The sequence below is a fragment of the Pseudonocardia bannensis genome, assembly GCF_012911875.1.
In the GTDB taxonomy this organism is placed as follows: domain Bacteria; phylum Actinomycetota; class Actinomycetes; order Mycobacteriales; family Pseudonocardiaceae; genus Pseudonocardia; species Pseudonocardia bannensis.
Genome location: NZ_JAAXKZ010000002.1, coordinates 56,501 through 113,441 on the forward strand (window position 1 = coordinate 56,501; position 56,941 = coordinate 113,441).

Here is a 56,941-nt window from a genome sequence, read left to right on the forward strand (position 1 = left end):
CTGTCCAACCCCTTCACGGCCGAGCGCGACATCGCCGACATCGGATCGTCGATCCTGGCCCGCGCCTGACCCGCCGAGCACTGGAACGGCGTTCCGGATTCCGGCACACCTCGCCGATCTTCGTGGTCGGGCCCCGTAGGTTCGGGGACCGGTCGAGCAGTGGAGGCGGACGTGGGTTCAGGGCAGGGTGCAGGGCAGCCGGGACACGGCGAGTACGACGTGGTGCTGCTACGACACGGCGAGACGGTCGGCTACGACGCCGATCACGGTCTCACCCCGCTCGGCGAGGAGCAGGCCCGGGCCCGGGGCACGGCGCTGGCCGCCGAGCTCAAGCCCGGCACCACGGTCCGGATGCCCCACGCGCGCACCGCGCGGGGCACCGCGACGGCGGTGACCGTGCGGGCCACGCTCGTCGAGGCACTCGGCGGGGAGGCGGTGGAGGGGATCGAGATCGGCCCGCTCTACCCCGAGCCGTGGTTCGACAACCTGCGCTTCAACCTGCACGGCGAGGCCGTCGACACCTCGGTCGCGGTGACCACGCGGCTGGGGCTGCCCGACGGTGAACTGCCGGACTGGGCTGCGGAGTACGACCGGTTCGACACCGACTACCGCGCCTTCGCGGGTGGGCCGATCGAGTACTGGCTGCACAACCCGACGCTGTACTTCGAACCGCCGCACGTGGCGGCGCACCGGTTCTGGCGCGGCATCGCGACGCTCGGCGCGGACCGCCCTGACAACCTGGTCGCCGTCGTGTGCACGCACTCCGCGCCGATGCGGGCGTTCATCGCCACGGCGATCGGGAGCGACCCCGGGGAGCCGGAGAACCTCGAGGAGATCCGGGTGCGCGTGCGGCCCGACGACTCGGCGACGGTGACCTACCGCGACCACGTCGTGCACATGCACGTGCCGCCGCAGCCACCGCCGTGGATCGACCGCGCCTGGTTCGAGTCCTTCGGGCGTTGACGTGCCCGTGGGTGGATGACACCGGTCGAACGGTGTCATCCACCCACGAGGCGTCAGGTGTTCGTGTTGTCCGGCGGGACGTCCGGCGGCAGCTCACCCGCCGGTCCGGGACCGTGCCGCGGTACCGGCCCGGGCAGGTCGAGCGTGTAGGCGGTCATGGACAGCGACCCGTAGGCATACCCGTCCACCAGCACGTCGGCCGGGCGCCCGGACGCACCGGCCAGTCCGGCCAGGTAGAGCAGCGGGATGAAGTGGTCGGGGGTGGGTACCGCGGCCCGGAAGTCCGGTGAGTTCTGCAGCCGCAGCACCGCATCCGGATCGCTGGTCATGGCTTCCCTGGCCGCCTCGTCGAAGCGCTGGGCCCAGTCGAAGCCGGTGTCGGTGAGCCGCCAGTCGATGCCGCCCAGGTTGTGCACGACGTTGCCGCTGCCGACGACCAGCACCCCGCTGTCGCGCAGCGGCGCCAGCTTCGCGCCCAGTTCGAGGTGGTAGTCGAACGGCTTCACGCCGTTGATCGACAACTGCACCACGGGGATGTCGGCCTCGGGGAACATGTGGGCCAGCACGGACCACGTGCCGTGGTCGAGGCCCCAGCTGTCCTCGTCCATCCCGACCCAGGTCGGCTTGACGATCTCCGACAGCTCCTCCGCGACCTCCGGGGCGCCCTGGGCCGGGTAATCCACCGCGAACAGCTCCGGCGGGAACCCGTAGAAATCGTGGATCGTGCGCGGCCGCGGCATCGCGGTGACGGCGGTGGCATTGATGTACCAGTGCGCCGAGACGACCACGATCGCCCGCGGGCGCGGGATGGTCGCGCCCAGCGCACGCCACGACTCCGTGTAGCGGTTCCGCTCGAGCGCGTTCATGGGGCTGCCGTGGCCGATGAACGCCGCCGGCATGCTCGGGGAGGTCACATCGTGCAGCCTAGAACCGCGAGACGGCGACCACAGCGGCCAGAACCGCCAGCACGACGTTGATGCCGAGCATCGGGAACTCCTTGCGCCGGGCGTGCACCACGGCCCCGACCATCAACAGCACCGGGCCCAGCGCCGCCAGCGGGTCAGCACCGGCGCGATCCCGGTCGCCCACGGCAGCACGAGACCGATCGCGGCCAGTATCTCGAGGGCGCCGATGGCCTTGATCGCGCCGTCGAACGTGGGGTCCGGCACGCGCCGGACTTGAACACTCAACAGCGTAGACCGAAAAGCATGAGAGTTGACATAACCGGGTGGATCGTCATCCGACGTGATCACGGGAGCTCGCGCGTGCTGTCCACCCAGTCGTCGATGCGCTCCCACCAGTGGTAAAGCCAGTCCACCTGGGCCTCCCGACCGGTCGGCACCTCGCTCGCGGGGACGCGCCACCAGCGCATCCGCACGCTCCCGTCCAGGGGCAGCTCCCGCCAGATGTCGGCCACCGTGAACAGGTGGTCGAGCCCGGCGTGCGCCACCCAGACCACGTCGGCCTCCGGGGCCGCGGCCAGCGCGGCCGCCACCCCACCGGGACGCGGCGGCAGCACGTGGCGCATCCGCTCCGAGCGCCGCGCCATCTCCTCCAGCCCCCGGACCCGCAGCCGCTCGATGCCGGCGAGCCGGCGCCGCTCGGTGAAGTTGCCGCCCTCCGGGAAGATCACGAACGCGTCGTTGTGGTCGAGCGCGGTGGCCAACTCGCCGATCCGGCGCTCCGTCTCGTCCCCGCCGCCGGACAGGAAGCGGTTGGGCAGCCGGTTCAACACGACGTCGAGCGCTGGGTCCCACTGCAACGCCCCGGACAGCACGATCCGCGGCTCCCGCGCGTACCAGTTGACCAGCGCGTGCATGAGCAGGAACGAATCGCCCGGTCCCGCATGCCGGCAGAAGACCAGCAGCGGGCGATCGAGGTACTCGTCCGGGTCCGGACCCTCGATCTCCACCCGCAACCGCAGCACCCGGGCCGCCTCCCGGAAGAGCACCCGCAGGTACCAGCCCACCAGTTGGTAGTGCAGGTACTGGAACGGCGGCGTGCGCACCGCCAGCCCGAAGCCCGCGAGCAACCACAGCGCGAACAACGCGACCAGCACCGCGCTCTCCAGCAGCAGCGCCACCACCGCCACCCACAGCACCCGCAGCGCACGCAGCCGGCCCGGGAGCAGCGGCGAGACGGCGGCGGCGACGAGCAACCACACCGGCAGGGTGAACAGCACCGCGACGGTCACCCCGAGCACGACCGGGGCGAGCACGACCCGGCGGAACCAGCGCGGCGGGAGCCCGCGCTGCAGGAGGGATCTCACGAAACACCCCGGCCAGGGTCGCCGGCCGGCAGGTGCGCCGCCAGGTACTCCACCGACGCCCGATGGGCACCCGCGATGCGTTGCCCGACACCGTCGACGTCTCGGTAACGCAGCGCGGCCCGGCTGTCCCATGAGGGCGCTGCACCCTCCCCCGCGGGCAGCACGTGCACCTCGACACCTTCGGGCACCGCGGCCAGGTCGCGCGCGTACCGGTGCCGGCGCGCGATCTCGAACGACACCATCGCCACCTCCCAGGGCCGTCGCGGCGGTCGCAGCGGCTGGTCGACCCGGCCGACGTGCAGCACGAACACCCGTTGCGCGCCCAGGTCGACGGCCCGTCCGAGCGGGATGCTGTTGACCAGGCCGCCGTCGAGGTAGTGGCGGCCGTCGACGACGGCGGGCGGCAACAGTCCGGGCACGGCCGCGGAGGCCAGCACGGCCTCCACGACCGGGCCGCGGTCGAACCAGTGCTCGGCCGCGTCCTCGATGTCGGCGGCGCAGCACTCGAACCGCACCGGTAGATCCTCGATGCGCAGCTCGCCCAGCTCCGCGCCCAGGACCCGGCGCAGCGGACCCGACGGGTGCGCGGCCACCCCGCTGCGGGCCAGCTCGTGCAGCCGGCGGACCGTGCCGGCGCCGAAGACCGCACGCGCGTCCGGCTGGACGCGCTGTGGCGCTCCTCAGCCCCGGATGGGTGAAGATGGGCACGGGCCCGTCGCTACGAGCCGACGAACGGCAGGAGAGGAACTCGTGATCCCCGTCCTGCTCGCGCTGGGCACCGCGGTCGGCTACGGCGTCGCGAACTTCCTCGGCCCCACACTCGGGCGCAGGATGCCGCTCGCCGCGGTGCTGCTCGGCAGCCAGCTCGCCGGGCTCGCGGTCTCGACCGTGCTGGTTCTCGGCTCCGCGATCGACATGACGGTCGTCGGGGTGGCGTTCGCCCTGGCCGCAGGGGTGAGCAACGCCGCGGCACTGGCCGCCTTCTACCGCGCCGGCACGACCGGTGATCTCAGTGTCGTCGCCCCGATCACCGCGACCAGTGCCGCTGTGCCGGTGCTCCTCGGCCTGGTGACCGGTGACCGGCCCGGCGTGCCGCAGATCGTCGGCATCCCGGTCGCGCTGATCGGGATCGCACTGGCGGCCCGACCGCAACGGTCGTCGCAGTCACGGCCGGTCCCGGTGCCGGTCGGCGGCGCCCCGCCCGTCGACGTGCCCCCGGCGCGGACGGCCGGCTCCCGCGGTGTCGGCTGGGCGATGCTCGCGGCGCTGCTGTTCGGCGTGTTCCTGACGACGTACGCCCACGCCGCCGACGACTCCCCCACCGGTGCGCTGTTCTGGTCGCGGGTCTCCCTGGTCACGGCGACCGCCATCGGGATCGTGGTGCTGCGCGCGGCGGTCCGGGTGCCAGGCCGCGACGCGCTGCTCGTGCTGATCCCCGGCCTGCTGCTGGCGCTGGGCACCTACACCTTCGGCGAGGCCGCCCGCCTCGGCCTGCTCAGCGTGGTGTCGGTGATCGCGACGTTGAACCCGGTGATCACGGTCCTGCTGGCCGTCGTGGTGCTGCGCGAACGGCTGGCCCGGGCCCAGTGGATCGGCACGCTGACCGCGCTGGCCGGGGTGGTGCTGCTGGCCGCGGGGTGATGCGTGAGGAGCCGGCAGCCGCGGAGACTCCACGACTCGCGCTCCCGAATACCGCGACTCGCGCTCCCCGATACCGCGACTCGCGCGCGTCGATACCGCGACTCGCGCGTGTGAAGGCCGCGACTCGCGCGCGGTGATACCCCGACTCGCGGGAGTCAGAAGGCCGGCCAGGGGATGGCCGGTCCGTAGCCCGACGGCTCCGGGTAGCGCCGCCGCGCGAGCAGCGCGTCCACCCGCCGCGACAGGGCCGCGACCTCCCGGCGGGTGACGTGTTCGCCCAGCGCCGTGCACAGCCCTCCGTCCAGCTCGGACCGCAGCCGGCGCAGCGCCTCCAGGACGTCCTCGGACAGCTCCTGGCCGACCCAGCCCCACAGCACGGTGCGCAGCTTGTCCTCGGTGTGCAGCGTCAGCCCGTGGTCGACGCCGTACACCCGGCCGTCGGTCCCCGCCAGCACGTGCCCGCCCTTGCGGTCGGCGTTGTTGGCCACGACGTCGAACGCGGCCATCGCTCGCAGCTCGGGACGGTCCGCGTGCACCAGGACGGCCGGCTCACCGTGACCGTCGCGGGCCCGCAGCACGCCCAGCCAGCCCGGTGGCACCTCCGCCGGTGCACAGACGTCGACCAGCTCGCACTCGTCGTCGGTGTCCACCCAGGCCTGGACCATGCCGGGCCCGAACGGCCCGTCGCGCAGCACGGTGGGCGGCACGACGTTCCAGCCCGCCGCCTCGGAGATCAGGAAACTGGCGACCTCGCGGCCGGCCAGCGTGCCGTCGGGGAAGTCCCAGAGCGGGCGCTCGCCGCGGACGGGCTTGTAGACGCACCGCATGTCGGCGCCGTCGAGCGCCACGGTGCCGAACAGGGTGGTGTTCGAGGCATCGACCAGCCGCCCGGTGATTTCCATGCGGCCGTCACGTAGTAGTCCCGGCAGAGCCGGGTCACGGAGCTCCAAGGTCGTCGGTCAGTCCTCGACCGGGGACCGCTGGTGGTACCCGTTCAGCCGGACGCACACGTGGCCCTGCGGGTCGAGCGGTTCCGCGCACAACGGGCAGGGGGCCCGCCCGGCCGACACCACCCTCTCGGCCCGCTCGGCGAACGCCTTGGCCTGTACCGGGGACAGGAACACGCGCAGCGCGTCCGGGCCCTCCTCGGTGTCGTCGAGCACGACCGACTCGTCGATCTCCTCCTCGGTGACCGCGAGCAGCTCCACCACGATCGAGCGCGAGTCTGCGTCCCAACCCAGCCCCATGGTCCCGACCCGGAACTCCTCCTCCAGCGGCACGGCGAGGGGATCGGCGTCGAACTCGTCACCGCCGGGCTCGGTGGCCAGCTCGGGGCCGAAACGGCGGGCCACTTCCTGCAGCAGCGCGCCGATGCGCTCGGCGAGCACCGAGACCTGCTGCTTCTCGAGCAGCACGCTGATGGTCCGGGCGTCCTCGATCGCCTGCAGGTAGAAGGACCGGTCGCCGGGCTCGCCGACGGTCCCGGCGATGAACCGCTCGGGCTGGCGGAAGACATGGATGACGCGTGACATGGCAATACGAGACTAGGCCAACGCGGCGCGGGGAGCACGTCCGCGCCCCGAAGGCATCAGGTGGATCCGCCCACCACAGCGTCCGATGTGCGCTTCGCGGCGGTGCGCCGGCGTTTCGCCTTGGGCGGGATCAGGCTCGCGAGATCGCCTCCGAGATCGTTGACCCGGGAGACGAACGGGCGGGTCTCCGTGTAGTGGACGACGCTCACCGAGCACGTGTCGACCACGATCCGCTGGAAGTTGTCCAGGTGTGTGGCCAGCGCGTCGGCCAGCACCGACTTGATCACGTCACCGTGGCTGCAGGCCAGCCAGACGGCGTTCGGGCCGTGCTCGGCGGCGATCCGGGCCCCGTTGGCCCGCACCGCGGCCACCGCGCGGGCCTGCATGCCGGCCAGGCCCTCGCCGTCGGGGAACACCGCCGCGGAGGGGTGCGCCTGCACGACCTTCCACAGTGGTTCCTTGGCGAGCGTCTTGAGCGTGCCACCGGTCCAGGCGCCGTAGTCGACCTCGGACAGGCCGGGCTCGACGATCGGGGTGAGCCCGCGAGCGGCGGCCAGCGGTGCGACGGTCTGCTGGCAGCGTGTCAGGGGCGAGCTGACGATCTCGGCCAGCGGCAGCGGCGCGAGCCGCTCGACCACCCGCTCGGCCTGCGCCCGTCCGGTCTCGTCCAGCTCGACGCCCGGGCTGCGGCCGGCGAGCACGCCGGCCGCGTTGGCCGACGACCGCCCGTGCCGCAGCAGGATCAAGGTGGTCACGATCCGCGAGCGTACGGGTCCGGCTGCGGGGCCGGCTCAGGTGGCCGAGACGGCGCCGATCGACAGGGCGGCGAGCAGCGCGGTGCCGAGCGCGATCCGGTAGGCGACGAAGACGTAGACGCTGTGCCGCTCGACGTAACGCAGCAGCCACGCGATCACCGCGTAGCCGACCACGAACGCGATGAGCGTCGCGACGAACATCTGCAGCCCGCTGGGGCCGTCGCCGGCGAACACGTCGGGCAGCTGGAACACACCCGCCCCGACGACCGCCGGGATCGCCAGCAGGAACGAGTAGCGCACCGCCGCGGGCCGGGAGAGCCCGAGGAACAGTCCCGCCGTGATCGTCCCACCGGACCGGGAGACGCCCGGGATGAGCGCCATGGCCTGGGCGAACCCGAGCACCACACCGTCGCGGACGGTGAGCTCCTCGATCGGGCGGCGCTGCGGGCCGTACCGCTCGGCGAGCCCCAGCAGGAGCCCGAAGACGATCAGTGTGGTCGCGATCAGCCACAGGTTGCGGGCGACCGTCTCGATCTGGTCCTTGAACAGCACACCCAGGACGACGATCGGGACCGAGCCGATGATGACCAGCCAGGCGACCCGGTAGTCCGACGTGGCGCGCACGTCGGGGTCGCGGAAGCCGCGGAACCAGGTCGCGACCAGGCGGCCGATGTCCTTGGCGAAGTAGATGAGCACCGCGAGCTCGGTGCCCAGCTGGGTCACCGCGGTGAACGCCGCGCCGGGGTCGTTGCCGAAGAAGGCACCGGAGATGATCCTCAGGTGCCCGGAGGAGGAGATCGGCAGGAACTCCGTCAGGCCCTGGACGAGGCCGAGAACGAGTACCTCGAGCCAGCTCACGGGACGATCTCGATAGGGGTCGCGGTCACGGCGGAGCACCGTACCCGGGGTCCGTCCGATGCCGGCGCACCGGCTGCATAGGCTCCCTCCCCGTGCGGCGCAGACGGGTCGGGGCGAGCGGACTGCAGGTGTCGCGGATCGGCCTGGGCACGATGACCTGGGGCGACGACACCGATGAGGAGAGCGCGGCCGAGCAACTGACCACGTTCGTCGACGCCGGCGGCACCCTGGTCGAGACGGCCGACGTCTACGGGGCCGGCCGCGCCCAGGAGATCCTGGGCAAGGTGATGAACGCCTCAGTTCCCCGCGACTACCTCGTGCTCGCCGGACGGGGTGGGCTGCCCACCGGCGTGCTCGGCGACGGCGCGGCCCGCGGTGCGTTGCTCAGCGCGCTGGACGCGACGCTGAGCCGCCTCGGCACCGACCACCTGGATCTGTGGCAGCTGCCCGGCTGGGACGCCGACGTCCCGCTCGAGGAGACACTGAGCGCCGTCCAGGTCGCCGTCATGTCGGGGCGGGTGCGCTACGCCGGTCTGGTCGCGCCGTCCGGATGGCAGCTGGCGACCGTCGCGGAGCGAGCCCGGACGCTGGGCAACGTCACGGTTCCGGTGTCGGCGCAGATCGAGTACTCACTGTTGTCCCGCTCCGCGGAGGTGGAGCTGATCCCGGCGGCCCGGCACCACGGCGTCGGCCTGCTGGCGTGGGCACCGCTCGGCCGCGGGGTGCTCACCGGGAAGTACGCCGACGGGACCCCGGCCGACTCGCGCGCGGCATCGCCGGTGCTGGCCCCGTACGTGGAGGCGCGTCGCAACGAGCGGTCGGCCCGGATCGTGCAGGCCGTGCTCACCGCGGCCGACGGGCTGGGCACCTCCCCGCTCGCCGTGGCCCTGGCGTGGATCCGTGATCGGCCAGGGGTCGCCGCGGCGGTGGTCGGTGCCCGCGACGCCGCCCAGCTCGCCGCGTCGGTGGCCACCGAGACGGTGGACCTGCCCACCGAGATCCGGGCCGCGCTGGACGACGTGAGCGTCCCGGGCTGAGCGGGCCGGGCTCGACCGTCGATCGGACCTGGCGACCGGCCCCCGGGCGCGCATATGGTGTGGGAATCCACCCCGTGTTCACGTGGGTGAACCCTGAGCCGGGTCGCAGGACGCCCGGCCGCATGAAGCTGGCAGGAGGTGGCCGGTGACAGCAACCGGCGTGGCCGAGGGGGATCTGACCGACGGGGAGTGGGAATACCGCCCGGTCCAGATCGGGGGCGATGTCTCCCGGATGACCGCGGCGGTCCGGCTGGCGATCCAGGCCGAGTTCGGTGGCTGGGAACTGTCGCGCGTGCGGCTGTACCCCGGAGGCGTCCGCAAGGTGTGGCTGCGCCGCCGCCGCTCGTCCCGGATGCTGCCCGAACTCTCCGTCTGACGGTTTTCCACCTTGAGCGTGCGCTCATGGATGCCCGGGCAACCATGAGCGCACGCTCGCCGATGGCCTACGGGGTGAGCACGACCTTCCCCGTGGTTCCGCGTGAACCCAGCCGGCGCAACGCCTCGGGCGCCTCGGTCAACGGCAGCTCGACCCCGACCAGCGGGTCGATCCTCCCCTCGGCCCACAGCGTGTTGAGCGCGTCCTGCCACTGCGGGATCAGGCCGGGGTTCATCTGCCGGTAGTAGCCCCAGTGCACGCCGACCACCGAGTAGTTCTTCACCAGGATGTGGTTGGTCGGCGCCTCGGCGAACCGTCCCGCCACGAAACCGATGACCAGGATCCGGCCCTCGAAGGCCGCCACCCGGCGGGAGGCGTCGAAGACGTCGCCGCCCACCGGGTCGTAGATGACGTCGGCCCCGCGGCCGCCGGTGAGGTCCTTGACCGCCGTGACCAGGTCGGCGTCGGAGTAGTCGATCACCTCGTCGGCGCCGAGCGACTTCACCACCGCGCACTTGTCCGGCCCGCCCGCGGTCCCGATGACGCGCGCGCCGGCGGCCTTGCCCAACTGCACCGCGGCGGTGCCGACCCCACCCGCCGCGGCGTGCACCAGCAGGGTCTCCCCCGCCTTGAGGTTGCCGCGATGGTGCAGCGCGCAGTAGCCGGTCTGGTAGGTGATGAACATCCCGGCGGCCTGGCCGGCGCTCATCCCCTCCGGCCACGGAAGCGTCGACTCGGCGTCGAGCAGGACCAGTTCGGCGTAGCCGCCCTTGCCCATCGGTGGCGTACCGAGCACCCGGTCGCCGACCACGGCCCGGGCCCCCTCGCCCGCGGCGACGACCTCACCGGCGATCTCCAGGCCAGGGGTGAACGGCAGCGGCGGGCGCTCCTGGTACTTGCCCTGGCAGACCAGGATGTCGGGGAAGTTGCACGCGACCGCGTGCACCCGGACCAGCACCTGGCCCGGCCCCGGTTCGGGATCCGGCAGGTCGTCGTGCCAGGTCAGTACGTCGCCGGGGTCTCCGAGCTCGTGAACCTGCCAGCCGCGCATCAGTGGTTCTCCCAGTCCACCAGCGGGGGTGCGACGCCGCCCTTGGGTCCGGGCACCCCCCGGAATCCGTACGGGCCGGGCTCGCGACCGGGCTGGACGAACCAGCACTCGCCGGGCTCGCCGCGGTCCAGCACCGCCTGGATGGCGTCGACGACGTCCTCGGGGGTGAGCAGCGGGAAGTCGCCGAGTTGGTCCTTGGCGTGCTTGAGGAGCGGGGTGTCGGCGAAGCCCGGGCAGATCGCGTTCACCCGGATCCCCTCGGGGGCCAGCGTCGGCGCGGCCGAGCGGACGTAGCCGACCACGGCGTGCTTGGTCAGCGTGTACAGCGCGTCGCCGGGCAGCGGCAGCAGGCCGGCCAGCGAGGCGGTGGCGATGATGTTGCCGCCGCCGGCCCGGCGCAGCGCCGGCACGGCTGCGTTGAGCCCGTAGACGACGTGGTCGACGTTGACGCCCATGATGCGCCGGTACGCAGCCAGATCCAGGTTCTCGATGCCCGACTGCCCGGACGTGATCCCGGCGTTGAGCAGGACGATGTTCAGCCGTCCGAAGCTGTCCTCGGCGATGTCGACGGCCATCGCCATCGCATCCGGCTCGGTGACGTCACCGGGCAGCGCCAGCCCGCCGACCTTGTCGGCCAGCGCCCGGGCCCCCGCCTCGTCCCGGTCCGCGATGGCGACGACGGCGCCCGCGGCGGCCAGACGGCGGACCGCGGCCTCGCCGATCCCGGAGGCACCGCCCGTGACGAGCGCGGCCTTGCCCTTGAGGTCCACGTTGACCAACTCCTCAGCTGTTCCGCAGGAAGGTGTCCAGCACACGCGTGCCGAACTGCAGTGCGTCGACCGGCACCCGCTCGTCGATGCCGTGGAACAGCGACGCGAAGTCGAGGTCCGGGGGCAGGCGGAGCGGCGCGAAGCCGTAGCAACGCATGCCCAGTTCGGCGAACGACTTGGCGTCGGTTCCGCCGGAGAGCATGTACGGGATGGTCTTCGCCCCGGGGTCCTCGGTGCGCAGCGCCGCGGCCATGGCCTCGACCAGCGCGCCCTCGAACGGTGTCTCCACCGGCGGCAGCTCGGTGACCCATTCGCGGCTGACGTCGGGTCCGAGCAACTCGTCGACCTCGCGCAGGAACGCCTCCTGGCGGCCGGGCAGCACCCGGCAGTCGACGACGGCCTCGGCGGTCGACGGGATCACGTTCGCCTTGTAGCCGGCCTGGAGCATCGTGGGGTTCGCGGTGTCCCGCACGGTGGCGCCGATGATCCGGGAGAGCGGGCCGAGCTTGGCCAGCGAGCCCTCCAGGTCGTCCTCGGGGAACTCCAGGCCGGTCAGCTCGCTCATCTGGTCGAGGAACTGGCGGACCGTGTCGGTGATCACGATCGGGAACGTGTGGTTGCCCAGCCGGGCCACGGCCTCGGCGAGCTTGGTCACGGCGTTGTCCTCGTGCAGGAACGAGCCGTGCCCGGGCTTGCCGCGGGCCCGCAGCCGCATCCACGCGATGCCCTTCTCCGCGGCCTCGATGAGGTAGACGCGTTGGTCCTCGCCCAGGGTCAGGGAGAACCCACCGACCTCCCCGACGGCCTCGGTGCAGCCGTCGAAGAGATCCGGACGGTTCTTCACCAGCCACTGTGCGCCGTACTTGCCGCCGGCCTCCTCGTCAGCCAGGAAGGCGAAGACGATGTCCCGGGGCGGCACCACGCCGTCGCGCTTGAACCGCCGGGCCACGGCGATGGTCATCGCGACCATGTCCTTCATGTCGACGGCACCGCGTCCCCACACGTAGCCGTCCTGCACCGCGCCGGAGAACGGGTGCACCGACCACTCGCTCGGGTCGGCCGGGACGACGTCGAGGTGGCCGTGGACCAACAGCGCACCTCGGTCCGGGTCGGCGCCGGCGAGGCGGATGAACACGTTGTCACGGCGCGGCGCACCCGACTCGACCATCTCGACCTCGTACCCGACCTCGGAGAGCTTGGCCGCGACGTACTCCGCGGCCTCCCGCTCCCCGACGACCGTGGCCGGATCGCCCGTGTTTGAGGTGTCGATCCGGATGAGCTCGGAGGCCAGCTGGACGACCTCGTCCTCCGCTGTCGTAGGGCCGGTCATGCGGATCTTCCTACCATCGCGGATGCGGTTACGGGGTCCCGGTGGGCGTCAGCTATCCTTCCTCCGTCGCGGTCGAGACCGCGGTGCAAGTCCGAGTGGCGGAATGGCAGACGCGCTAGCTTGAGGTGCTAGTGCCCTTTAACGGGCGTGGGGGTTCAAGTCCCCCCTCGGACACCACATCACTGAGCGATCCGCGCCGATCGGCGCGGTGCAGGTTCCCCGCCAGGCGCTCCGATCGGTGCGCCTGGCGCAAGGTCGGCACAGGGGCCTCTCGCGGTTCACCAGCGCTCTCGTCGCGGCCACCGCGTTCGTCACGCTCCCGACGGCGCCCGCCGTCTCGGTCCGGTCGACGCCCTGGACCGGCACGATCACCGATCTCGACTTCGGTGGGCGGGTTCCGGCTCACCCCTACCGACGCGTCGGTCGCGGGGCCCTACACCTTCTGCCGGAGCCGCCTACCGGGATCGTGGCCGGCGCCGGGCTGTTGGGCAGGTGGAGCCACACGTTGGACCGGCACCTGGCGCTACGCCTCGACCCCCGCCGATTCAGCCGGGCCGCTCCCTCTGGGACGGGCGCCGCGTGGGTGACGGCGCGTTCCCGGCTGAAGGTCCAGCGCCGTTCGAGCGCAGGTCAGTCGAGCTGCACCGACGTGCGGACCATGCTGTAGTGCTCGATGCCGGAGAAGTGGGCGCCGACCCGTTCGGCGACCTGGGCACGCAGCTCCTGGGCCGTGGGCCAGAAATCGCCGGCAGCGCGCTCGTTCTCCCAAGCGGTGACGACCATGCCCTGGCCGGATTCCCGATCGAGCAACAACTGGAAGCTGCACAGACCGGGCGCTCCCTTCACCCGCGGTGCCGTCTCCCCGCCGTAGAACGTGACGGCGTCATCCGCCCTGGACGGCTCGATCTCCATTCGCGCGAGCCGCACGACGGCGCCGCGGGCCGGGATGGACCGGCGGAAACCGAGGGCGACCTCGTACTCCTCGACGCTGAGCGGGCCGCCCGCCGCGGCTTCCACCTGCTCGCGCAGCGGCGTCAGCGCTGTACCCGACGCCTTCAGCGCCTCGGCGTCCTGCCAGTAGGACGCCGCGATCGTGATCCGGGCGTCGGCTCCCGTCAGTGTCGCGAACCCCTTGTTGCCCGCAGTCGCCTCTACCTGAGGGCGGGCGGTCTGTTCGAGGTACTCCACGGAGGAGTCGATCTTGGCCGGGTCTCCGTTGATGATGATGAACCGGACGTACATGCGCTTCCCCCTTCACCCGTCCCGCGGGGCACCCTGCGCCCCCGTGGCCGGCACGGTCCTCCGCAGCGCCAGGCGGTACCAGGGCCATCGGGCCATAGGTGCGTCCGACACCGTTTGCCGCCGGCGGTACGGGCTCGGACGAGACAGGGTGCCGGCGGATCGGCTACGCGAGGGCGGCCTCCGTCCGCTTCGGCGTCTCGAACTTCGTGCCACGTGGTCCACAGGAAGCCCGTCGCGTCGGAGCCGATCGCGAACGCCTCCTCGTCGGTGTGGGCGACGACGATCTTTCGGAAGCGGTCGGCGTTCTCGCCCCAGGCGATGTCCGGCTCACGGTTCCGGGCCTCCTCCAGGTACGCGTCGAGGCGCGCGGTGATCGTCTCCTCGATGGGCGTGAAGACGATCGGCCAGGCGCCCGCTGGTAGTAGTTCGGGTTGGAGTACTCCCCGATCGGTTGTTCACCCGGATGCGTGGGACGCGTCCGCCAGGTCCCGGTCCCGGGTCTCCCCGGTGAGCATCACGCTCACCAGCGAGACCACGGCCATGGCTGCGAGGTAGCCGGCGATGGCGTAACCCGACCCGGTCGCCTCGAACAGCGAGGCGGCGATGATCGGCGACAGTGCGGCGCCGGCGACCCCGGCGAGCTGGTAGCCGACCGAGGCACCGGTGTACCGGACGCCGGTACGGAACATCTCGGCGAACATGGTGGCCGTGGCGCCACCGGAGATGGCCTGCGCGACGCCGAAGATCATCACGTGTCCGAGCAGCATCAGGACGAAGACACCGGTGTCGATGAGCGCGAACGCCGGGAAGATCAGCACACCCATCGCGACCACCCCAGTGAGGTAGACCGGCTTGCGCCCGAACCGGTCCGACAGCGAGCCGAAGTACAGGTGCATCGCGAAGGACACGACCCCGGACAGCGCGATGATCAGCAGAATCGCGTCGCGGGAGACGCCGACGACCTGCGTCGCGTACGTGGCGAGGTAGGCGATGAAGATGTAGGCGAAGGCGCTCTGAACGAGGAACGCACCGGCGACGAGCATCACCTGCCGGGGGTGCGTCCGCAGGGTCTCCACCAGCGGAATCCGCGCCGTGTCCCGGCGCTGCTCCAGCCGGCGGAAGCTCGGGCTCTCGGCGATCCGTAGCCGCACGTACAGCCCGACCACCACGAGCACCGCGCTGGCCAGGAACGGCAGCCGCCAGCCCCAGGCCAGGAACTGGTCGTCGGGCAGCAGGGCGACGACGTAGAACGCGGCGGTCGCCAGCACCGTGCCGGCGGCCGCGCCGGCCTGCGGGAAGCTGCCGAAGAAGCCCCGCCGCCCGGGTGGCGCGTGCTCGACGGCCAGGAGCACGGCGCCGCCCCACTCCCCTCCGACGGCGATGCCCTGGACCAGCCGCAGCAGCACCAGGAGCACCGGCGCCAGCACGCCGACCGTGGCGTGGGTCGGCAGCAACCCGATCAGCAGGGTCGCCACCCCCATCGTGAGCAGCGACACCACCAGCATGGGCTTGCGCCCCAGCCGGTCGCCGAAGTGGCCGAACACGATCCCGCCCAGCGGCCGGGCGAGGAATCCCGCGCCGAACGTCGCGAACGCCAGCACCGTGCCGAGGAACGGGCCGACCTCGGGGAAGAACAGCCGCGGGAAGACCAGTGCGGCAGCCGTTCCGTAGATGAAGAAGTCGTACCACTCGACGGTGGTGCCGACGAGGCTCGCGACCGCGACCTTCCGCGGTTCCGAGCTGTGGATTGTCGATGTGCTCATGCGCCGGCTCCCACTCGTTCCGTCATCCGAGCTTCGGTGCGACCTTGTCCGCGTAGAGCTCGAGGGATCTCATGACCGCCTCATGCGGCATGACCCCGTTGAACACCCAGTTGAAGAGCTCGCCGACGTTGTACTGCTCGACGAACGGCTGCAGGCGCCGCAGCACCTGGTCCGGGGTGCCGTACACGATGAAGCCGTGGCCCCGCTGGGTCGCCGCGAAGTCGTTGGGGATCGGGGTCGTCTCCCCCGGCAGCCGGAAGGCCTCGTTGAAGCCGTATCCGCCGAGCCATTCCGCCCAGGCCCAGGCGACGTTCTCCGCGTGCCCGCGGGCCTCCTCCTCGGTGTCGGCGACGATGATCGTCTTGAAGTGCGCGACCTCGTCGCCGTAACCGATCTCGTGGCCGGCCTCGTTCGCCGCCCGCCGGTACCGGGTCAGGATCTCGTCGATCTGCTCGTGGATCGAGGTGAACGCCACCAGCCGGATCTCGTTGCGCGCGCACCACTCGACGGTCGCCGGGCTCGCGGTGAAGGGCACATACACCTGCGGGTGCGGCTTCGTGAACGGTCTCGGGACGATCCCGACCTCCTCGATCCGGCCCTGGTCGTCCTGCCCGCGGCCGTACTTCGCGGTGCCCGCGTGGCCGAAGACGACGTCGTCGGGCGGGATCCGCCAGAACTTCCCGCGGAACTTGAGGGTGTCCTGCGTCCAGGCCATCTTCATGAGCTCGAAGTTCTCGACGAACCGGTCGTGGTTCACCTGCCGGGCAGCCGCATCGGTGAAGCCCGGGTGCGGTGCCTTGACGCCGTACTTGTCCGCGAGGACGTCGACTGCGCGGGTGTGCGCGCCGCGCGCCAGGCCGACGAAGCACCGGCCCTGCGTCATGTGGTCGAGCAGCACGATGTCCTCGGCGACGAGCAACGGATGCCGCGCGGCGGCCAGGATGCCCAACTGCCCGAGCTTGATGTTCTGTGTCCTGCCGGCGAGGTACACGTTGAACAGGACGGGGTTGTTCGGGACCTCGAACCCCTCGACCTGGAAATGGTGCTCCGAGATGGCGAGCTTGTCGTAACCCAGCGCATCCGCGAGCTGGGCCTGCTCGGTCAGCTCGTGCAGCATCCGCTGGTAGTAGCCTTCGTCCTTGCCGGCCATACCGAGTTCGAGCTCAGCGCGGGACGCGCCGGTCAGCGGCGTGTAGAAGAGCCCGTTCTCCACTTCCCGATCCTCTTCTCTGAGTCGTGCCCGGAAAATGGTTCTCCGCGCGTCATCGGAGCGCGGGCATGACCTCTTTCGCGAACAGTTCCATGGAGGCGACGACCTCCTCGTGGGCGCGGTTCCCGAAGTTCATCAGGCAGTGCACCTTCTCCACGCCCGCGGCCCGGATCCGCTCGAGCTTGGCGATCACGGTGTCCGGGTCACCGAACAGGGCCACGTCGGTGTTGTTCTCGATGTGGTCGTAGGTGACGGTGTTGTTCCATTCGTGCAGTTCCTCGTAGACCTGCCGGGCCTCCGGGTTGTCCACCTTCTCCGGGTCGAAGATGTTCCCGATGTTGCGGAAGTAGTTGATCAGGTGCCGCCCGGCGTCCTCGTAGACCCGCTCCTGGTCGGGCACCACGAACGTGTACCAGGTGATCGGCACGTCGACCGTCTCCGCGTCGCGGCCGGACTCGGCCCAGAGCCGCTTGAAGCTGCCGACCCGCTCCTCGATCCGGTCCAGGGTGCGCAGGGTGGTCGCGACGCCGGCGACCGGCACCCCGAGGGCCGCCGCCTTCTCGTAGCTCGACGGGCTGAGCGCGGCCTGGTAGATCGGCGGTCCGGGCTTCTGCACCGGCAGCACGTTGAGCTTCACGTCGTCGACGGTGTAGTGCTTGCCGTGGAAGCTGAACCGCTCGCCCTCCCACGCCTTCCGGATGATCGCCAGCGCCTCGTCGAACCGTTCCCGGCTGTCCTGCTGGTTCTTGATGCCGAAGGCCTCGTACTCGTGGATGAGGAATCCACGGCCGGCGCCGAAAGTCAGCCGCCCGTTGCTGAGCACGTCGACCATGGCGTAGTCCTCGGCCACCTGCAGCGGATCGTGGAACGGGAGGATGCTGACCCCGGAACCGAGCCCGATCCGGCTCGTCCTGCTCGCCGCCGCGGACAGCAGGACGGCCGGCGACGGAACGACCCCGTAGTCGCTGTAGTGGTGCTCGGCGACCCAGTAGTCCTCGAAACCCAGTTCCTCGGCGAGCACGATCTCGTCGAGCAGTTCCTGATAGAACTGCTGCGTGCTCCGCCGGGCGGGGTCGTTGTCGCAGATGCTCAGCATGCCGAATCGCATGTACTTCTCCCGGTTGAACGACGTCCGAATGGTTGCGGTCGAGAAAGAGGGGCCTACACCGGGAACCGCTCGAGCATCCATTTCCGGGTGTGCTCGCGGGATTCCGCGCGGGTGTCCTTCCCCGCACCCTTCGGTCCGGACGGCAGGAGATAGTGATCGGCGCCGGTGAGCATGACCAGCGACTTGTCCGGATGCGGGACCGCCGCATGGACGGCCTCACTGTCGGACGGGTAGATGTCGCGGTCGGCGGTGCCGGTGATCACGAGCGTCGGCAGGTGCAGGTCGGCCGCGTTGTCCACCAGCGACGCGCGCGACGTCGTCCCGGACCAGGTGCTCAACCAGGCACGCGGGGTGACCAGCCTGGCCAGCCCCCATTCACCGAAGTTGTCGATCTCCGGCTGCAGTGACCAGATGCCGCCCTGCACCCGGTCGCTGGGTTCGAGTCGCAGGTCGAGATAGGCCGGGTTCGCCGTCGTCCGGTAGACCACCATGTAGCGCGTGCCCGCGGCGCGGCGCCCGACCTCGATCTGGCTGCGCACACCGGCGCGCTGCAGCGCCGGGTCGGCCAGCATGGCCCGGAAGGTGCGCTGCTCCTCGATCCGGGCCAGGGCCAGCGCGTCCAGCCGTCGGACCCGGGCGAGCTGGGCGGCCCGGTAGGACTGCAGGAACTCCTCGCTGTAGCGGCTCTCCTCGGGGCGCTCGCGGAACCCGTTGGCCGGGTCGTACATGTCGAGGCACGGGTCCGCCGCCATCGGGTCGTTCTCGTCCACGACGGAGGGATCGATGATCCGCTGGAGCAGCTTGCCCTGGCCGGTGTGCGCGGCGGAGAGGATGATCCCGTCGGCCTGCGGCATGTCCTCCGCGGCCAGGTCGAGCGGGTCGCCCCACGGCAGGTCGCGCAACCGGCCATTCGGCGGGGTGGCGGCCTGGGCCTGGTAGAAGGCGTACAGCGAGCCGCCGCCGCTGGTGCCCAGCAGGACGACGTGCTCGAACCCCCGATCCGTGCGCAGGTACCGCAGCGCGGCGGCCACGTCGAACAGCAGGTGCTCGTGGGTGGTCGCGACGTCGTTGTTCAGCCACCGGCTGTTGTGCGCGAAGACGGCGTATCCGGCCTCGAGGAAGTCGAGGATCTGGAAGTGCCGGTGGACGTCCACGCGGGGGTGGGAGAACGTGACCACCGTGCGCGACGGACGCGGGGGCGTGTAGAGCATGGCGCGGATCTCGGCGCCGTCACTGGTGAACAGGCTGACCAGCTCGCCGGAGCAGCCGGGCGGCAACGACGAGAACGTCGTGTACCGCGTCCGCTTCAGATACGCCTCGGTCTGGTCCTGACTCGCTCCCTGCGCCATGCGGGCTGCAGCCTTCCTCTCGGCTCGGGCGGGCGGCGGCACTCCGTCGCTACGGGGCGACGGGCACCAACCGGTCGGAGAACGTCGCCCAGTAGTTCGGGTCCTCGGCGCCGGTGAAGGCGTCGGTCCACTTCAGAGGCTTCTCGGTGTCGATGTTCACCAGGAAGGCCTCCATCCGATCCGCCTTCTTCGCCGCTTCGAAGGCACGGGGGTTCGGCCCGTGATGCATGCCGGCCGGGTGCAGGGTCAGCGTCGCGGCGCCCTGGTCCTCCGCGCGGGACATCAACCGTCCGGAATGGGTGAACACGACCTCGTCGTAGTCGACGTTGCGGTGGTAGGCGGGCACGCGCTCGGCGTCGGGCGCCGTCTCGAAGGGCTTGGGCTGGAAGGTCACGACCCAGAACCCCGGGCACTGGAACGTCGCGTACGTCGTCGGCGGCATGTGGGTGCGCTCGGAGTAGGGAGCCCGCAGGTCTCTGACGTTGATCTTGTAGGGGCAGAGGTTGCCGGTCCAGCCGACGGCGTCGAGCGGGCAGAAGTCGTAGTAGACGGTCGTCCACTCGTCCGCTCGCTTGATGCGGACCTGGTACTCCCCGCCCTCGTCGAGGATCGGCTGCGGATCCGGGCACTGCAGGAGCGCGAAGTCGAACGGCACGTGCTGGCCCAGCATGCCTCGTTCAGGAAAGCCCGTCGGGCCCTTGCGCGATTCGATGATGATGAAGAAGTTGTCGGGGCTTCCGGGGACGACCCGGTAGTTCGTCCCCTTGGGGATCACCACGTAATCGCCGGTCTCGTATTCCAGCGGGCCGTAGTCGCTCTCGATCGTGCCGGTGCCCTCGTGCACGAAGTAGATCTCGTCGCCGTCGGCATTTCTCATGTAGTACGACATGGGCGCCCGCCGCCGGGACACGTAGATGTGGACGTCGTCGTTGTACAGCAGCCGGGTGGGTACCCCGGCCGCATCGCCCATGTCGGTCGGCCGTACCGCCGCGCTGTCGATCGCCCGCGGCTTCAGGGGGCCTTCTATCCCGGTCCACCGGGTCGGAGGGTGTGCTCGGTAGAGCATGGACACCTCGCCGGCGAACCCGTCGCGGCCGTGCTCGTCCTCGTAGGTCCCCTCGGGCCAGCCCGTGCGGGCCTGTTTGGACGTGACGCCCTTGGCGTGCCTGATGATCACGAAGATCGACCGTCCTTCCGCGCGGTGAGGTATCGCCGCGGTCGCGCGAACTCGAACGCGTCCCCCTCGGAGCTCATGGCGCCGCACGGTTCTTCCGTCCGCGGACACAGACCCTTGCGCTCCGTGTGAGGCGTCACATGTTTAGCACTTCACGATGCGGCCGGACAAGAAGACTGGAACGTTCGGTCCGATGAAAATCCGGTTCACTTCTCGGGCTTCCCATCCGAGTACCGGTCCAGCTAGAATGCTAGGATTCCTGCGGCCGGGAAGCGACCGCTACCCGGCCGCAGGAACCTCACCCCGGACAGCTTCGAACCGACGAGAAGTGCAATCGACCAGGCCTCTCGCCCTTGGATCCGGCGCGGGGCCGGTACACCCTGGCCGGTCGCTGGTAGAGCGACACAAGGCCGGCGAGCCCGGCGCGATTGCGACAATCTGAGGCGATACGTAGCCGCATTGGATCGACCAGTACATTGCCGGTGAGACCATTCCCGTCGCAGCGGCGCCGGTGCGGCCGGCCGGATCCGCCGAGGGCGCAGACCGGTGCAGCCGGAACGGGCGGCGATCACGCATCCGAGATCGACCGCGGTCCGAGATCGACCGCGGCCGCATCCGGTGGTGCGGCCCCCGACCATCCGCAGGGGCGTCGCCACCGACCTCTGCCGGCGCTCAGGCCGGCCGATCCGAGCGAACCAGCGCCTCCACGAAGTAGTGGTCGGCGTACACGAGCCCCGCGTCGACCTCGCTGCCTTCGGGCAGGAAACCGACCGAGTGCGCCAGCACGGCGTCGCCCTCCGCGAGGTAGTTCGTGGACAGCGAGGCGACCATCGCGTCGGCCGCCTGCCGGTAGCCGTCCCCGCGCTCCCCACCGGTGAGCCGGGCCAGCTCCTAGAGCCCGGAGGCCACCACGGCCGCGGTCGAGGCGTTGCGCTCGGCGTCCGGGATGTCCGGGGCGTCGAAGTCCCAGTAGGGCACGTGGTCCTCGGGCAGCCTGGCCAGGTGCCAGTCCGCGGCGCGCTGGGCGCCCTCCAGCAGCTCGGGCCGGCCCGACTCGCGGAAGGCGTCGGTGAAACCGTGAATGGCTTAGCCCCGACCGCGCGCCCACGTCGAGACGACCTCGCCCAGCGTCGTGTAGGCGTACGAGTACGACGAGCCGGACACCGGCACCGTGCTGGCCAGCTCGGCGTAGCAGACCGCGGCCGGCCCCGCGACGGCTCCGGCGACGACGAAGGACCAGATGACCGCCGGGCCGGCGACGGGCACGGCCTGGGAGAGGACGAAGAAGATCCCGGTATCGATCGTCGCGCCGATGCCGATCAGGGAGAGTTGGAACAGCCCGATGGATCAGGCGAGCTCACCGCCTCCCGTGTCGGCCCGGTCTCGGCGGACATCGCCGTCACCGGTTTGCGGCGGAAAGCCTGCTGGAGCAACGTTCTCGCCATGGTCCCTCCTCACGGTGGCATCAGGTGCGGGCCACGGTGGTGGCGGGCCGCGGTCTCCCTTCCCGGTCCGTGGAACGCCCGGCGAGCACGCAGTGTCCCCGCGCCGCGCGCCGGACGACACCCCCCGGATCTGGACGTGGGAGGCATGCGGGGCCACCGTCCCGCACAGCACCGCCGTCGCTGCGGCAGCGAGGAGGAGCCGTGAACGGGCCGTCCGAGATCGACGTCCGGGTCCTGCCCGAACTGGCGGAGGTCGAGCAGGCGTGTGCGCTGTTCACCCGCCTCTGGGACTCGGCTCCCGCCAGCCCGGCCGTGACCGTCGACATCCTGCGGGTCCTGACCGGGAACTACGCCGCCGGCGCCTGGTCCGGCGCTACGCGCGGTTCAACCTCACCAAGCTGGCCGCGACGGCGCAGGCGTACCTGCCGAACCTCTACGGCGCCATCGACGACGGGATCAACGCGGGCGACGAGTCCGACCGGCTGCTGGTCTCCTGGCAGCTCGACGACCCGTCGCTCGCGGCGCGGTGGCGGACCGCGCTGCGGTCGGTGCTGGGCGGGCTGCTGGCGTCCGGTGCCCGGGTGGTCGCGTTCGCGCGGCCCGGCTGTTATGTCGTCGCGCGCGACGACACGGCAGCCGCCGGCGACACGGGCGGGCGGGCCCGGGGATGAAGCTGGAGGCCGTGGAGTTGCGGACGATCCGCATCCCGCTCGTGGCACCGTTCCGCACGTCGTTCGGGACCGAGTACGGCAAGGAGGTCCTGCTGCTCGAGGTGGTCACGGACGAGGCCCGCGGCTGGGGCGAGTGCGTCGCCGATCCGGCGCCGCTGTACTCCTCGGAGTACAACGCCGCCGCCGAGCACGTGCTGCGCCACCACCTGATCGGCCCGGTGGCGGCCGCACCGGACCTGCGCGCCGACGTCGTGGCGCGCACGCTGGCCCCGTTCAAGGGGCACCGGATGGCGAAGGCCGCGCTGGAGACGGCCGTGCTCGACGCCGAGCTGCGGGCCACCGGCACCTCGCTCGGCCGGTACCTCGGCGCGGTCCACGACAGCGTCCCCTCCGGCGTATCGGTCGGGATCATGGACTCCCTCCCGGAGCTGCTCGACGCGGTCGAGAGCAACCTGGCCCAGGGCTATGTCCGGATCAAGCTGAAGATCGAGCCCGGGTGGGACGTCGAGCCGGTGCGCGCGGTGCGCGAGCGCTTCGGCGACATCCCGCTGCAGGTCGACGCGAACACCGCCTACGCAGCCGCGGACACCCGTCGGCTCGCGGAGCTCGACGCCTTCGATCTGCTCCTCATCGAGCAGCCCTTCGACGAGGAGGACCTCCTGGGCCATGCGAGGCTCGCCCGGGCGCTGCGCACACCGATCTGTCTCGACGAGTCGATCACCTCGGCGCGGGCGGCCGCGGCCGCGATCACCCTCGGCGCGTGCTCGGTCGTGAACATCAAGCCCGGCCGGGTCGGCGGTTACCTGGAGGCCCGGCGCATCCACGACGTCTGCGCGGCCCACGGGGTCCCCGTCTGGTGCGGCGGGATGCTCGAGACCGGGATCGGCCGGGCGGCCAACCTCGCCCTCGCCGCCCTGCCGGGGTTCTCCCTGCCCGGGGACACCTCGGCCTCCGACCGGTACTTCGCCACCGACATCACCGTTCCCCACCGGCTGCAGGACGGCCGGGTGCAGGTCCCGGCCGGTCCCGGCATCGGCGTCGATCCGCTGCCCGACGTGCTCGACGCGGTGACCGTCGCCCGAGACACGATCATCGCAGGGTAGCCGTACCGCTGTCGTCGATCAGGTCCCAGGCGTCTGCGGGACGGCCACACTGAGGCGCAACCCGCCCAGCCGGGCCGAGGTGTCGATCCAGAGCCGGCCGCCCAGCGCCGCCGCCTCGGCGGCGAGGCTGGCCAGGCCGAACGACGACGTACCGCCGCGGGCCATCCCCAGCCGCACCGCCTGCGCGTCGCCGTGGCCGTCGTCGTCGATCTCGACCGACCACCAGGTCACCCCGCGATGGATGGCCACGGCCACCTCGGTGGCCGTGGCGTGCTTGGCGACGTTCGCCAGCCCTTCCCGCACCGCGCGGACGAGGACCTTCGCGCTCTGCGGCACCGGCGGCGGCCCGGTTCCGCGCACATGCACGTCCACGGTGACGCCGGTGCGCCGGCCGAAGTCGGCGAGCCGGTCCTTCACCTCGTCGACGACCGATCTGCCCTCGACGAGCTGGGGCGCGGGGTGGGGGGTCTCGGCCAGGACCGCGCGCAGCTGGCGGGACCCGGTATCGAGCCGGGCCGCGAGCCGCTGCAGCGCCGGCACCATCGACGCGGGCAACCCGGGGGTCGCGAGCAGGTCGGACACCTCGACCGCCGCGGAGAACAACTCCTGGGTGACACCGTCGTGCAGTTCCGTCGCGATCCGGTTGCGCTCCTGCGCCGCGCCACGCGTGGCCGACTCCGCGAACAGCTCGGCGTTCTCGAACGCCAGCGCCGCGACGCCGGCCAGTTGCTCGAGCCCGTCCAGCTCGCGGCGGTCCGGGACGAACAGCGCCCCGCCCCGGTCGACCAGCACCGCGCCGAGAAGACCCCGTCGATCACCGCGCAGCGGGGCGGCCAGGACCGTGCCCAGCGCGCCGAAGAGGCCCGCGTACTCGCGCGGGACCCCCTCCCGGACCAGCGAGGGCCCCAGCACCACGGCCCGGCCGTCGCGCCGCAACCGGTCCAGCGCCGGCAGCGACGCGGCTCGGACCCGGATCTTGAGCACGTCCTCCTGGCGCAGGCCGTGGCCCGCCTGGCCCGTCACCAGGCCCGTGGCCGCGTTGTGGTGGACGACCAGGACCCGCGTCGCGCCGGTGAGCTCGGCCGCTCCGGCCGCGAGCAGTCGCAGCACGTCGTCCGGATCCGAGGTCTGCAACAGCAGCCGCCCCAGCTCGTCGGCACGTCGGACGGCAGCGGCGCCGGATGCGGGGCGGACCACCGACGCCATCGGCCCCTCCCCCTGGACCCGTACCGGCTCGGCGGGTTCCGGGCCAGGCCGGCCCGCCGCATCGGTTCCCAACCACCGCGGCCGCAAACCGCCCACGCCGAACGGCCGCGGGAGTCCCGGGTACTCGAAGGTCAGGATCATCAGATCGTCGATGGTGGGGGCGCGCGGCGGATCGCGCATCGGGCTGACGATCCAATGATCGGAGCGCCGTTTGTGTGCCGGGCATGAACCGGGGCCGGACACATTGCTGCGATCGGCCGAACGGACACTAGGGTCACGCCCATGACCAGCGACGGGGTGACGACATCGCGGGTCGTCGCCGACGTCGCGCGCGAGCTGGAGATCGAGCTGCCCACCCTGAGCTCGCGGATGGCCTCGTCGTTCCTCAACCAGATCCCGGCGCTGCAGGGGGACGACGCCGTCACGCAGCTCGTGGTCGCGAGCACGTCGTCCAACCTGTCGACGGTGATCGACGTCCTGCAGCACGGGATACCGCTGCACCAGATCAGCGTCCCGGCGGCAGCCGCGGCGCACGCCCGCCGGTTCGCCCAGCGGGAACTGCCGGTGGAGGCCCTGCTGCGTGCGTACCGGCTCGGCGAGAGCCAGTTCGTGCAGTGGTGCCTGCGCTTGCTGGCGGCCCGGTCGCTCGACGCCGCCGAGCTGCTCGCGGCGGTACAGGAGATAACGTCCGTCGCGGCGCGCTACATCGACCAGGTGTGCGAGCACCTGGTGGACATCTACGAGACCGAGCGCAGGCTCTGGGGCCAACGAGCCGACGCGGCCCGTGCCGCCTCGGTGCGCACCGTCCTCGGTGACGAGACGCTCGACGTCGGGACCGCCGAGGCCATGATCGGCGCCCGGCTGCGGGGGTGGCACGTCGCGGCTGTGGCGTGGTTGCAGAGCGATCCGTCCGACGCGGCCCGCCGGGTGGAGAGCGCCGCCCAGCTGCTCACCGAGGCCTACGGCCGCAGCCCGCTCACGGTCCTGGCCGACGACCACACGTTGTGGGCGTGGGTCTCGGGGACGTCTCGTCCACGCCTCGACGAGCAGGTCCTCGACCGGGCCCTCGTGAGCCACCCGGACCTGCACCTGGCGCTCGGCGATCCCGGCCCGGACCTCGCGGGATTCCGGTCCTCCCACCGGGAGGCGCTCAAGGCGAAGGCCGTGGCGCAGATGTCGGGGGGCACGACGGCACGGCTGACGCGGTTCGCCACGGTGAGCATCTCCGCGCTGCTCCTGGATCGGCTGGACGAGGTGCGGACCTGGGTGGGGCGGACGCTCGGCGACCTGGCCCGCGACGACGAGGCGATGGCGAAGCTGCGCGACACCGTCCGGATCTTCCTGCAGACCGGCGGCAGCTTCACCGACGCCGCCGCACGCCTGCACCTGCACAAGAACACGGTGCACTACCGGGTGCGCAAGGCGGAGGAGATCCGGGGGCGGCCACTCGGCGACGGCCGCCTCGACGTCGAGGTCGCCCTGGTGATCTGCCGCCAGCTCGGCGGTGGCGTGCTGATGCGATGAGCGGCAGCCGGCACCGGGCCGGTCAGACGGGCTCCTGCAGCAGGCCCTCGCGCACGGCACGCAGCACCGTTGCCGTCCTCGTCGTCGTCCCGAGCTTGCGCATGGCCCGCGAGAGGTAGTCCTTGACGGTGTAGGCGGAGAGATGGAGCTGCGCGCCGATCTCCCGGTTGGACAGGCCCTCGGCGACGAGGTTCAGGATGGCCAGCTCGTGGTCGGTGAGCATCGTGCGCTGGGGCGTCAAGACCGCTGCGGCCAGCCGGGAGTCGATCATCAGGTGGCCTTCGGCCACCTTCCGCAGTCCGGTGCACAGCTCGGCGCACAGGCTGTCCTTGAGCAGGAACCCGCGCGCTCCGGCCCGGACCGCCGCGGACGCCGCCGCCCGGTCCTCGAACGTCGTCAGCATCGCGACCTGCAGATCCGGGCGCTGCATGGTGATCTGCTCGACGAGCTGAACACCGGACTGGTCGCCCAGGCGGAGGTCGACCACGACCAGGTCGACGGCCGCGGCCTCCGGCGCGCCGCCGGTCAGGAACCGCAACGCCGCGGTCCCGTCCAGGAACGCCGCGGCGATCCGCATGCCGTCGCCGGTGAGCGCCCGGGTCAGCCCCTCCAGGACGAGCTCGTGGTCGTCGATCAGCACGACCGACGGCGACCGGGAACCCGTCTCGGCGGCGGTCTCTCCGAGCTTCTCCGCGGCGTTCACAGGACGGTCGCCACGATGCCGGCCCCGACGAACAACAGGCCCACCATCTGGCAGGCCGCACCCCCTCGCCGCAGCACGCCCTCGCGCCGGTGGCGCTCGTCGGCCGGCAGCGTCGGCGGAGTGAGGCCGGCGGCGTTGCGTCTCCCCCAGTGGCCGATGAGGACCAGCACGACGCCGAGGCCCGACCACACGGCGAGATCGGCCACGGCCGTCATCGCGGAGCCGGGGCGTCGGCGCCCGACGGCCCGATGGCCGGCGGGGCGCCGGGGTCTGCGGGCAGGAAGTCGGCGGCGTACTCGACGTCGGCGTCGCGGATCTGCTCGGCGAGCCAGTCCCGCCAGATCGCGACCGTGCGTTCGACCTCCACGGCGCGCCGCAGGCCGTCCCTGACCTGCTCGAACGTCGCCGGCACGAACGCCTCGACCGACTCGACGCGCCCGACGTTCCAGCCGTGCCGGCCCTGGACCGGTCCGTAGAGCCCGCCGGCCCGGGCCGTGAAGGCGGCGTCACCCACGGGCTGCTCCAGGTCGGCCCGCGTGAGCGGGTCGAGCAGACCGCCGGTCTGCCGGGTGCTGGCGTCCAGGGTGCGCTGCGCGGCGACCTCCTCGATCGGCGTCCCCGACCGCAGGGCGTCGAGCGCGGCGGCGGCGTCCTGCTCGTTCGCCACCACGATGTTGCGCAGCACGCGCCGTTCCGGTGTGCCGAGCTGGTCCTTGCGCTCCTCGAACACCGCGCGCAGGTCGTCGTCGGACACCGTGACCGGGCCGACGACCTGCTGCATCAGCCGGCCGACCCCGAGCTGCCTGCGGATCTCGTCGCGGACCGCCGTCTCCGAGGTGCCGACGTTGCCGAGTGCCCGCACGAACGGCTCCCGGCCGCCGGCGCCGAACTGCTGCTCGATGTAGCGGTCCAGGGTGTCGCTGACCTGCTTGTCGGCGACGACGATCTGCCGATCGGCCGCGGCCCGGTCCAGGATCTCGCTCAGCGCCACCGACTTGGCGACGTCGCGCCGGAACCCGTCGGCCTGGGCCGGGTCGGTCGGCGGGGTGACCCCGTACAAGGCCCGGAGCGTCTCGACGCGCTGGTCGAGTTCCTCGGTGGTGTACACCCGGCCGTCGTAGCGGAACGCGGCCCCGTCCGGGAGGCCGCGCAGCTGCCACCACGCGACACCTCCGAGACCCGCGATCAGCGCGGCGACCACCGCCAGGGCGATGATCCGGCCGCGCTTCGAGGTGGGGACGGCGATCCGAGAGAGCAGGCCACTCCGCTCGGTCGCGGCCCGATCTCCCTCGGCGGACCCGGCGGACCGGGCGGGCTCGGCAGACTCAACGGGCTCAACGGGCTCAACGGGCTCAACGGGCTCAACGGGCTCAACGGACTCGACGGGCTTGGCGGACTCGGCCGGCTCGACGGGCGCAGCGGACTCGGCGGAATCGACGGGCGCAGCGGACTCGGCGGACTCGACGGAATCGACAGGCTTGGCGGACTCGGCGGACTCGGCGGAATCGACGGAATCGACGGGCTCGGCCGGCTCGACGGGCTTGCCGGATGACGCCGGCTCGTCGGTGTCGGCAGCGGGTTCACGGTCCCGCGCCCCGTCCGAGCCGGGTTCGGGGTCGGAACCCGGCTCATCGGCTCCGGCCGGTCGCGCCGCATCGCCCTCGCCGGCCGCCTCGCCGGCCGCATCGCCTCGTGCCTCGCCGCGCGTCTCGCCGGTGTCGCCCGTGGCGGCCCCGGCGGCGGTCGGTCCGTCGGCGTCGTGCTTGCCGTCGGCGGCGGGCCCGTCGTCGATCAGGTTCGACTTGCGCATTCAGCTGCTCCCACGAGAGTTCCGGCGGTCGGCATGGGGTCCAACGAGTCAGACGGCCCGGAGGCGCGCCCTGCCCAGACGACGAGGGCAGCCGAGCCGATGGCCAGCCCGACCGACAGCATGAGCAACATTCCGAACTCGGCGACCACGGTGAGCTCGGACAGCATGAGCACGGCGTAGCCGGTGGCCGACGCGGCCGCGGCGAGCAGCACCGCCCGCCGCAGGCCCGCGTCGCCCCGGCGGGCCGCCTCGGCGAGCAGCACGGTGAACTCGCAGCCCACCGCCGCGGTCAGGGAGCCGAGGGCGACCGTCACCGGCGTCAGCCCGATCCCGGTCACCCAGAGCCCGAGCAGCCCGAGCCCGGTTGCCACCACGGCCGCGAGCACGGCCGGGACCGCGTCCCGGCGCCGCCGCAGGCCGACCGCCAGCACCAGGCCGGCCGCGGCGATACCGGCCAGGTTGGCCAGGTAGCGGTCCGCGGAGATCTGCTCGTAGGCCGCCGCCGCGACCACCGGCAGACCGGTCACGTCGACGCGCATCCCGGCGGGCGCCGCCGGCAGGATGCGCTCGACATCGGCCCGCAGGTCGCGCACGGCCTCGGCGTTGTCGAGGCGGGTGCCGAAGGTCAGCACCGCGAGGGTCCGATCGGGGTTCAGCACGCTGCCGGTCAGGTACGGCGGCAGCAACCGCAGCGCCGCGTCGAGCTGGTCCGGCGTCGGCTCGGTACCGAGGAAGCGCAGCAGGCCCGGCGGTGAGACCGCGGGCCGGAGCTCGTCGCCGTGCGCGGTGACGACGGCGTCCTCGGCCTGGCGCATCCACTGCAGCGCCTCGGGGCTCGTCGTGTCGGCCCCGGACAGCGCGATGGTGAACTCCCCGCTGGATCCGATCACCTCCTCGACGTGGCGGGCCGCCTCCAGTGCCGGCAGCCCGCCGGCGAAGCTCTCGATGTCGGCCCGCAGCGGTACCTGGGGAAGCACCAGCCATCCCGTCAGGGCCAGCAGGCCCGCGACCGCCGCGGTGCCGAGCCGGGTCCACCGGCGCGGTCCCACCGCCGCGGCCGGGCCCGGGGGCGGAGCGGCCGGGGTAGGCCCGGCGGGTTCGGCCGGCATCCGCCGCGCCAGGACCATGCCGGCCGCCGCGGCGAGCGTGATGCCGATCGCGAGGGTGATCCCGAGATCGCGCACGGTCGGGACCGGGCTGACCGCCAGCGCCCCGAAGCCGGCCGCCGTGGCCAGCGCGACGACCACCACCATGCGCCGGGGCGCGCGCCGGGCCAGGTACGTCGTGAAGTCGCTGCCCACCCCGATGAGCACCGGGAGGAACGCGATCACCCCGAGCGACAGCGGCCGGTCGGCCCATCCGTAGAGCGCCAGGGTGGCCGCCGTGCCGATCGCGCTGGCGGCCAGCGGCAGCAGCCGCCGGCGCAGTCCGGTCCACCGCACGGCGACGAACCAGGCCCCGACGGCGAGCAGCGCGATCGCCCCGAGCAGCGGCACCTCGGCGCGGACGCGCTCCCCGAGAGCGGCCGCGATCACCGGCGCCCCCGACACCGTGACCCGCGTGGTGTTCAGGTCGGCCCGGCCGACCTCGGCCGTGACGGCGTCGACCAGGTTCTCGAGCGCCGCCTGGTCCATGTCCTGCCGCGGCCGGACGAGGACGGCCGCAGCCGTGCCGGAGGGGGCGACGAACCTCCACTGCGGACGAGGCTCCCCGGCCTCGTCGAAGACGACCGTGCGGATGAAGCGTTCGTTGCGCAGCGTCGGCAGACCGGCAGGCAGCCCCTGGACCAGCAGCGCTCCGTAGCGCTGGTCGAACCCCGCCACCGCCTGTGCACCGGCTGAGGCCACCTGGGCGGGGGACTCGCCCGCGTCGGCCGCCCGTCGCTCGGCGGCGGCACGCAGCCCGTCGCGGTAGCCGCTGAGCTCGGCGAGCAGGTCCTGCGCCCGCCCCGCGACCTGGTTCAGCACGGTGGCCGGCCCGTAGACCGCGGCGACGTCGGGGAGCCGCGCCAGCCGGCCCTCCAGCTCCAGCAGTGCCGGGACCTGCTCGCCGCTGAGCAGGCCGCCCGGCCGGTCGGTCTCCAGGAGGACGACCACCGGATCTCCGCCGAAGGCCGAACCGACCTGCTGGAGCGATGTCGCACTCGGGTCGTCCGGCGACAGGAAGGAGTCCGTGCCGGCATCCACCTCGAGGCGGGCGATCCCGACCCCGACCAGTGCGAGCATCACCAGCGCGACCGCGACGAGTACCGCGCGACCGCCGCGCAACCTCATCCTCATCCGGGCTGCGGCTCCTCCTCCACCCGCGGGTACGGACCGTCGAACGACCGGTCCGGGTGCGCGTTGCCACCGGGCGCCGGGTACGGGTCGTACTTCTCCAGCGGGCCGATCTGGGTGTTCGTCGGTTGGTTCGGCGACTTCTCGTTCATGACCACGAAGACGCGCAGCACCGTCCCGTTCCCGTCCTGCCCGGCGAGAGCCTGGCTGAAGTTGGCGAACATCATGCCGACATCCCGACCGTACGGGCGCAGGTACCCCAGTGCCGGGTTGACGTCGGACAGGACGACCTGCAGCGTCGGGAAGAGCGCCCGCGCCGCGTCCGAGAAGCCGGCCACCCGGTCCAGCGTGTCCGGCGCCTGCTCCAGGGTCCGGTCCAGCGACGGCAGCAGCCCGCGCAGGTCCGCCGAGGTCGCGGGCAGTTCCTGCAGCGCGGCGGACAGGTCGGGCCCCGCGGCGGTGAGGTTGGCCGCCACCGGCGCCAGCGAGCCGGCCAGGGTGCTCAGGCTGCCGCTCGCCTCGCGGGTCGTGTCCAGCACGCCGGGCAGCTCGCGCAGCACCGCCTCCAGGTCCCCGCGGTTGGTCGCGAGGACCTGGGTGAGCCGGTCCGCGTCGCCGACCAGCGCGGTGATCCGCCCCTGGTCGGCGTCCAGGGCCCGCAGCAGCGCGGTGGTGTTGCCGGTGACCTCGGCCAGGTCCTGCGACTGCGCCGCCAGGGCCTCCAGCGCGGTACCACCCTCGCGGCCGAGCGCACCGAGACCGCCGGCGATGCGGCCGATGTCCTCGCGGGTGCCCTCCGTGGTCGTCCCGGCAGCCCGCAGCGCGCTGCCGAGCGCGTCGCGGGTGGGTTGGTCGAGGCTGGTCAGGACGTCGTCGAGCTGCACGCTGGAGCGACCCGCCGAACGCGGCAGGATCCCCCCGTCGGCGATCTCGGCGCCGGTCCCGTCGACGATGTCGAGATAGCTCTCCTCGATCAGCGTCTTGTTCCGGACGGTCACGGACACGCCGTCGTGCAGCGGGCTGATCTCCGGGTCGAGGTCGAGGAGCAGGACGGCGTCGGCGCCGTCGACCTCCACCTTGTCGACCCGGCCGACGGTGACACCCGCCGCCCGGACGTCGGACTGCGCCACGATGTTGTCCACATCGGACATGGCGATGCTCACCTGGTACCCGGCCTGGGTGACGAGCGGGATCTTGCCGCCGGCGTTGACCCAGAGGTAGCCGAACACCAGCGCGCACAGCCCGCCGAAGGCCAGCACCGTCACCGTGCGCAGCACCGGCAGGAGGGAGAGGGGGATACGCATCGTCACCACCTACCGGGGGCTCGGGTTCGCGGAAGCGGACTGGGTCACCGGCACGCTCGAGGGTGCGAACTGGAGCAGGCCGCGCAGGATGCCCCGGTTCGCGTCACGCAGGCTGGTCGTCGAGTTCGTGTTGTAGACGAACGCCTGCAGGTCGTTCAGGTACGGCACCAGGCCCGCGGTGACCGGGTCCAGCCGCTCGCTGATCGGGACCAGGTCCGCCAGGGAGGCGTCGAGGTCGTCCGCGGCGGGCCGCAGGTCCGCGACCACGGGACGCGCCGCGGCGATGACGGGCGCCGCGACGTCGAGCGTGGAGTCCAGGGCGCCGACGGAGTCGTCGAGCCGCGACAGGGCTCCGGGGAGCGTGTCGCTGGCCTGGCGCAGGCTGCCCAGGGCCGGGTCCAGCTCGCCCGCCAGCTCGGTCACGCCCTCCATGGACGCGCGGAGCTGGGCGGAGAGGTCGGGCAGCTGGCCGAGTGCGTCGTCCAGCGACCCGCTCTGGCCCGCGACGACGGTGAGGGTCTGCTGCAGGCTCGCCGCCAGCCGCGAGATCCGCTCGTCGTTGCCACCGACCGCGGTCGAGATCTGGTTGAGCGCGGTGATCAGGCGGGCCAGCTTGTCCCGGCGCCCGTCGAGCTCGGCGACCACGGGCTGCAGGTCCTGCAGCACCGCGTCGGCCCCGCGCAGACCGTCGGGCAGGGACGTGGGGGCGTTCGCCAGCGCCGTGTCCGATTCGGACAGCAGGCTGGTCAGCGCCAGCCGGGCGTTGTCGTCGAGGTGCCCGAGCACCTCGTCGATCTGAACCGGCCGGTCGGAGCTGGTCACCGGAAGGACGTCGCCGTCGGACAGCGGCGCACCGGGCGGCCCGCCGGGGCTCAGCGCCACGTACATCTCGTTCAGTGGGCTCTTCGGCCGCAGCACCACGCGGGCGTTGTCGTACACCCGGTGCTCGGCGTCGACAGCGAGCTCGAGCACCGCCTTGCCGTCGTCGGACACCGACGCGGACCGGATGTCACCGACCGAGATCCCGGCGATCCGGACCTCCTGGCCGTTCCCCGGGCTGATGCCCGGCGTCGACTCGAAGGTCGCGTAGAAGATCTGCTTGTTCTCCCACGGCGGGTTGAACCGCTGGTTGCCGAGGATGATGCCGCCGGCGACCACACCGAGCACCAGCAGCCCCGCGAGGATCGCGACGTTGCGGGACAGGCCGGGCTCGCTGCGGGTACGCGCCCAGGCCCGGGCGATCCGGTTGCTCATCGTTGGATCTCCTGGAATCGGGCGAGGTTGGCGAACATCTGCTCGAGGCTCACGCCCGCCGGCAGCCCGGCCACCGTGCCGCCGTTCACGCCGGGGTTGAAGCCGATGACCGCACCGTTGGACTCCGTCATGGCCGCGGTGTTGTCGACGTTGGCCGCCATGTGGCCCAGCTCCTGGTAGAGGGGCCGGTCGCCGCCGCTGCCCGCGTAGGGTCCGCTGCCCTGGTACGGGGAGTTGACGGTCTCGAGGATCGGGCCGTTGACCCGGTCGAGCACGGGGCCGTGGAGGTTGTCGAAGACCGCGGTGAGGTCCTGGCTGACCGGCGAGAGCGTGCCGACCAGCGGCCGGGCATCGGTCAGCAGGCTCCGCAGGTCGCCCACCACCGGCCTGGCCTCGGCCAGCACCGGGTCGACCCGCTCGAGCAGACCGTCGAGCTCCTCGACGACCGGGACGGCCACGTCCGCGGTGTCGCGCAGCTCCGCGAGCGTCCCGTCGAGCCGCTGCAGGCCGGTGTCGGTGGCCCGCAGCGTCGGAGGCAGGTCCGCGAGGGCGGCCGCGATGTCGCCGCCGCGCCGGTCGAGCACGCCGGACAGCGAGTCGAGCCCGGTGACGACGTCGTCGAGCTGCCCCTGGTTCTCGGCCAGCGCCTGAGAGGTGCTCTCGAGCCCGCGGACGAGCTCGGTCAGGTCGGTGTCCGGCCGCGTGCCCCGCGCCGCGGCCAGCACGCCGCCCGCCGGACCGAGCGTGCCCGGAGCCGTCCGGGCCAGGTCCTGCAGGGCCTCGGATCCGCCGCCGGCGAGGACGCCGTCCAGGTTGCGGGTGCTGCTCTGCAGTCCGGTCAGGGCGTCGGGCTGCAGGGCAGCCGCCACCTTGTCCAGCTCGACCGGCACCTCGGTCCGCTCCCGCGGGATGACGGCCTCGGACTCCCCGGGGGCTCCCCCGGGCACCAGCTCGACGTAGTAGTTGCCGCCCAGCAGCGTCGTCGGGGCGATCAGCGCCGACGGCGCCGTCCCGAGCTTGCCCCGGATGCCGTGGTCGACCTTGAACTCGACCAGCGCGGTGCCCTGCTCGGTCCGGTCCACACCGGTGACCACCCCGACGGGCACACCGGCCACCTTCACCTTGGTGACGTACTCCTTCAGCCGGTACTGGTCACCGAACTCGGCGGCCATGCTCTCGCCCGGCGTGACCATGGTCAGGATCTGGTTCTTTGCGAACAGGGCGGCCCCGACGACCAGCGCCACCAGGGCTGCGACCAGCCCCAGGCGGAACGGGGTGGAGATCGGCCTGCGCGTCGTGGACGCCATCAGCGTCGCCCTCCGATCCCCGGCAGGGGCTTGATGTCCTGTGCGGACTCGCCCGGTTCGGGATTGGCGTTCCGGGCCACCAGCGGATCCTCCACCGGCGCCGTGCCGCTGACCGTGTCGGACTGGAAGATCGGGTAGATCCGCAGCCAGTTGCCGGCCGCGTCACCGTCGTGCAGGGCGCTGGAGACGTTGGTGAACCAGTGCGCGATCTCCGGCGAGTACGGCGCCAGGTCGGCGAGCAGCGGAGCGGTCTCGGCCACCGTGTCCGCGAGCCTCGGGGTGAGCGGACGGGCATCGGCCATCAGGCCGGTGAGCTCCTCCACAGCCGGCTCGGCCACGTCGGCCACGCCCGGCACCCGCTGCAGCGGGGCCACACCCTCACGGAGCACGCCCCGCACGTCGGGCGTGGCCGAACCGAGCGCCTCGGCCCCGGGCCGCAGCGCCAGCACCGCGTCCCGGGTGTCGGCGAGCGGCCCGTTCAGCTCGTCGAGGGCCGATCGCGCGTCGCGCAGCGTCTCGGGTGAGGCCTGCAGGGTCTGCTCGAAGGGCGCAGCCCCGTCCACCGCGATCGCGTCGAAGGTGGCGCTCATGTTCGTCAGCAACGAGGCGATCTCCTGCTCCCGGCCGGCGAACCGCTCCGAGAGGGTGGACGCGGACTGCAGCAGCCCGACCAGATCGTCCCCGCCGTCGGCCGTCAGCGACCGCGACACGGTGCCCATGTCGGCCAGCATCTGCGGGGAGGCCGCGAAGGCGTCCTGCAGATCCTGCGAGTGGCCGGCCAGCCCGCCGCCCACCTCCCGCAGGGTCGATCCCAGAGCCGCGCGGGTCGGCGGGTCGAACACCGTGAACAGGTCGCTCACCTCCTGCGCGCCGCGGGTGTCGCGCTGCGGGATGACGTCGTCGGACCCGAGGGCGCCCGCCTCCGGGCTGCCCGGGTCGAGGTCGACGAACTTCTGCCCCAGCGCGGACCGGGCGCCGACCGACGCGGTGGTCGCGCTCGAGTTCTGGTAAACGGGCCGGTCGCCGTCGAGCTTGAGGATCGCGACGGCGCGCCCGTCCTCGTAGCGGACGTCGTCGACCGAGCCCACGCGGGCACTGGCGATGCGCACGTCGTCACCCACCCGCAGCGAGCCGACGTCGCCGAAGGCCGCCTTGACGAGCGTGACCTGCGCGCCGGGGATGCCGTACTGCGCGCGGAAGGCGAACACGACGGAGGCGACGAAGAGCACCACGACGACGAGACCGATGACGAGGGCGGTACCGCGGGACCCCCAGGCCTTGTGGAGGGACCTCACGATCCACCCCCCACGAGGAAGCCGAGCATTCCGCTCTCCTGTTCGGGAGACAGTCCGGTCGCGCCGGAGGGTTCCGCCGGGTCGGCGGTGGGGGCCTGCAGGAGGCCGCCGGTCGCGGGCGGGGCGTCGGCTGCGGGCGCGCCCGGCACCTCGGTGCCGGGCTGCTCGCCGCCGATCTCCGCCGCCGGCGGCAGCACGTCGGGCACCGCCCCGGCGGGCGCCAGACCGGTCACGGAGTCGGGGTTGAGCAGCATCACGACCCGCAGGTAGTGCGAGAGGCCGTCGTGCCCGTTCGTCGCCAGCGCCCAGTACCGGATGAAGTTGAGGACGTTGTCGAGGTTGCCGGTCAGGTCCTCGGTGAGCGGCCGCGCCGACGCCGCGGTGGTCTGCAGTTCGGGGCCGGCGCGGCGCAGGTCCGCCGCGACCGGGCGGGCCTCCTCGAGCAGCGCCTCGGCCCGCTCCAGCACCGGCTGGGCCTGGACCAGCGCCGGGTCCAGCGCGTCGGCGAACGTCATGAGCTCACCGGAGATGGCCGTGAGGTCCTCGGTGACCGGTCGGATCGCGCGCAGGGTCGGAGTGGTCTCCTGCGCGGTGGCCGCGAGGGTGCCCAGCGTCGTCCGCGCCGACCGCAACGCGCCGGGCAGTTCGGCGAGCGTCTCGTCCAGCGCCTGCTGCTGCGCCGTGCTGGCGGCCAGCAGCCGGTCCGCCGCCCCGACGAGTTGGTCGAGCGAGCGGCCGTCGTCGGCGGCCAGCGCACCGGCGACCGGCTCCACGCGATCGAGCAGGGTCCCCAGCAGCACGTTCTGGTCGGCGAGCACCGAGGTCAGCGCCCGGGTGTCGGTGAGCGAGGGCGCGAGCGCCCGGATGGCCTCGTCGACGTTCCCGCCGTTGTCCCGCAGGCCCTCGCCCAGAGTCGTGACCAGGAAGGCCAGCGACTCCCCCGTCGGGTCGTCGAGGGTGTTGAGGATCTCGTCGAGGTCGACGTTCACCGATGTCTGCGCGGCCGGGACGATGGTGCCCGGTTCGAGCTCCGGTTCGGTGGGCGTCCCCCGCTCGAGGTCGACGTAGCGCTCGCCGAGCAGGCTCACCGGGCGGATGGTCAAGCGGGCGTCGCGGTACACCGGCAGCGCTGCCGGGTCGAGGCGCAGCGCGATGTCGGCGACGCCGTCGCGGACCCGCATCTCGGAGACCTCGCCGACCATGACGCCGTCGATCTTCACCTCGTTGCCGGGCAGCAACGGGCCGGCGTCGGCGAACTCCGCGACGATCGTCATCCCCTTCGTCGCGGGGTTCTCGGCCGCGAGGCCGCTCATCGCGCCCGTCGTGCCGATGATCGCGACGACCGCCACGGCGGCCGCGCGCACACTGGGCCGTCTCATCGCATTCCTTCGCCGAAGGCGTCCGACCAGGGCTGGCCGACCAGCTCACCGGGGAGCGGGGTGAGGTTCTTGGACGTGCCGGGGGGAAGGACGCCGGGGTTGATGTTGCCGTTCTCCAGGCCGCCCGTGATGTAGATGCGGGCGTAGTGACCGTTCGCGTCGTAGTTGGCCACCGCGGAGCCCCAGTTGGTGAGGAAGCCCGCGAGCTCGGGGCTGTAGGGACGCAGGTAGTCCAGCGCCGGGGTCAGCCCGACGAGGGTCTCGTCGATCGCGGGCAAGGTGGCGGCGCCGCTGTCGAGCAGGCCCGGGGTGTACTGCAGCAGCTCCGCGGCCGAGCCCAGCGTGGGCCGCAGGTCGGCCATCGCCGGCCGCAGGTCGGCGAGCAGGGGCTGCAGGTTCTGCGCCACCGAGGGCAGCCGGCCGGTGGCCGGTGCGAGCGCATCGAGCAGTGGAAGTGCCGCATCGACACTGTCCGGGACGTTGCCGAGCGTCGTCCGCGCCTGGCGCAGCGTTCCCGGCAGCTCCTGCACCACCTGGCCGAGCGCCTCGCGCTGCGCGACCGCCTGCCCGACCGCGCCACCGAGCTGGCGCACGATCCGCTCGACGTCACCGTCGCGCCGCGCGAGGATCCCCATCGTCGCGTTGAGCTGGGTCACCAGCTGGCGGATCGCCTCGCCGTCGGTGCCGATCCCGCGCAGGACGTCGCCGGTGGCCGCCAGCGCCGGCCCGGCCGTCTTGAGGGTCGCGTTGAGGCCGGCCTCGCTGCCGCTCAGCGTCGACTCCAGGTTGCGGATCAGGGAGTTGACCTGGTCCCGGGTCGGCTGGTCCAGGGCGGCGAGCACGGTGTCCAGCTCGACCGGTGACGGCTGCTCGGCGCGCAGCATGCCCCCGTCGGGGATCTCGGCGTTGGTCACCGGGCCGTCGGTGAGCTCGACCAGCCGCTCACCGAGCAGTGCCTTCCAGATGATCTTGGTGGTGGCCCCGTCGTGCAGGGGTGCGAAGTCGCTGTCGAGCCGCAGCACCAGCTCGGCACGGCCGTCCCGGACCGCGATCGACTCGACCTCGCCGGCGTCGAACCCGTTGACCTTGACCATGCTGCCGATGATCACGTTGGTCGCGTTGTCGAGCACCACGCTCACGCGGTACGGCCCGCTGAACGTCATCAGTCCCGCCGCCGAGGTGGCGAGGACGAGCAGGACGGCGGTCGCGGCCAGGAGTACACGCCGCATCGTCAGTCCATCCCCAGCGGCCCGGCGGAGTCACCCGACAGGAACTGCCGGACGAACGGGTCGTCCGACGCGAAGGCCTCCTCGGCCTCCCCGTAGTGGACGACCTGGCCCTTCCAGATCAGCCCGACGTAGTCGCTGACCTTTCGGGCCGTCCGGATGTCGTGGGTGACCAGCATGTACGTGCCGCGGTGCTGCCGGTGGACCTCGAGGATCAGGTCGTTCAGCAGGCTGGTGCGGACCGGGTCCAGGCCCGAGTCGGGCTCGTCGAACAGGACGATGTCGGGGTTCATGACCAGCGCCCGGGCGAACCCGGCGCGCTTGCGCATGCCGCCGGAGACCTCGTTGGGGAACTTGGTCAGGGCCTTCTCCAACCCGACCTCGCGCAGCCGCGCGAGCACGATGTCCTCGATCTCGTCCTCGGACTTGTCGGTGTGCTTGCGCAGCGGGAAGGCCGTGTTGTCGTAGATGTTCATCGAGCCGAACAGGGCGCCGTCCTGGAACAGCACCCCGAACCGCTTGCGCAGCTCGTAGCGCTCGCGCTCGGAGATCCGCCAGATGTCCTGACCGAAGATCAGTACCTCGCCCTGGTCCGGCTCCAGCAGCCCGACCAGGTGCTTGATCAGGACGCTCTTGCCGGTACCGGACGGGCCGAGGATGGTCGTCACCGCGTTGTCGGCGAACTCCAGGTTCAGGCCTCGGAGGACCTCGAAACTGCCGAACTTCTTGTGCAGGTTCTTGACCTGGATCGAATGCGCCGGCCTGCCGGCCGGGGCCTGCGGAATCGCATTCGGCGGCATCGGCGCGACACTCATCGACTCCCGTTGGCTCTGCAACGAGACCTCCCCAGCATGGTACGAACGTGGAAGCAGTGATTAGTTGGCGATGGGCGCGTTCGGGGACAGACCCCAGAACAACTGGGTCCCCAGGACGCCGACGACATGGACCAGAACCATGTTCAGCATCATCGATTTCGCCGTATTTCGGCCGACCCCGACCGGGCCACCACTCGCGTTGTAGCCGTAATAGCAGCCCACGAAGATGATGACCGTGCCCATGGCCATGACTTTCGCCAGTGAGTACACGAAGTCCAGCGGGTTCTGGTAGAGCCAGAAGATGAAGGAGTAGCCACCGGACGAGACCCCGCCGAGCTGCACCACGACGGTGAGGTACTCGGCGATGTACATGACGCCGAGGCCGACGGTGTAGAGGAACGGCATGGCGATCCAGCAGGCGATGATCCGGGTCCCCACCAGATAGCTCCGGGAGCGGACGCCCATCACCTCCATGGCGTCGATCTCGTCGGAGATACGCATCGAGCCCAGCTCCGCGACCAGGCCGCAGCCGACCTTGGCGGCGAAGATGTAGCCCCACATGTAGGGCCCCATCTCGCGGATCGCGCACCACGCGGTGAAGATGCCCGAGTAGAGCGGGGCACCGATCTGCTTGAGGGTGTAGTTCGCTTCCAGGCCGCACTGGTAGCCGATGACGAACTGCATCACCCAGATGATGAGTCCACTCGAGACGATCAGGATGCCGCTCTGGTGGAACACCTCGGAGGCGTAATGGCGGACGTCGACGAGATCGCGGGTGATCCTGCCGGAGAACCGCGCGATCTCACCGCCGGTCGCGAATGCGTCGCGCATCTTTCCGCCGATGGTGCCGAGACCGACGATCGGCCCGAGCTGCTGCGGACGCTTCGGCCGCGGGTGATCCGGGTTCGGCCCGTCCGGCCCCGGCCGGTCCAGGGTGCTGGTCATCGTGGCTCCTACCGGTAGACCTGGATGTCGGGGTTGAGGCCGAGCAGGATCGTCGTGAACACCATGTTGAAGATCCAGATGGCCGCGAACGCGATCACGACGGCCTGATTGACCGCACGCCCGACACCGATCGGGCCGCCCGAGGCGTGCAGGCCCTTGTAGCAGCAGACGACGCCGATGATCAGGCCGAACAGGGCGGTCTTGATCACGCTGCCCCAGACGTCGGTCGTCGTCAGGTTGTTGAACAGGCTGTCCACGAAGGCCGCGGGGTTGGCGCCCAGGATCGGGACCGCGGCGATGTAGCCGCCGAGGATGCCGAACATCAGCGCGACGAGGTCGAGCAGGCCCGTCATGATGAACAGCGCGATCACCCGGGGCAGGACGAGGGTCCGGACGGGGTCGACGCCCAGCACCTCCATGGCGTCGATCTCCTCGCGGATGCGGCGGGCGCCGAGGTCGGCGGTGATGGCCGTGCCGACCACGCCGGCGACCACCATCGCGTTCACCCACGGGGCGAACTCGCGGATGCTCGCCATCACGAAGAAGGAGCCGAGCCGCTCCGGGATGCCGAAGAGGCTGAAGAGGTTGCCACCCTGCAGCCCGGGGGCACCGAGGCCGAAGGCGGTGCAGGACACCGCCATGGGGATCCAGCACAGCTTCAGGATGTCGAAGCTCTGGTCGCGGACCTCCGCCCAGTAACCCCAGGGCCGGCGGATCGCCATCCAGAGCACCTCGAGCGCCAGCCGGGTCATCTCGCCGGCCTGCACGAGCGGACCGTCGACGCCCCGCAGGAGAGCCCGGGGCCGGCGAACGACCTTCGTGGCCTGCCGCGGAGCGGCTGCGTCGTTCGTCGGAGCGCTCATCGCCTCGCCTTCGTTTGCGCCACGCTGGGGGTGGGAAGTGATCGACTGTCGGCTGTTCGCCGCGGGACACCCGGCAGCGACGCACCAGTGCGAATGACACGCACCGTGACGCGGAGCTTACGGAGTGTTGAACGGCATAACGGCCGGAATCCGGGGGAGGATCCGGCTCCACCTGGGGGTGGTAACGACCCCCAGTTGGGGGTTACCGGCCAGTAGGTGAAACGACTAGGCCAGGCCGGACGATCCCATCTCTCATGGGCCGACGACCGGCCATCCAGGGTCGGCGCGGTCCGGACGCCGCGCCGGGTCGCTGTAGCCTCCCCGCGTGCGAACCACCGGTGCCGGGAGCGGACGACGCGGATCGGCCGACGGAACCATCGACGGGCCCACCGCGGTACGGGCGGCGTCCACGGGTTTCACGATCCTGTTGCTCGGCGGTCTCCTGACGCCGATCGCCGCGACCTACCTACCGGTGATCGGCCGGTTCTGGCTGCTCCTCACCGCAGTGGTGGCGTTCGCCGTGGCTGGTCGGCGGATCGGCACGGCCCGCATCCCGGCGCTGCACGGCGCGTGCGCCGCGCTGGGCAGCTACCTGCTCGTCCTGCCACTCGTGCTGTGGATGCCGGGGCAGTCCGCGGGGGTGGATGTCGAGCATCTCGTCTCGGCGGCCGGGACGGCCGTCGCCGTCGGCGCGATCGCCGGTGCGCTGGCGGGCCGCCTGCGCGACGGCTCGGCCGCACGGGACTGACCTCGGGGACCGCGCTCCACGGCGGCCCGGCCGGGCTCGCCCGCGGGGAGCGTCATGCGGGACCCGGACACAGGTCGCCCCGCGCGATGCCGTCCTGGCTCGCCTGCGTCCCGATCTCGGCCCGGGCGACGGCGTCCCGCAGGTAGAGCGTCAGCAGACGGTGCACCACGGCGGGATCGGCCCGCAGCGCCTCCATCGGCACGTTCAGTCCGCCCTCCCCCGGCAGCACCCCGTGCGGCGTCCAGGTGTCGGCCCGTCCCTTGCGCCGGAGCACCGACGGGGCGCTCAACTGCACGATCAGCGACCGGTAGGGCGCCCGGGTCGCCACCCCGTCCACGTCCTCCCAGGCCACGGCCGTGCCGGTCCGGCCACGGTGGAACTCCACACCGGAGGCGGTGAGAACGAGGCCACGGGGCCGTCGCGCGTCCCGGAGCGCGAAGGCCGTCAGGGCCACCCCGGCCGCCGCCATCCCCACACCCACGAAGCGGGACGCACCGGAACCGGCGACGACGACCAGCAGCCCCGCACCGGTGAGAACCGTCCCCGGCAGCGCCCCGGCGAGGACGGAACCGGCATCCGCCGGGACGACCAGCGCGGGTTCACCCGACCACTCGGAACGACACCGCCGCACGACGACCCGGCCGGGCGCCGAGCGGGCCAACCGCAGCACGCCCAGGCCCGAAGCCGCCAGTAACGCAGCGGCGACGAGCAGCAGACCGGAGCCGATCACCGTGCCCTCCGGGCCCCTCGCCAGGCTCACCACGCCGGTCCATGCCACCAGGATGCTCAGTGCCACGAGGAGAAGCGTGCGCACCAGCCGGCCCACCCGGCTCCGCGGGGGCCACTCCTCCGGCCAGGGGAACCGGGCACCGCGCACAGCCACGTCCTTCCGCACTCGTCGACCCACTCGTTCCTGCGATCGTTGCGGCGGCACGACGGACCGCGCCGCGGTCGACGAACAGCCGAGCCGTTCGGGTCAACGAGGACGGGACCACGGCGATGCGGCGTCGGGCACGGAGCGCACCGCAATCGGGCGCATGCCGCTTGGCGGAACGAGCTGTGGTGCCAATGCGTCCAGCCTGCAGGACCTGGACATGAACTGCACCACCGAGGCCACCACGGCTCCCTGCCCGCAGGTCGGGGGCCGACACCGTCAAGGTCCACCTCGAGCACGCCCTCGGCGACGAGGAGTGTGGAGGGCATGGACTCCGACGCACGGACGGCGCTCCCGCTGCGGTTGCCCCCCGAGCTGTGGCTGTTCGTCGAACCGCGGCGGCGGCGCGAGCAAGTCGAGGTGCGCTACGACAGCGACGCGTCGCTGGGTCATGTGGTGCAGGCACTCGGCGTGCCGCTGACCGAGGTCGGGGCGCTCCTGGCGGGCGGCGTACCCGTCACCGCGGCACACCGCCCGGTTCCGGGTGTCCTGCTCGAGGTCCGTCCGGTGCGGCGTCCCCAGCGGGTGCCGGGCTGGAGCGGGCGGTTCCTGCTCGACGTGCACCTCGGGGCGCTGGCCCGGCGGCTGCGGATCCTCGGCATCGACACCGCCTACCGCAACGACGCCGACGACGACGCGCTGGTCGAACAGGCGGCGGACCAGCGACGGGTGCTGCTCACCCAGGACCGCGGGCTGCTCAAGCGCCGGGCGCTGTGGGCCGGGGCGTACATCCGCGGGACGCAGCGCAACGAGCAACTGGCCGATGTGCTGGACCGGTTCGCCCCCGCGCTGGCGCCGTGGACGCGGTGCACGGCGTGCAACGGTGAGGTCGACGCCGTGGTGAAGGAGGAGGTCATGGACCGGCTGCCGCCCGGCACCCGCCGCCGCTACGACCGCTTCACGCGGTGCCGCTGCTGCGGGCGGGTCTACTGGCACGGGGCGCACGGCCGGCGCCTCGACGCGATCGTCGCCGCCGCGCGCTCAACCCGGGGCGGGCCCGGCCCGACGTGACGGGGTACCGCCGACCTCGAGCGTCCGCGCGAGGGGCACACCCGGGCGGTAGGCCAGGTGCACGTGGCTGGGCGCGTCCAGGACGGTGAGGTCGGCCCGCTTGCCCGGCGCCAGCACCCCGATGTCGGTCCGTCGCAGCGCCAGCGCGCCGCCCGCGGTCGCCGACCGGAGCGCCTCGGCTGGGGTCATGCCCAGCTCCCGGACCGCGAGCGCGATGACGAACGCCATCGACGAGGTGTAGGAGGTGCCGGGGTTGCAGTCGGTGGCCAGCGCGACCGTGGCGCCGGCGTCGAGCAGCGCGCGGGCGTCGGGGTAGGGCGAGCGGGTGGAGAACTCGACGCCGGGCAGCAGGGTCGCCACCGTGCCGCTGCTGGCGAGGGCGTCCACGTCGGCGCCGGTGAGATGGGTGCAGTGGTCGACGCTCGCCGCGTCGAGTTCCACGGCCAGCGCGACCCCGGGACCTGCGGAGAGCTGGTTGCCGTGCACCCGCAGCCCCAGCCCCGCGGCCCGGCCCGCTGCCAGCACGGTGCGGGCCTCGTCGCCGTCGAAGGCGTGCGGGCTGGCCGGCTCGCAGAACACGTCGATCCAGCGCGCGTCCGGCGCGCAGGCCGCGAGCATGTCGCCGGTCACCAGATCGACGTACTCACCGCGGGCCGACCCGGGCGGCACCACGTGCGCGCCGAGGAAGGTCGTCTCGGTCGTGACCTCGGCGGCCAGCCGCAGCGCCCGCCGCTCGTCGGCGACGGTCAGGCCGTAGCCGCTCTTGATCTCCACGGTCGTCGTGCCCTGCCGCCGCAGTTCCGCGATGCGCTCGGCGAGCAGCGCACGCAGGGTGCCCTCGCTCGCGGCGCGGGTGGTCGCGACCGTCGTGGCGATGCCGCCACCGTCGTAGCGGGTGCCGGCCATCCGGGCGGCGAACTCCGCCGACCGGTCCCCCGCGAACACCAGGTGCGTGTGCGCGTCGACGAACCCCGGCACGACGGCCCGGCCACCGAGATCGGTGCGGGCATCGGCGGCCGGGGCCCGGGTTCTCGACCCGACCCACGCGATCCGGCTCCCGCCGGCGCCCTCGTCGACGACGACGGCCGCGTCGGTGACGATGCCGAGCGGTGAGCCGTCCCCCGCGGCCGGGTCGTTCGTCACCAGCTCGGCAATGCCGGTGATCAGGGTCGCGGTCACCAGCACTCCCACAGCGGCTCGATCGCGGCGAGGAGCAGGGCGCCCACGTCGCCGAGACGGTGCCGGCCACCCGCCACCACGACTCGCCCGTCGACCAGCACGGTGTCGATGTCGGCGGCGCTCGCGGCGAAGAGGATCTGTCCGGGGTCGCCGCCTGCGGTGCGCGGGGAGTCCGTGCGGACCGCGATCAGGTCGGCGCGCGCGCCGGCCGCCAACCGGCCTGCGTCGGGCCAGCCGAGTGCGTTGTGCGCGGTGGCGAAGGACAGCAGATCACCCGAAGTGAACCGGCCGCGGCGGCCCGAGGCCAGACGCTCGTGCATCTCGAGCGCCCGGGCCTCGGAGCACAGGTCGATCACCGCGTGCTGGTCGCTGCCCAGGCACAGCCGCACGCCCGCGTCGTGCAGGGCCCGCGCCGGTCCGATGCCGTCGGCGAGGTCGCTCTCGGTGGTCGGGCACAGGCACACCGCCGAGCCGACCCGGCCCAGCAGGCCGATGTCCGCTGTGGACACATGGGTCGCGTGCACCGCCGTCGTGCCGTGGCCCAGCATCCCCTCCTCCGCGAGCAGCGCGGCCGGGGTCGCGGCGTAGTGGGCCAGACAGGCGTCGTTCTCCGCCTTCTGCTCGGACAGGTGCACGTGCAGCGGCCGCCCGCCCGCGACGGCGGCCACGGTGCCGAGCGCCGCGCGCGGGACCGCCCGGACCGAGTGCGCGGCGACACCGACGCGCATCCCCGGCGACGGCTCCAGATCCGCCACCCGCGCCGCCCAGGCGCCGACGTCGCCGTCGGAGAACCGCCGCTGCCCCTCGCCGAGGGGCCGGTGACCGGCCGGGTCGAGCCCGCCGGCCAGGTAGCACGTGTCGAGCAGGGTCAGCCGGATGCCGGCGTCGGCCGCGGCCTCGCGCAGCGCCTCGGCCATGGCGTTCGGGTCCGCGTAGGGCCGTCCGCCCGGGCCGTGGTGCAGGTAGTGGAACTCTCCGACGGCGGTGATACCGGCCAGCGCCATCTCCGCGTACGCCGCCCGGGCCAACGCCAGGTAGGAGTCCGGGTCGAGCCGCGCCGCGACGGCGTACATCCGCTCGCGCCAGGTCCAGAACGTGCCGCCCCGGTGGTGGGTGCGTCCGCGCAGCGCCCGGTGGAACGCGTGGCTGTGGACGTTCGCGAAGCCGGGCAGGACCACACCGGGCAGCCGGGCCGAGCCCGCCGGGTCGGTGCCCGCCGTGACCGCGGCGAACCGCCCGTCGGCGATCTCGAACGTCACGTCAGTGGCCGGCCCCCCGGGCAACAGCGCGTACCCCGCGAACCACCTCACCCCTCAACCCCCCAGGGCGCCGGCCCACGCCGCGTTGTGGAGCCATAACGCAGTCCGGGGACCGGCGCAGGACGCGTTGTGGAGACATGGTGCGGTCGGGGGGTCACCGGGCGAGCTCCTGCACGACCGCGGCCAGGGCGGTGACGCCCGCCCGGCAGTCGGCGCGCTCGGCGTGCTCGGCGGGCGAGTGGGAGATGCCGGTCGGGTTGCGGACGAACAGCATCGCCGTCGGGACACCGGCCGCGGAGAGGACCCCGGCGTCGTGACCGGCCCCGGTTCCCAGGACCGGCGCGTCCCCGAGCAACGTGGCGATCCGGCCGGTCAGCTCCGGTTCGAAGGTGGTCAGCTCGGTCCAGGACTCCTCGGACACCACGCCGCCGTGCCCGGCGACGAGGTCGGCGAACTCGGCCACGACCGCCCGCACGCGATCGGTGTCGGCACCGCGAGCGTCGAGCCAGCCGGTCACCCGGGATGGGATCGCGTTGACCCCGTTCGGCTCGACCCGGACCTTGCCGCACGTTGCCAGGGCGTCGTACCGCAGCGCCGCCACCCGCGCCGCCAGCACGACCGAGGCGAACGCGAGCATGGGGTCGTGCCGGTCGGCGAGCCCGGTCGTCCCGGCGTGGTTCGCCTCGCCGGGGAGCTCGAACCGCCAGCGGCCGTGCGGCCAGATCGCGGAGCCGACGCCCACCGGCGCGTCGAGATCGGCGAGCGCCCGGCCCTGTTCGACGTGCAGCTCGACGAAGGTGGCAACCCGGCGCAGAGCCTCCTCGTCGTGCCCGAGCCGGGCCGGGTCCTGACCCGCCTTCACCATCGCCTCGGCCATCGACAGCCCGTCGGCGTCGGTCAGGCCGCGGGCCCGGTCGGCGTCCAGCGCGCCGGTGATGATCCGCGAGCCGGCGCACGCCACCCCGAACCGGGCGCCCTCCTCGTCGCCGAAGTGGACCACCGCGATCGGCCTGCCGGGTGCGAACCGGCGATCCCGCAGCGCGTCCAGGGCGGCGAACGCCGACACCACCCCCAGCGGACCGTCGAAGGCACCGCCGTCGGGCACGGAGTCCAGGTGTGAGCCGATGGCCAGGCCCGGGCGCACGTCCGGAGCACCCCACCACGCCCACTGGTTACCGGCCCGGTCGGTGGTCAGGTCGAGTCCGCGGCGCTCCGCCTCGCCGGCGAACCACTCGCGCAGGCCGGCGTCCTCCCGCGTCCGGGCGAAACGGCGATAGCCGCCCGTCCTCGGGTCCCGCCCACCGGTTCGAGGTCCGCCCACATCTGCTCGAACGTGTGCTCGGATGTCACGCGCCCTCCCCTGCCGGGATCCGGATCCCCCGCTCGGCGGCCACCTCCGCGGCGATCTCGTACCCGGCGTCGACGTGTCGCATGACGCCGGTCGCGGGGTCGTTGGTGAGCACCCGCTCGATCTTCTCCCCGGCCAGGTCGGTGCCGTCGGCCACGGTGACCTGCCCGGCGTGGATCGAACGGCCGATGCCGACGCCGCCGCCGTGGTGGATGGACACCCAGGTGGCCCCGGAGGCGGTGTTGACCAACGCGTTCAGCAGCGGCCAGTCGGCGATCGCGTCCGAGCCGTCCGCCATCGCCTCGGTCTCCCGGTAGGGCGACGCGACCGAGCCGCTGTCGAGGTGGTCGCGGCCGATCACGACGGGCGCGGACAGCTCACCGGACGCGACCATGTCGTTGAACCGGGCCCCGGCCCGATCCCGCTGCCCCTGGCCGAGCCAGCAGATCCGGGCCGGCAGCCCCTGGAACACGACCCGCTCCCGGGCCGCCTGGATCCAGCGGTGCAGGTGATCGTCATCCGGGAAGAGGTCGAGCACGGCCTCGTCGGTGGCGTGGATGTCCTTCGGGTCCCCGGACAGCGCGGCCCACCGGAACGGACCCTTGCCCGCGCAGAACAGTGGGCGGATGTAGGCGGGGACGAACCCGGGGAACGCGAACGCCCGGTCGAAACCGCCCAGGCGGGCCTCGTCGCGGATGGAGTTGCCGTAGTCGAACACCTCGGCGCCGGCGTCCGCGAAGCCGACCATCGCCTCCACGTGCCGGGCCATCGACGCCCGCGCCCGCTCGGTGAACTCCGTGGGCTTGCGCTCGGCGTAGTCGTGCCAGTCCGCCACGGCGACGCCCTCGGGCAGGTAGGACAGCGGGTCGTGGGCCGATGTCTGGTCGGTGACGACATCGACGCGCACACCGCGGCGCAGCAGTTCCGGCAGCACCGTCGCGCAGTTGCCCACCACCCCGACCGACACGGCGCGGTGGTCGTCCCGGGCGCGTTCGCACCGGGCGACCGCGTCGTCGAGGTCGGGAGCCAGCTCGTCGAGGTAGCGCTGGTCGATCCGGCGGCGCAGCCGCGCCTCGTCGACGTCGACGATGAGGCAGGTTCCGCCGTTGAGGGTGACGGCCAGTGGTTGCGCGCCACCCATCCCTCCGCAGCCGCCGGTCACGGTCAGCGTGCCGGCCAGCGTCCCGTCGGGCCGCCGGTCGGCGACGGCCGCGAAGGTCTCGTAGGTGCCCTGCAGGATCCCCTGGGTGCCGATGTAGATCCACGACCCGGCCGTCATCTGGCCGTACATGGTGAGGCCGAGCTGTTCGAGGCGGCGGAACTCGGGCCAGGACGCCCAGTCCGGTACCAGGTTCGAGTTGGCGATCAGGACCCGCGGCGCCCACTCGTGGGTGCGCAGCACGCCGACCGGCTTGCCGGACTGCACCAGCATGGTCTCGTCGCCGGCCAGTGTGGTCAGCGTGCGCACCATCGCGTCGAAGGACGCCCAGTCCCGCGCGGCCCGGCCGGTGCCGCCGTAGACGACCAGATCATCCGGGCGTTCGGCGACCTCGGGATCGAGGTTGTTCTGCAGCATCCGCAGCGGGGCCTCGGTCTGCCAGGACCCTGCGGTGAGAGTGGTACCGCGCGCGGCACGGACGGGGCGGGCGCCTTCCATGATCGATCCCTTCTCTCGGTAGATCCCTCAGCGCAACGGGCCGGTCACCGACTCGGCGGCGGCCACCGCCCCGCCGGAGACGACGTAGGCCAGTGCGGACTCGATCTCCGGGTCGAGATGACGGTCGGGGCCCGGACCGGCCACCGCGGCGCGCAGCCCGTCGCGGACCGCTGCGGTGGCCGGAGCCGGTTCCAGCGGCCGGCGCAGGTCGAGCCCGCGGGCGGCGGTGAGCAGTTCGATCGCGACGACCCGGCTCAGACCGTCCACCGACCGGCGCAGCTCACGGCCGGCCGACCAGCCCATGGAGACGTGGTCCTCCTGCATCGCGCTGGACGGGATGGAGTCGACCGACGCCGGTGTGGCCAGCCGCTTGAGCTCGGAGACGATCGCGGCCGCGGTGTACTGGGCGATCATGTGGCCGGAGTCGACGCCCGGGTCGGCGGCCAGGAAGGCGGGCAGCCCGTGGCTGCGGGCGATGTCGAGGAACCGGTCGGTGCGCCGCTCGGCGATCGACGCGACGTCGGCGGCCGCGATCGCGAGGAAGTCGAGGGCGTAGCCGAGCGGTGCGCCGTGGAAGTTGCCGTTGCTCTCCACGCGCCCGTCCGGCGTGATCACCGGGTTGTCGATGGCGCTGGCCAGCTCCCGGGACGCGATCGTCTCGGCGTAGGTGACGGTGTCGCGCGCGGCGCCGTGCACCTGCGGGGCGCAGCGCAGCGAGTAGGCGTCCTGCACCCGCGTGCACTCCGGCCCGCGGTGACTCTCCATGATCGCCGAGCCGGCCAGCAGCGCACGGAGGTTCGCGGCGACGTCGGCCTGCCCCGGGTGCGGGCGCAGCGCCTGCAGGTCCGCGGCGAACACCGCGTCGGTCCCGAGCAACGCCTCGACGCTCATCGCCGCGGCCACGTCGGCGGTGCGCAGCACCAGCCGCAGGTCGTGGCAGGCCAGCACCAGCATGCCGAGCATGCCGTCGGTGCCGTTGATCAGCGCCAGACCCTCCTTCTCCCGCAGCTCGACCGGCTCGATACCGGCCGCGGCCAGTGCCTCGGCAGCGGGACGTAGCACATCGTCGGCGTCGCGCACGAGCCCTTCGCCCATCACGGCCAGGGCGCACTGCGCCAGCGGCGCCAGGTCGCCGGAGCAGCCGAGCGAGCCGTACTCCCGGACCGTCGGCGTGATGCCCGCGGAGAGCATCGCCGCGTAGGCGCGAGCCGTCTCGAGCCGGACCCCGGTCCGCCCGCTCGCGAGCGTGCTCAGACGCAGCAGCATCAGGGCCCGGACGACCTCCCGCTCCACCTCGGGGCCCGACCCGGCCGCGTGCGAGCGCACGAGGCTGCGCTGCAGGTCCGTGCGCAGCTCGGAGGGGATGTACCGGGTCGCAAGGGCCCCGAAACCGGTCGACACCCCGTAGTGCGGCTCGACGTCACCGGCCAGCGCCTCGACCACGGCGCGACTACGCCGGATCTCGGCCTCCGCCTCGTCCGACAGGACCACGGCGGCTCCGTCCCGGGCCACCGCGAGGACGTCGTCGCCGCTCACGGGACCGATTCCGACGGTGACCGGCTGCATCCCCCCATGGGACACCCGGCGCGACCCCGGCACCAGGGCCGTCGCGTGCCCCGCGGGCACCGGGGTAACCGTCGACCTATGACCTCAATGTCCACGTCCCGCGGTGCGGCGGCCGGGCGCGTCCCGCTCTCCGTTCTCGACCTGGTACCCGTCTCGAGCGGCCACGACGTCGCGGAGGCCCTCGAGGACACCATGCGTCTCGCCCGGACGGCGGACGAGCTGGGTTATCGGCGCTTCTGGCTCGCCGAGCACCACAACAGCGACACCTTCGCCAGCTCCGCCACCGCCCTGCTCATCGAACGGGTCGCATCGGCCACTGAGCGCATGCGCGTCGGCTCGGGCGGCATCATGCTGCCCAACCACGCGCCGCTCACCGTCGCCGAGCAGTTCGGGACCCTCGCGACGCTGCATCCCGGCCGGATCGACCTCGGTCTCGGGCGCGCCCCGGGCACCGACCCGCGCACGGCTCACGCGCTGCGCCGGGGCGCCTCCAGCATCGACTCCTTCCCCCAGGACGTCCGCCGGCTCGCGGCCTACCTGGCACCCGCCGGGCCCGGACAGGGCCCGGTGCGGGCGATCCCCGGACAGGGGACGCAGGTGCCGCTGTGGCTGCTCGGGTCGTCCACGGCGAGCGCGGAACTGGCCGGTCGCCTCGGGCTCCCGTTCGCGTTCGCCTCGCACTTCGCTCCGTTCCAGCTCGACGAGGCGCTTGCCGTCTACCGCACCACCTTCGACCCCTCCGGTCCGCTGGCGTCGGTCACCGAGCCGACAGTGATGGCCGGGGTCAACGTCCTCGTCGCCGACGACCAGCAGCGAGCCGAGGAGCTGTTCACCACGGTGCAGCAGATGTTCCTGCGGCTCGCGGCCGGCGCCACCGGACCGCTGGACCCCCCGATGCCGGATCTGCGGACCAGGCTCGACGCCGATCAGGCCGCCGCCGTCGACGCCCCGTTGCAGGTCTCGTTCGTCGGGACCCCCGATGTGGTGCGTCACGGCCTGGACGAGTTCGTGGACCGGACCGGGGCCGATGAACTGCTCGTCGTCACCTACGCCCACGACCCGGCGCAGCGGCGGCGCTCCTATGAACTCCTCGCGAACACGTGGGGCCTCGTCGGGGAGAGCTCGGCGGCCTGAAGCCGGCGTGTGCGTGTCCTGCGCGGCGCCGTCCTGGCAGGCTCTGGCCATGGCTCCCGCGAAGCGCCGGTTGGTGATCGTCCGGCATGCGAAGTCGGCCTGGCCCGAGGGCGTGGCCGACATCGACCGGCCACTGGGGCCGCGCGGCCGGCGGGACGCGCCGGCGATCGGCCGCTGGTTGCACGACCACGTGTCCTACATCGACACGGTGGTGTCCTCCCCCGCGGTGCGGGCCGACCAGACGTGGGAGCTCGCCGCCGCCGCCCTCGGCACGGAGCCGCAGCGCCGCTTCGACGAACGGGTGTACGCCGCGTCGGCGACGGAGCTGCTCGCCGTGGTCCGGGAGCTGCCGGCCGGGGCCGCGACCACGGTGCTGGTGGGCCACAACCCGGGGCTGGAGGACCTCGTCGCGCTCCTCACCGGCGAGGAACGCGTCATGAAGACGTCCTCCGTCGCGGTCGTGAGCTGGCCGGGATCCTGGGCCGACGCCCCCTCCCGGCGGGCCCACCTCGAGAAGCACGTCACACCGCGGGGCTGACCCGGGGTGGCGGATCTGCGCATACCGGACGGGGGCTTCGGGGTAATGGCTGCTCGAGGCGCCCACCGCCGGGCGCAGGATCAGCTCGCGCGCGGCACCTCAGACGGTCCGGCGCGCGAGCCCGGCCAACCGAGGGGAACACCGGTGTCGACCGACGCGATCGTGCTGCTCAAAGAGGACCACAAGCAGATCCGCAAGCTCTTCCGGGATTTCCGGGGTGCGGGCGAGAACGCGCGCAAGACGAAGGAGAAGACCGTCAAGAAGATCCTCGAGGCGCTGACGGTCCACACCTACATCGAGAACGAGTGCCTGTACCCGGCGACCCGGGAGCTGCTCCCGGACCTCTCCGACGACGTGCTCGAGTCCTACGAGGAGCACCACGTGGCCGACGTGCTGTGCTCCGAGCTGGCCGCGATGAGCGCCGACGACGAACGCTTCGACGCGAAGACCACGGTGCTCATCGAGAACGTCCTGCACCACATCGAGGAGGAGGAGCAGGAGTGGTTCCCCAAGGTGCGTGACGGGCTCGGCCGCAAGAAGCTGCAGGAGATCGGCGCGGAGATGCTCGAGATGAAGAAGAAGGCCCCGCGCAGCCCCGCGCAGCCCGGGGCCCTCGCGAAGGCGGTCGACGCCGTCCTCGCCTGATCAGCCGTGTGATCGCTGCACCAGGCGCTCCCGCTGCGGGACGACGACGTAGCGGGGGTCCTTGGTGGAGGCGATACCGGCCTCGAACACCCCGAACCGCTGCAGCGCGCCGGCCACCACCAGGGCGAGCCCCGATCCCACGGAGACCGCCCGGCTCCGCCGGGCACCCAGCACCGTGCCCGCGAGCCCGGCCACGGTGAGCCCCTCCGAACAGCGGCGCAACCGGTGCGCCCGGCCGGTCGTGTACGCCTCCCGGACGACCGGGTGGAGCCGCTCCTCCAGCACCTTCGACGCGGCGAGCTCGCCCACCGCGCCGGATGCCGCGAACCACCGCGCCGGGCCGGCCTCCTCGACCGGCGTGAGCGCCATCATCAGTCCGCCCGAGGCGGCCGCCGCCGACCCGCTGAACACGAACGGCAGCTGCTCCCGGGCCCCGTGCCACGCCGGCACCGCTGTGTGGGACAGCAGGACCGCGGTGTAGGACGCGACCCCCGGCGCGAACACGGCCGAGGCCAGCCCGGCGGGCCGGGCCGATCTGCGCAACAGCCGGCCCAGGACGGTCGGTCGCAGGCGCCGCGGCAGCAGCTCGGCGATCGCCGCCAGCCCGACCCCCGGGCCGAACGCGGTGAGGATCCAGGTGCCGACGCTCATCGGGGAGGTCGGCTTGGCGACGCGCAGCATGTGGTGGAAGCGCTCGGGCCGCCCCAGGTCGGTGACGAGGAAGACGACGCTCGCCAGCAGCGCGGCGAGCGAGCCGAGCCACCCGGCCCGGCGCAGCGCCGGCCTGCCGCTGAGGTCCGCACCGGCCGCGAGCACCGCGGACCCCGCCGCGAGCCCACCGGTGAACAGGTAGGCCGGGACCTTCCACTCCCACACCGGCGCCTTGATCACCGGACGCCCGTAGTAGGACCGGAAGTCCGCCGCCGGGACCACCTCGCGCTGCACGGCGCCGGCGCGCCGGCCGTCGCGGCCGTGCCTGACGAGCCGGGCCGGGTCGACGTCGGAAGTACTCATCGCTCCCCCTCGCCGCGCCCGGCCGGCACTTCACGACAGCGCCGGACCGATGATCCGCCTGCGATCTCACTCATCGTCGGCTCCCGAGGAACGACCCCACCGCGGCGGTGAGGAAGGCTGCGGCCGCGATCCCGGCGGCGCGCCACATCGCGGGCGCATCGCGGGTGGGCACCACCGGGTCCGGTGGCAGGCCGTAGACCTCGGGCTCGTCGAGCAGCAGGAAGAAGGCACCCGTGCCGCCGACCCCGTCGTCCGGGTCCTCGCCGTAGAGCCGCGCCTCGGTGACGCCGCGGTCGTGCAGGGTGGCGACCCGCCGGTTCGCGCGCTCGCGCAACTCGTCGAGTTCCCCGAACTGGATGGAGTCGGTGGGGCAGGCCTTGGCGCACGCCGGCTCCAGCCCGTCGTGCAGCCGGTCGTAGCACAGCGTGCACTTGTGCGCCCTGCCGTCCAGCGGGCTGCGGTCGATCACGCCGTACGGACAGCCGGAGACGCAGTAGCCGCAGCCGTTGCAGATGTCCTGCTGGACGACGACCGTGCCGAACTCGGTCCGGAACAGCGCACCGGTGGGGCACACGTCCAGGCAGCCGGCGTGCGTGCAGTGCTTGCACACGTCGGATTCCATCAGCCACCGGAAGTCGGTACGGCCCTCGGCGCCGTGGCCGTCCGCACCGTCGTCGCCGGGGCGGGAGAACGAGGGCATGCCGAGGTCCTGCGGCGGCTCGTGGACCTCCAGCGGGTTGGTGCCCAGCTCGCTGCCTCCGCGCTCGGCATGCCGCAGCCGGGCGGCGACCACCTCGGTCATCACCGGGGTGCCCGACGGGCCGGTCGGCAGCTCGGCGATCCCGGTCCGCTGGCCGCCCAGCGGAATGTCCTGCTCCACGAACGCCACGTGCCGCCAGGTGTTCGCACCCAGCATCCCGGAGTTGTCGTAGGACATCCCGAGCAGGTCGAATCCGTCGTCCGGGACGAGGTTCCACTCCTTGCACGCCACCTCGCAGGCCTTGCAGCCGATGCAGACCGACGTGTCGGTGAAGAAGCCCACGCGCGGTGGGTGTTCGAGATGCCCGGCGTCGGCGGCGACGTCGTCGAGCGGGCCGTACAGGCTGTTCTCGCGGATCATCGCCGTACCTCCTGTTCGATGTGCTTGACGCCGCACGTCGTGCAGACCACGGCCCCGGTCGCGGCGGTGATCCCGGCACGTTCGCGGTAGCCGGCGACGTAGTCGAGCAGCGCGGGTCCGCGCGGCCGGGGGCCCGGCCGGATGTCGCAGGTGGCGACCTTGCTCTCCTGGATGAAGACGTTCGCGTCGAGTGTGATGCCCAGCAGGTCGTTGAACACATCACCCCGCACCAGCCCGGTGGGGCCCCAGTGGTACGGCATCCAGATCTGGTGGACGAGGCGGCCGCCCACCCGCAGCGGGGCCAGCCTGTCGGTCACCATGACGCGGGCCTCGACGGCGGTCCGGCTGGTGATGACGTGCGCCCAGCCCAGGTGTTCCAGCCCGCGCTCGGCCGCGAGCTCGGGAGAGACCTCGACCGTCAGCGCCGGTTGCAGCTCGGACAGGTAGGGCAGGGTCCGGCTCATGCCGCCCGCCGTGTGGTGCTCGGTGAGCCGGGACGCGGTGAACACGTAGGGGAAGACGTCGACGTTCGGTTCCGGCGGGGACGGGTTGGACGGGTTGTCGGGCCGGCCGTAGACCTTGCGCGTCGGGTCGCCCTGCTGGACGTACAGCGCATTGCGCACCGGCGACTCGTGCGGCTCGTAGTGGGTGGGAAGCGGGCCGTCGACCAGGCCCCGGGGCGAGAACAGCCAGCCCTTGCCATCGGCCTGCATGATGAACGGATCGTCACCGTGCAGGGCGTCGGGCCCCTTGGTCGGGCCGGGGGGAACATAGTCGGGCGGTTTGGTGGGCTCGAAGTCCGGCACGTCGTAGCCGGTCCACCTGCCCCGTTCGGGATCCCACCACACGAGCGCCTTGCGTTCGCTCCACGGTCGGCCCGCCGGATCGGCGGAGGCGCGGTTGTACAGGATCCGGCGGTTCATCGGCCAGGTCCAGCCCCACTCCAGCGCGTAGATGTCCTGCTCGAAACGCGGTTTGCGCCGCCGCGCCTGGTTGACGCCGCCGGCGTAGACCCCGCTGTAGATCCAGCAGCCGCACGACGTGCTGCCGTCGGCCTTCAGGTCGGTGTAGCCGTCGACCACCCGGCCGGTGGTGAGGTCGTAGCCGTTGATCCGCCGCAGCACATGGTCGGCGGACGGTTCCTCGTCCCCGGGGTCGCCGTGCACCTCGTAGTCCCAGGCGAGGTCCAGCAGCGGCCGGTCGCGCTCGTCGGTGGACCCTGCGAGCCGTTCCC

General features: G+C 72.4%; 55 protein-coding genes and 1 tRNA gene (2 of these 56 cut by a window edge). 14 read left to right on the forward strand and 42 right to left on the reverse strand.

Going from position 1 to position 56,941, the window contains the following annotated elements; translation table 11 throughout:
* Together HF519_RS01070 and HF519_RS01075 are read left to right on the forward strand one after the other, a co-directional pair.
* Window positions 1–69: the 3' portion of an LLM class flavin-dependent oxidoreductase gene (locus HF519_RS01070; protein ID WP_169409700.1), read on the forward strand. It extends 1,005 nt beyond the left edge of the window; the window shows 69 of its 1,074 coding nt (coding positions 1,006–1,074); its start codon lies beyond the left edge, outside the window; its stop codon occupies window positions 67–69.
* A gap of 102 nt (window positions 70–171) precedes the next feature.
* Entirely contained in the window at window positions 172–963 is a 792-nt protein-coding gene (locus tag HF519_RS01075) for a histidine phosphatase family protein (RefSeq protein WP_169409701.1), read from the forward strand.
* A gap of 53 nt (window positions 964–1,016) precedes the next feature.
* Here HF519_RS01075 and ygiD read toward each other — a convergent pair whose 3' ends face one another.
* The 4 genes from ygiD to HF519_RS01095 all read right to left on the reverse strand — a co-directional run bounded on the left by ygiD (window position 1,017) and on the right by HF519_RS01095 (window position 3,825).
* Complete coding sequence (gene ygiD / locus HF519_RS01080; RefSeq protein WP_312859827.1) at window positions 1,017–1,877, reverse strand: 4,5-DOPA-extradiol-dioxygenase; 861 nt, start codon at window positions 1,875–1,877, stop codon at window positions 1,017–1,019.
* Between the two features lie 114 nt (window positions 1,878–1,991).
* Window positions 1,992–2,132 carry a DoxX family protein gene (locus HF519_RS01085; protein ID WP_169409702.1) on the reverse strand — a complete coding sequence of 47 codons (141 nt, stop codon included), beginning with the start codon at window positions 2,130–2,132 and terminating at the stop codon, window positions 1,992–1,994.
* An 80-nt stretch (window positions 2,133–2,212) separates the two neighbouring features.
* On the reverse strand, window positions 2,213–3,232 hold the full coding sequence (locus HF519_RS32105) for a 1-acyl-sn-glycerol-3-phosphate acyltransferase (RefSeq protein WP_169409657.1): 1,020 nt from the start codon (window positions 3,230–3,232) through the stop codon (window positions 2,213–2,215).
* Window positions 3,229–3,825: a patatin-like phospholipase family protein gene (locus tag HF519_RS01095; protein ID WP_211169354.1), complete on the reverse strand. Its 597-nt coding sequence runs from the start codon at window positions 3,823–3,825 to the stop codon at window positions 3,229–3,231. Before HF519_RS01095 ends, HF519_RS32105 begins: the two co-directional genes overlap by 4 nt.
* Window positions 3,826–3,982: 157 nt before the next feature.
* Here HF519_RS01095 and HF519_RS32110 point away from each other — a divergent pair, with 157 nt between their 5' ends.
* Entirely contained in the window at window positions 3,983–4,873 is an 891-nt protein-coding gene (locus HF519_RS32110; protein WP_169409703.1) for an EamA family transporter, read from the forward strand.
* A 155-nt stretch (window positions 4,874–5,028) separates the two neighbouring features.
* Here HF519_RS32110 and HF519_RS01105 read toward each other — a convergent pair whose 3' ends face one another.
* From HF519_RS01105 to HF519_RS01120, 4 genes are read right to left on the reverse strand one after another with little or no spacing between them, the layout of a single operon-like run.
* Window positions 5,029–5,823 (reverse strand): SCO1664 family protein, encoded by a 795-nt coding sequence (locus HF519_RS01105; RefSeq protein ID WP_281358366.1) that lies wholly within the window; start codon window positions 5,821–5,823, stop codon window positions 5,029–5,031.
* Between the two features lie 9 nt (window positions 5,824–5,832).
* Window positions 5,833–6,405 (reverse strand): DUF3090 domain-containing protein, encoded by a 573-nt coding sequence (locus HF519_RS01110; protein ID WP_169409705.1) that lies wholly within the window; start codon window positions 6,403–6,405, stop codon window positions 5,833–5,835.
* A 56-nt stretch (window positions 6,406–6,461) separates the two neighbouring features.
* Window positions 6,462–7,160, reverse strand: coding sequence for a histidine phosphatase family protein (locus HF519_RS01115; RefSeq protein ID WP_169409706.1), 699 nt, complete (start codon window positions 7,158–7,160; stop codon window positions 6,462–6,464).
* A gap of 36 nt (window positions 7,161–7,196) precedes the next feature.
* Complete coding sequence (locus HF519_RS01120) at window positions 7,197–8,018, reverse strand: undecaprenyl-diphosphate phosphatase (protein ID WP_169409707.1); 822 nt, start codon at window positions 8,016–8,018, stop codon at window positions 7,197–7,199.
* 92 nt (window positions 8,019–8,110) lie between these two features.
* On the opposite strand from HF519_RS01120, the gene HF519_RS01125 reads away from it, so the two are divergent.
* On the forward strand, window positions 8,111–9,055 hold the full coding sequence (locus tag HF519_RS01125; protein ID WP_169409708.1) for an aldo/keto reductase: 945 nt from the start codon (window positions 8,111–8,113) through the stop codon (window positions 9,053–9,055).
* 145 nt (window positions 9,056–9,200) lie between these two features.
* Entirely contained in the window at window positions 9,201–9,431 is a 231-nt protein-coding gene (locus tag HF519_RS01130) for a DUF5703 family protein (protein ID WP_308259050.1), read from the forward strand.
* A gap of 67 nt (window positions 9,432–9,498) precedes the next feature.
* On the opposite strand, the gene HF519_RS01135 is transcribed toward HF519_RS01130, so the two are convergent.
* From HF519_RS01135 to HF519_RS01145, 3 genes are read right to left on the reverse strand one after another with little or no spacing between them, the layout of a single operon-like run.
* Window positions 9,499–10,482, reverse strand: coding sequence for an NADPH:quinone oxidoreductase family protein (locus HF519_RS01135; protein WP_169409709.1), 984 nt, complete (start codon window positions 10,480–10,482; stop codon window positions 9,499–9,501).
* Complete coding sequence (locus HF519_RS01140) at window positions 10,482–11,252, reverse strand: SDR family oxidoreductase (protein ID WP_312859829.1); 771 nt, start codon at window positions 11,250–11,252, stop codon at window positions 10,482–10,484. The genes HF519_RS01135 and HF519_RS01140 overlap by 1 nt, the downstream gene beginning before the upstream one ends.
* 13 nt (window positions 11,253–11,265) lie before the next feature.
* Window positions 11,266–12,582: a M20/M25/M40 family metallo-hydrolase gene (locus tag HF519_RS01145; protein ID WP_169409711.1), complete on the reverse strand. Its 1,317-nt coding sequence runs from the start codon at window positions 12,580–12,582 to the stop codon at window positions 11,266–11,268.
* Between the two features lie 89 nt (window positions 12,583–12,671).
* Between HF519_RS01145 and HF519_RS01150 the strand changes: the two genes are divergently transcribed.
* Window positions 12,672–12,759 (forward strand) — tRNA-Leu (locus HF519_RS01150).
* A 453-nt stretch (window positions 12,760–13,212) separates the two neighbouring features.
* Here HF519_RS01150 and HF519_RS01155 read toward each other — a convergent pair.
* The 8 genes from HF519_RS01155 to HF519_RS01190 all read right to left on the reverse strand — a co-directional run bounded on the left by HF519_RS01155 (window position 13,213) and on the right by HF519_RS01190 (window position 21,772).
* Window positions 13,213–13,824 (reverse strand): hypothetical protein, encoded by a 612-nt coding sequence (locus tag HF519_RS01155; protein ID WP_169409712.1) that lies wholly within the window; start codon window positions 13,822–13,824, stop codon window positions 13,213–13,215.
* 455 nt (window positions 13,825–14,279) lie between these two features.
* Complete coding sequence (locus HF519_RS01160) at window positions 14,280–15,587, reverse strand: MFS transporter (RefSeq protein WP_169409713.1); 1,308 nt, start codon at window positions 15,585–15,587, stop codon at window positions 14,280–14,282.
* Between the two features lie 22 nt (window positions 15,588–15,609).
* On the reverse strand, window positions 15,610–16,800 hold the full coding sequence (locus HF519_RS01165; protein ID WP_169409714.1) for an LLM class flavin-dependent oxidoreductase: 1,191 nt from the start codon (window positions 16,798–16,800) through the stop codon (window positions 15,610–15,612).
* Window positions 16,801–16,849: 49 nt separating this feature from the next.
* On the reverse strand, window positions 16,850–17,905 hold the full coding sequence (locus HF519_RS01170) for an LLM class flavin-dependent oxidoreductase (RefSeq protein WP_169409715.1): 1,056 nt from the start codon (window positions 17,903–17,905) through the stop codon (window positions 16,850–16,852).
* 53 nt (window positions 17,906–17,958) lie between these two features.
* Window positions 17,959–19,254 (reverse strand): alpha/beta fold hydrolase, encoded by a 1,296-nt coding sequence (locus HF519_RS01175; protein ID WP_169409716.1) that lies wholly within the window; start codon window positions 19,252–19,254, stop codon window positions 17,959–17,961.
* Window positions 19,255–19,303: 49 nt separating this feature from the next.
* On the reverse strand, window positions 19,304–20,431 hold the full coding sequence (locus tag HF519_RS01180) for a homogentisate 1,2-dioxygenase (RefSeq protein ID WP_169409717.1): 1,128 nt from the start codon (window positions 20,429–20,431) through the stop codon (window positions 19,304–19,306).
* Between the two features lie 669 nt (window positions 20,432–21,100).
* Window positions 21,101–21,259 (reverse strand): hypothetical protein, encoded by a 159-nt coding sequence (locus HF519_RS01185; protein ID WP_169409718.1) that lies wholly within the window; start codon window positions 21,257–21,259, stop codon window positions 21,101–21,103.
* 255 nt (window positions 21,260–21,514) lie between these two features.
* Entirely contained in the window at window positions 21,515–21,772 is a 258-nt protein-coding gene (locus HF519_RS01190; RefSeq protein ID WP_169409759.1) for an amino acid permease, read from the reverse strand.
* Between the two features lie 364 nt (window positions 21,773–22,136).
* On the opposite strand from HF519_RS01190, the gene HF519_RS01195 reads away from it, so the two are divergent.
* Entirely contained in the window at window positions 22,137–22,544 is a 408-nt protein-coding gene (locus HF519_RS01195) for a hypothetical protein (protein ID WP_211169355.1), read from the forward strand.
* Window positions 22,541–23,647, forward strand: coding sequence for an o-succinylbenzoate synthase (menC, locus tag HF519_RS01200; RefSeq protein WP_169409719.1), 1,107 nt, complete (start codon window positions 22,541–22,543; stop codon window positions 23,645–23,647). Before HF519_RS01195 ends, menC begins: the two co-directional genes overlap by 4 nt.
* Window positions 23,648–23,665: 18 nt before the next feature.
* Here menC and HF519_RS01205 read toward each other — a convergent pair whose 3' ends face one another.
* Window positions 23,666–25,033 (reverse strand): GAF domain-containing sensor histidine kinase, encoded by a 1,368-nt coding sequence (locus HF519_RS01205; RefSeq protein ID WP_169409720.1) that lies wholly within the window; start codon window positions 25,031–25,033, stop codon window positions 23,666–23,668.
* 102 nt (window positions 25,034–25,135) lie between these two features.
* Here HF519_RS01205 and HF519_RS01210 point away from each other — a divergent pair, with 102 nt between their 5' ends.
* Window positions 25,136–26,377, forward strand: a complete 1,242-nt coding sequence (locus HF519_RS01210; RefSeq protein WP_169409721.1) for a PucR family transcriptional regulator — start codon at window positions 25,136–25,138, stop codon at window positions 26,375–26,377.
* Window positions 26,378–26,399: 22 nt separating this feature from the next.
* Here the strand turns inward: HF519_RS01210 and HF519_RS01215 are convergent, their stop codons facing one another.
* The 13 genes from HF519_RS01215 to HF519_RS01275 are packed head-to-tail and all read right to left on the reverse strand — an operon-like array spanning window position 26,400 to window position 41,554.
* Window positions 26,400–27,080 carry a response regulator transcription factor gene (locus HF519_RS01215; protein WP_169409722.1) on the reverse strand — a complete coding sequence of 227 codons (681 nt, stop codon included), beginning with the start codon at window positions 27,078–27,080 and terminating at the stop codon, window positions 26,400–26,402.
* Window positions 27,077–27,286, reverse strand: a complete 210-nt coding sequence (locus tag HF519_RS01220) for a hypothetical protein (RefSeq protein WP_246242131.1) — start codon at window positions 27,284–27,286, stop codon at window positions 27,077–27,079. The genes HF519_RS01215 and HF519_RS01220 overlap by 4 nt, the downstream gene beginning before the upstream one ends.
* 5 nt (window positions 27,287–27,291) lie before the next feature.
* Entirely contained in the window at window positions 27,292–28,890 is a 1,599-nt protein-coding gene (locus tag HF519_RS01225) for a peptidyl-prolyl cis-trans isomerase (protein ID WP_169409724.1), read from the reverse strand.
* Window positions 28,872–31,169: an RND transporter family protein gene (locus tag HF519_RS01230; protein ID WP_169409725.1), complete on the reverse strand. Its 2,298-nt coding sequence runs from the start codon at window positions 31,167–31,169 to the stop codon at window positions 28,872–28,874. Before HF519_RS01230 ends, HF519_RS01225 begins: the two co-directional genes overlap by 19 nt.
* A complete protein-coding gene (locus tag HF519_RS01235) occupies window positions 31,166–32,470 on the reverse strand; it encodes an MlaD family protein (RefSeq protein ID WP_169409726.1) in 1,305 nt (434 codons plus the stop codon). Before HF519_RS01235 ends, HF519_RS01230 begins: the two co-directional genes overlap by 4 nt.
* A 9-nt stretch (window positions 32,471–32,479) precedes the next feature.
* On the reverse strand, window positions 32,480–33,724 hold the full coding sequence (locus HF519_RS01240; RefSeq protein WP_169409727.1) for an MlaD family protein: 1,245 nt from the start codon (window positions 33,722–33,724) through the stop codon (window positions 32,480–32,482).
* On the reverse strand, window positions 33,721–35,031 hold the full coding sequence (locus HF519_RS01245; RefSeq protein WP_169409728.1) for an MlaD family protein: 1,311 nt from the start codon (window positions 35,029–35,031) through the stop codon (window positions 33,721–33,723). The genes HF519_RS01240 and HF519_RS01245 overlap by 4 nt, the downstream gene beginning before the upstream one ends.
* The gene (locus HF519_RS01250; RefSeq protein ID WP_169409729.1) at window positions 35,031–36,326 is read right to left on the reverse strand and encodes an MlaD family protein; all 1,296 of its coding nucleotides are present in this window, start codon (window positions 36,324–36,326) and stop codon (window positions 35,031–35,033) included. The genes HF519_RS01245 and HF519_RS01250 overlap by 1 nt, the downstream gene beginning before the upstream one ends.
* The gene (locus HF519_RS01255; RefSeq protein ID WP_169409730.1) at window positions 36,323–37,705 is read right to left on the reverse strand and encodes an MlaD family protein; all 1,383 of its coding nucleotides are present in this window, start codon (window positions 37,703–37,705) and stop codon (window positions 36,323–36,325) included. The genes HF519_RS01250 and HF519_RS01255 overlap by 4 nt, the downstream gene beginning before the upstream one ends.
* Entirely contained in the window at window positions 37,702–38,934 is a 1,233-nt protein-coding gene (locus HF519_RS01260) for an MlaD family protein (protein ID WP_246242083.1), read from the reverse strand. Before HF519_RS01260 ends, HF519_RS01255 begins: the two co-directional genes overlap by 4 nt.
* A 2-nt stretch (window positions 38,935–38,936) precedes the next feature.
* Window positions 38,937–39,746 (reverse strand): ABC transporter ATP-binding protein, encoded by an 810-nt coding sequence (locus HF519_RS01265; protein ID WP_169409731.1) that lies wholly within the window; start codon window positions 39,744–39,746, stop codon window positions 38,937–38,939.
* Window positions 39,747–39,806: 60 nt separating this feature from the next.
* Complete coding sequence (locus HF519_RS01270) at window positions 39,807–40,691, reverse strand: ABC transporter permease (RefSeq protein ID WP_246242085.1); 885 nt, start codon at window positions 40,689–40,691, stop codon at window positions 39,807–39,809.
* An 8-nt stretch (window positions 40,692–40,699) separates the two neighbouring features.
* A complete protein-coding gene (locus HF519_RS01275) occupies window positions 40,700–41,554 on the reverse strand; it encodes an MlaE family ABC transporter permease (protein WP_169409732.1) in 855 nt (284 codons plus the stop codon).
* A gap of 325 nt (window positions 41,555–41,879) precedes the next feature.
* On the opposite strand from HF519_RS01275, the gene HF519_RS01280 reads away from it, so the two are divergent.
* Entirely contained in the window at window positions 41,880–42,302 is a 423-nt protein-coding gene (locus HF519_RS01280; RefSeq protein WP_169409733.1) for a hypothetical protein, read from the forward strand.
* Window positions 42,303–42,354: 52 nt separating this feature from the next.
* On the opposite strand, the gene HF519_RS01285 is transcribed toward HF519_RS01280, so the two are convergent.
* The gene (locus tag HF519_RS01285; RefSeq protein WP_169409734.1) at window positions 42,355–43,098 is read right to left on the reverse strand and encodes a hypothetical protein; all 744 of its coding nucleotides are present in this window, start codon (window positions 43,096–43,098) and stop codon (window positions 42,355–42,357) included.
* A 405-nt stretch (window positions 43,099–43,503) separates the two neighbouring features.
* Between HF519_RS01285 and HF519_RS01290 the strand changes: the two genes are divergently transcribed.
* Window positions 43,504–44,247 carry a Mut7-C RNAse domain-containing protein gene (locus HF519_RS01290; RefSeq protein ID WP_169409735.1) on the forward strand — a complete coding sequence of 248 codons (744 nt, stop codon included), beginning with the start codon at window positions 43,504–43,506 and terminating at the stop codon, window positions 44,245–44,247.
* Here HF519_RS01290 and hutI read toward each other — a convergent pair.
* The 5 genes from hutI to hutH all read right to left on the reverse strand — a co-directional run bounded on the left by hutI (window position 44,218) and on the right by hutH (window position 51,256).
* The gene (gene hutI, locus HF519_RS01295) at window positions 44,218–45,426 is read right to left on the reverse strand and encodes an imidazolonepropionase (RefSeq protein WP_169409736.1); all 1,209 of its coding nucleotides are present in this window, start codon (window positions 45,424–45,426) and stop codon (window positions 44,218–44,220) included. The two genes, HF519_RS01290 and hutI, sit on opposite strands and share 30 nt — an antisense overlap.
* Window positions 45,423–46,736, reverse strand: coding sequence for a formimidoylglutamate deiminase (locus HF519_RS01300; RefSeq protein WP_169409737.1), 1,314 nt, complete (start codon window positions 46,734–46,736; stop codon window positions 45,423–45,425). Before HF519_RS01300 ends, hutI begins: the two co-directional genes overlap by 4 nt.
* A gap of 103 nt (window positions 46,737–46,839) precedes the next feature.
* Window positions 46,840–48,006: an allantoate amidohydrolase gene (locus tag HF519_RS01305; RefSeq protein WP_312859828.1), complete on the reverse strand. Its 1,167-nt coding sequence runs from the start codon at window positions 48,004–48,006 to the stop codon at window positions 46,840–46,842.
* Window positions 48,007–48,031: 25 nt separating this feature from the next.
* The gene (hutU, locus tag HF519_RS01310; RefSeq protein WP_169409738.1) at window positions 48,032–49,690 is read right to left on the reverse strand and encodes a urocanate hydratase; all 1,659 of its coding nucleotides are present in this window, start codon (window positions 49,688–49,690) and stop codon (window positions 48,032–48,034) included.
* A 27-nt stretch (window positions 49,691–49,717) separates the two neighbouring features.
* Window positions 49,718–51,256 carry a histidine ammonia-lyase gene (gene hutH / locus HF519_RS01315; RefSeq protein WP_169409739.1) on the reverse strand — a complete coding sequence of 513 codons (1,539 nt, stop codon included), beginning with the start codon at window positions 51,254–51,256 and terminating at the stop codon, window positions 49,718–49,720.
* Between the two features lie 78 nt (window positions 51,257–51,334).
* Here hutH and HF519_RS01320 point away from each other — a divergent pair, with 78 nt between their 5' ends.
* The 3 genes from HF519_RS01320 (at window position 51,335) to HF519_RS01330 (ending at window position 53,573) form a co-directional block, all read left to right on the forward strand.
* Window positions 51,335–52,390: an LLM class flavin-dependent oxidoreductase gene (locus HF519_RS01320; protein ID WP_246242089.1), complete on the forward strand. Its 1,056-nt coding sequence runs from the start codon at window positions 51,335–51,337 to the stop codon at window positions 52,388–52,390.
* A gap of 49 nt (window positions 52,391–52,439) precedes the next feature.
* Window positions 52,440–52,928 carry a SixA phosphatase family protein gene (locus tag HF519_RS01325; protein WP_169409740.1) on the forward strand — a complete coding sequence of 163 codons (489 nt, stop codon included), beginning with the start codon at window positions 52,440–52,442 and terminating at the stop codon, window positions 52,926–52,928.
* A 144-nt stretch (window positions 52,929–53,072) separates the two neighbouring features.
* Window positions 53,073–53,573, forward strand: a complete 501-nt coding sequence (locus tag HF519_RS01330; protein WP_169409741.1) for a hemerythrin domain-containing protein — start codon at window positions 53,073–53,075, stop codon at window positions 53,571–53,573.
* On the opposite strand, the gene nrfD is transcribed toward HF519_RS01330, so the two are convergent.
* From nrfD to fdh, 3 genes are all read right to left on the reverse strand, one after another.
* Window positions 53,574–54,587 (reverse strand): NrfD/PsrC family molybdoenzyme membrane anchor subunit, encoded by a 1,014-nt coding sequence (nrfD, locus tag HF519_RS01335; protein ID WP_169409742.1) that lies wholly within the window; start codon window positions 54,585–54,587, stop codon window positions 53,574–53,576.
* A gap of 70 nt (window positions 54,588–54,657) precedes the next feature.
* Window positions 54,658–55,707 (reverse strand): 4Fe-4S dicluster domain-containing protein, encoded by a 1,050-nt coding sequence (locus HF519_RS01340; RefSeq protein ID WP_169409743.1) that lies wholly within the window; start codon window positions 55,705–55,707, stop codon window positions 54,658–54,660.
* Window positions 55,704–56,941, reverse strand: the end of a protein-coding gene (gene fdh, locus HF519_RS01345; RefSeq protein WP_211169357.1) for a formate dehydrogenase. It continues 2,062 nt past the right edge of the window; the window shows 1,238 of its 3,300 coding nt (coding positions 2,063–3,300); its start codon lies beyond the right edge, outside the window; its stop codon occupies window positions 55,704–55,706. Before fdh ends, HF519_RS01340 begins: the two co-directional genes overlap by 4 nt.

Coding starts and splice junctions, on each gene's coding strand:
- HF519_RS01325 (WP_169409740.1), top strand. CDS start 52,440: ATGGCTCCCGCGAAGCGCCGGTTGGTGATCGTCCGGCATGCGAAGTCG.
- HF519_RS01265 (WP_169409731.1), bottom strand. CDS start 39,746: ATGAGTGTCGCGCCGATGCCGCCGAATGCGATTCCGCAGGCCCCGGCC.
- HF519_RS01160 (WP_169409713.1), bottom strand. CDS start 15,587: ATGAGCACATCGACAATCCACAGCTCGGAACCGCGGAAGGTCGCGGTC.
- HF519_RS01225 (WP_169409724.1), bottom strand. CDS start 28,890: ATGCGCAAGTCGAACCTGATCGACGACGGGCCCGCCGCCGACGGCAAG.
- HF519_RS01340 (WP_169409743.1), bottom strand. CDS start 55,707: ATGATCCGCGAGAACAGCCTGTACGGCCCGCTCGACGACGTCGCCGCC.
- HF519_RS01170 (WP_169409715.1), bottom strand. CDS start 17,905: ATGCGATTCGGCATGCTGAGCATCTGCGACAACGACCCCGCCCGGCGG.
- menC (WP_169409719.1), top strand. CDS start 22,541: ATGAAGCTGGAGGCCGTGGAGTTGCGGACGATCCGCATCCCGCTCGTG.
- HF519_RS01155 (WP_169409712.1), bottom strand. CDS start 13,824: ATGTACGTCCGGTTCATCATCATCAACGGAGACCCGGCCAAGATCGAC.
- HF519_RS01175 (WP_169409716.1), bottom strand. CDS start 19,254: ATGGCGCAGGGAGCGAGTCAGGACCAGACCGAGGCGTATCTGAAGCGG.
- hutU (WP_169409738.1), bottom strand. CDS start 49,690: ATGGAAGGCGCCCGCCCCGTCCGTGCCGCGCGCGGTACCACTCTCACC.
- HF519_RS01110 (WP_169409705.1), bottom strand. CDS start 6,405: ATGTCACGCGTCATCCATGTCTTCCGCCAGCCCGAGCGGTTCATCGCC.
- HF519_RS01245 (WP_169409728.1), bottom strand. CDS start 35,031: ATGGCGTCCACGACGCGCAGGCCGATCTCCACCCCGTTCCGCCTGGGG.
- HF519_RS01255 (WP_169409730.1), bottom strand. CDS start 37,705: ATGAGACGGCCCAGTGTGCGCGCGGCCGCCGTGGCGGTCGTCGCGATC.
- hutH (WP_169409739.1), bottom strand. CDS start 51,256: ATGCAGCCGGTCACCGTCGGAATCGGTCCCGTGAGCGGCGACGACGTC.
- HF519_RS01210 (WP_169409721.1), top strand. CDS start 25,136: ATGACCAGCGACGGGGTGACGACATCGCGGGTCGTCGCCGACGTCGCG.
- HF519_RS01235 (WP_169409726.1), bottom strand. CDS start 32,470: ATGCGTATCCCCCTCTCCCTCCTGCCGGTGCTGCGCACGGTGACGGTG.
- HF519_RS01290 (WP_169409735.1), top strand. CDS start 43,504: ATGGACTCCGACGCACGGACGGCGCTCCCGCTGCGGTTGCCCCCCGAG.
- nrfD (WP_169409742.1), bottom strand. CDS start 54,587: ATGAGTACTTCCGACGTCGACCCGGCCCGGCTCGTCAGGCACGGCCGC.
- HF519_RS01270 (WP_246242085.1), bottom strand. CDS start 40,691: ATGACCAGCACCCTGGACCGGCCGGGGCCGGACGGGCCGAACCCGGAT.
- HF519_RS01185 (WP_169409718.1), bottom strand. CDS start 21,259: ATGGTCGCCTCGCTGTCCACGAACTACCTCGCGGAGGGCGACGCCGTG.
- HF519_RS01145 (WP_169409711.1), bottom strand. CDS start 12,582: ATGACCGGCCCTACGACAGCGGAGGACGAGGTCGTCCAGCTGGCCTCC.
- HF519_RS01135 (WP_169409709.1), bottom strand. CDS start 10,482: ATGCGCGGCTGGCAGGTTCACGAGCTCGGAGACCCCGGCGACGTACTG.
- HF519_RS01230 (WP_169409725.1), bottom strand. CDS start 31,169: ATGAGGATGAGGTTGCGCGGCGGTCGCGCGGTACTCGTCGCGGTCGCG.
- HF519_RS01260 (WP_246242083.1), bottom strand. CDS start 38,934: ATGCGGCGTGTACTCCTGGCCGCGACCGCCGTCCTGCTCGTCCTCGCC.
- HF519_RS01275 (WP_169409732.1), bottom strand. CDS start 41,554: ATGAGCGCTCCGACGAACGACGCAGCCGCTCCGCGGCAGGCCACGAAG.
- HF519_RS01320 (WP_246242089.1), top strand. CDS start 51,335: ATGACCTCAATGTCCACGTCCCGCGGTGCGGCGGCCGGGCGCGTCCCG.
- HF519_RS01205 (WP_169409720.1), bottom strand. CDS start 25,033: ATGCGCGATCCGCCGCGCGCCCCCACCATCGACGATCTGATGATCCTG.
- HF519_RS01240 (WP_169409727.1), bottom strand. CDS start 33,724: ATGAGCAACCGGATCGCCCGGGCCTGGGCGCGTACCCGCAGCGAGCCC.